We start from the raw sequence: 57,250 nt of genomic DNA on the forward strand, positions 1-57,250 counted from the left end.
TTCTTGGCGGCCGCATAAAACTGACCCGACATCAGCCGCGCCAGGTAGCGGTTCAACGCGCCGACCGGCGGTGAAATCGACATGTCGTTATCGTTCAGAATCACCAGCAAGTTGATGTCGTCTTGCACACCGGCATTATTCAGCGCTTCAAACGCCATCCCAGCCGTCATCGAACCGTCGCCGATGACGGCGATCGAGTGGCGCGGGTCGCCCTTGATCTTGGCGGCCTGGGCCATGCCGAGCGCGGCCGAGATCGAGGTCGACGAATGCGCCGTGCCGAAGGTGTCGTATTCGCTTTCATCGCGTCGCGGGAAACCCGAAATGCCGTTCAGCTGGCGCAGCGTATGCATGCGCTCGCGGCGGCCGGTCAGGATCTTGTGCGAATAGGTTTGGTGGCCGACGTCCCAGACGATGCGGTCGTGCGGCGTGTTGAACACATAATGCAGCGCGATGGTCAGTTCGACCGTGCCCAGGTTGGACGACAGGTGGCCGCCGGTCTTCGACACCGAATCGAGCAGGTAGTGGCGCAATTCATTGGCCAGTGGTGCCAGTTGCGAACGCGACAACTTGCGCACTTCGGCCGGTTCATTGATATTTTCTAGCAAGTTCATTTAAGCCTTCCGCTGCACGACCAAGTCCGCCAATTGGCGCAGGCGGCCGGCCTTGTCCCCGAATGGCGCGAGCGCCGCGTGGGCGTCCTGCCGTAATTGTTCTGCCAACATCCTGGATGGCTCCAGGCCCAAAATCGATACATAGGTCGGCTTGTTGGCCGCCGCGTCCTTGCCGGCGGTCTTGCCCAGCGTGGCCGAATCGGCGGTCGCGTCGAGCACGTCGTCGACCACCTGGAACGCCAGCCCGACCGCGCGCGCATACTGGTGCAGCGCGGCCGAGTCGCCGGGCGACAAGTCCTTGCCGGCCAGCGCGCCCAGCAGCACCGCGGCGCGCAACAGGGCGCCGGTCTTCAATTGATGCATCTGTTCCAGCTGTTCCAGCGCCAGGCTGATGCCAACGCTGTCCAGGTCGATCGCCTGGCCGCCGCACATGCCGGCCGAACCCGATGCCTGCGCCAGCACGGCCAGCATCGCCATCTGGCGCGCCGGCGGGATGTCCATGCCTTCGGCCAGTACGGTGAACGCTTGCGATTGCAACGCGTCGCCGACCAGCAAGGCGGTCGCGTCATCGTAAGCGATATGCACCGTCGGCTTGCCGCGCCGCAAGGCGTCGTCATCCATGCACGGCATGTCGTCATGCACCAGCGAATACACATGGATCATTTCCAGCGCCGCCGCCGCGCGGCTCAGCGTGGCCGGCGCCGCGTCGAACAAGTCGCCGGCGGCATAGGCCAGCAAGGGGCGTACCCGCTTGCCGCCGCCCAGCACCGCATAGCGCATCGCGGCGTGCAATTTGTGCGGGACCGACCCGGCCGATGGCAGGAAGGCATCGAGGTCGTGTTCGACGCTGGACTGGACGGTTTTCATCCAGTCGCCGAAGGTCATGCCGTCGTTCAGGGGATGCACGGTGGAACTCATGCGCCGGCCTCGCCGCCATTACCTTCAGAAAACGGTTTTAGCATATCGCCTTCCAGCACTTTCACTTGCGCCTCGACGGTATCGAGTTGCGCCGCGCAATATTTCACCAATTCCGAACCGCGCTGGTAAGCCGCGACCGACGCTTCCAGCGGCAATTGCCCCGCTTCCATTTGCGTCACCAGTTGCGCCAACTCCGCCATCGCTTCTTCAAACGAGGCAGGCGCTGCGGCTGCAGGTATTAATTTCTTTGACATAAGCACTCAGATCATTTCTCGGCACAGGGGCAACAGGGAGAACCCACCGAGGGCGGCCCAGCCAGTGTAGAACGTTATTTTAGAACAAACCACCGAGATAAGTGAAAACTAACGCACGTGACGACACACGGCCAATGCGACAAAGTGGTCTGCTTCATGCAGGAAATAAGGCTGGATTTTAGCGTAATCGCCCCCAAATTCGCCTTGCTGCCACCATCTGACCTTATTTTCGGGCTGATAGTTGCTGAAGCGTGGCCGTTTTTGCCAAAAAAAGTGTTGATACGCGGTATAATCTCCGGTTATGTCCGAAATACCGTTTCAACAAATATTGAATTCAGGTCTATGCGGATTCTTTCTCTCTGTCGCGTGACGCCCAGGCATGGCCGGGCGGCGCGCTAGCGTGTTGTACATATTATGGGGGGGTTGGGATGTCCGATCTGGCTACTTACGCCAAGCTGGCGCGTTCAAACGCGCAACTTCCGGTCCACGTCTATTTTGACGAAGCGCTACTGCGGCGCGAAACGCAGCAATTATTCCAGGCCGGTCCGCGTTATATCGGGCATGAGCTGATGGTGCCGAATGTCGGCGACTTTGCCACGCTCGCTGCCGAGAACGAGGGTCGCATGCTGGTGCGCAATGCAAACGGTATCGAAGTATTGTCCAACGTTTGCCGTCACCGCCAGGCGCTGATGTTCAATGGCCGCGGCAATGCCAACAATATCGTATGTCCGCTGCACCGCTGGACCTACGACTTGAAGGGGGAATTGATCGGCGCGCCGCACTTCCCTGAAACGCCGTGCCTGAACTTGTCGAAAACACCGCTGCAAAACTGGAACGGCTTGCTGTTCGAACAAAACGGCTACCACGTCATGGATAAGCTGAACCAGTTGTCGGTGACCAAGGACCTGGATTTCTCCGGTTATATGTTCGACCACGTCGAAGTCCACGAATGTAATTACAACTGGAAAACCTTTATCGAGGTCTACCTGGAGGATTACCACGTCGAACCGTTCCATCCGGGCCTGGGCAGCTTTGTCAGCTGCGACGACTTGCGCTGGGAATTCGGCAAGGATTACAGCGTGCAAACCGTCGGCGTGCATCGCGGCTTGCAGCAATCCGGTTCCGCCGCCTATAAAAAGTGGCAGGAGCAAGTACTGAAATTCCGTGGCGGCACGCCGCCGCCGTATGGCGCGATCTGGCTGACGCTGTACCCGAACATCATGGTCGAGTGGTATCCGCACGTGCTGATCGTGTCGACATTGTGGCCGGACGGCCCGCAAAAGACCCGCAACGTGGTGGAATTTTATTACCCGGAAGAAATCGTGCTGTTCGAGCGCGAATTCATCGAAGCCGAACGGGCCGCCTACATGGAAACCTGCGTCGAAGACGATGAAATCGCCCAGCGCATGGACGCCGGCCGCCAGGTCCTGATGAAACGCGGTACCAGCGAAGCCGGCCCCTACCAGTCGCCGATGGAAGATGGCATGCAGCACTTCCATGAATGGTATCGAAGCAATATCGCACTATAATCGAGCACCGGGCCGCATCGCGGCCCGTTTCTTTTTCCGATCATCCGCCGACGAAAGATCGCATGCAATCGCTTTGGATGCTGTTTGCCAGTTTCATGTTTGCCATCATGGGGGTGTGCGTGAAACTGGCGTCGGACCTGTATTCGACATCGGAAATCGTGATGTACCGCGGCATCGTCGGCACCACCGTCATGACCTGCACCATCCTCTGCCAGGGCGGCGCCTTCAAGACGCGCATGCCGGGCCAGCATCTGTGGCGCGGCCTGGTCGGCGTGGTCGCGCTGTGGCTGTGGTTTTATGCGATCTCGATCTTGCCGCTGGCCACCGCGATGACGCTGAACTACATGGCGCCGATCTGGATCGCCGTGATGTTATTGTTTGGCGGCTGGTGGCATGCCAGCAACCGCGTCGAATGGCCGCTGGTCGGCGCCATTGCGATGAGTTTTATCGGCGTCACGCTGCTGCTGCAACCAGTATTCGACACCGACCAGGTCGGCGGCGCGGTCACCGCGCTGGTGTCCGGCATGCTGTCGGCGCTGGCGTATTTGCAGGTGCGCAAGCTCGGCTTGCTGGGCGAACCGGAATACCGGGTGGTGTTCTATTTCTCCATCGTCAATTTTGTCGCCGGTCTGCTGGGCCATATCGGCAGCGCCGGGCTCGGCCCGCTGACCTGGCACGCGCATACCAGCGTTTACGGCGTCGGCTTGCTGCTGGCCATCGGCCTGTGCGCGACGATGGCGCAAATGGCGATGACGCGCGCCTACCGTCTCGGCAAGACGCTGGTCGTGGCCAACCTGCAATATACCGGCATCGTGTTTTCCAGCATCTGGGGCATGATCATCTTCCAGGATCATTTCGGCTGGCATGGCTGGGCCGGCATCGGCGTGATCCTGTGCTCCGGAATCGCGGCAAGCTATTACAATACCCGCAGCACGGCACGCGGCAAAGCCATTGCCGAGACCGATCCGATCGCCAGCGAAGTATAGGAATCATTGTAGGAATCAAACCATGCATACCACCCTGATCAGCGCCACCGAACTGTCGCAACACCTGACCGACCCACGCTGGGTCATTCTCGATTGCCGCCACGACTTGATGAATCCGGCCGCCGGCAGCGACGCCTACGCGGCCGGCCATCTCCAGAACGCCCAATTCGCCAGCATCGACCACCATCTGTCCGGGACCAAGAGCGGCCCGGACGGCGTGTTTCGCGGCCGCCACCCCTTGCCGGAACGGACCGCGCTGATCGATACCTTGCGCGGCTGGGGCATCAATGACGATACGCAAGTGATTGCTTACGACGCCCACGGCGGCATGTACGCAGCCCGTCTGTGGTGGCTGCTGCGCTGGATCGGCCATGCTGCCGTTGCCGTGCTGGATGGCGGCCTGGCGGCCTGGTCCGCCGAAGGCTTGCCGCTGGTTACGCCGGTAGCAAGCAATCCACATGGCAACATCGCCGAAAAGCACAGCCTGACCAGCACGGCCAGCGTGGCCGACGTGGTGAGCAACCTGGCATTGAAAACCCGCACCGTGGTCGACGCCCGCGCGCCGGACCGTTTCCGTGGCGAAAACGAGAGCATCGACCCGGTCGGCGGCCACATCCCCGGCGCCAGGAACCGCTTCTTCAAGGATAATCTGCAAGCGGATGGCCGCTTCAAGAGCGCCGCCGAGTTGAAACACGACTTCGTACCGCTGTTCGACTCGCCGCACAGCGCCATCATGCAATGCGGCTCCGGCGTGACCGCCTGCCATAACTTGCTGGCGCTGGAAATCGCCGGCTTGCCGGGCGCGGCGCTGTATCCCGGGTCGTGGAGCGAATGGTGCGCCGATCCGGCCCGGCCGGTGGCGGCGGGCGCCTGATCTTGCCGGCATAAAAACGGCGGACTGCCGATGCGGTTCCGCCGTTCTTGCATGGGCACTGGGGATAACTGCGAAGTTATCCCCCGCAATTGATTCAGCTATCCCATTTCTTCCATCCACCTATGCAGGCTTGTAACGTTTGGCCGCGCTCAGCCACACCCCATATATCGCAGCAATTACCGTTACAAAAAAATAAATTTCACAGTAACCGACACTCAAGTACAATTAAATAATAATTAACTCTATGGATTATTAATAATGAAAAAAGTACTTTCAGTTGTTCTTTTTGCGGCAATCGCTGCACCGTTTCAGGCAATGGCAACCGCGGTACCCGCCAAAAATCCCACTATTAATAAACCTGTGCTGGTAGATTTGGGTTTGTTCAATGCCGGTTCCTACACCTTATTCGGCTCGGGACAGGTGGATCTGTTGGGAACCGGGTATCTTACGATCAACCCCGATGGAAAGCCGACGACCATCGTGTCAGACCCAAGATATTACTACTTCAATCCGGGCGGCTCCTACTACGCCGACAATCCTGAGGCTCCCCCCGGTCTGCGTTACGGCCCGGCCGGTCTGAATGCCAAGATCGGCGCCCTGATCGGCACGCTGTCCGCGTCGCCCACCAGCGCGGCAGACTGGTTTTTGATTGGCTATGAAAAGAACCTGACCTTATCGGCATCCCAGCATATCTATGCCGCCGTCAATGACACTTATTATATAAATAATACTGGCGCATTCAACGTCAGCGTCATCAGCGCGGTACCGGAACCGGCAAGTTATGCTTTATTCCTGGCGGGACTGGGCATGCTGGGCTGTATGTCGCGCCGCAAGAACATCAAGGCATAAATTCAGCAATCGCCTTTCTATTCCGGCTTGATCAAAAAAATACAGCGGGCCGCCGATGCGCCGCCGCTGTATTGCAATGACATCGTTTCGCCAGCAATCGATGCGCCCCAGTTTCAATTACCGTGACGGCTGTGCGTCAAAAACAGCACCAGGATCACGCCGACCGCGATCAGCAGGATTTGCGGAATGGTTTCGCGCAGCGTGGCGCGACGCTGCATTTGCGGCATCAGGTCGCTGACTGCGATATAGATGAAACCCGACGATGCGAATACCAGCACGTACGGGATCAGGTTGCTGGCGCGGTCCAGCGTGAAGTAACCCAGCAAGCCGCCGGCCACCGCCATCAGGCTGCACAGCAAATTGAACACATATGCGCGCAGGCGTGAAAAACCGGCGTTCAGCAAGACGATGAAGTCACCGATTTCCTGTGGAATTTCGTGGGCGATGATGGCCAGGCCCGTCACCAGGCCCAGCTTCGGATCGGCCAGGAAGGCCGCCGCGATCAGGATGCCGTCAGTGAAATTGTGCATGCCGTCGCCGACCAGTATCATCCAGCCCGCCTTGCCCGCCTCATGCTTGTCATGCCCATGGGCATGATGGTGGCCATCGCCTTCGTGATGATGCGAATGGCGCAGGATGGCGAATTTCTCCAGCATGAAGAACGCCAGCAAGCCGGCCAGCAAGGTCGCAAACAGGCTGCGCGGGTCGGCATGCGACTCGAACGCTTCCGGCAAGGCGTGCAGCAGCGACGTCGACAGCATGATGCCCACCGACAGGCTGACCATGCGTTCGACCATCTTGGATAACAGCGCGAACGAAAAGATCGCCGCCGCCGTGATGCTGAACACGCCCGCGATGGTGGTCGCGAGCAAAATGGAAATGAGTATAGGATCGATTTTATTGCCTCTTCGGGTGGAGCCTCCTCAAACCTACTGCGCGGCCTGAGTTCCGGCCTGCGATGCTCGCTGTACGTAAAGTACAGCTGCGCTTCTCGGCCAGAACTCAGGCCGCTCGCTACGGTTTGATGAGGTCCCCCACCATTTGTATGCCTGTTTTTTTACTGCAAAGCCGGGCATTTTACAACGCGGCTTGCACTTTGCATCAATTAGGCGACGCCGTGGTCCTTGAACCAGGCCAAGGCACGCGCAAAACCATCTTTGGCGGCCGCCGCCACGTAGCTGGAACGGTAGTCGGCGTTGAAGGCGTGGCCGGCGTCGGGATAGATGACGAAGGCCGATTTGCTGCTGCCCTTGGCCAGCGCCGCCTTCATTTTGTCGATCGATTCGAGCGGGATGCCGCTATCCTTGCCGCCGTACAAGCCCAGCACCGGCACCGTCAGCGCGGTCGCGATATCGATCGGGTTGGTCGGGCTCAACTCGGTCGGTTCCCCCTCCAGCCGGCCATACCACGCCACGCCGGCCTTGACCGATGGATTGTGCGCCGCATACAGCCAGGTGATGCGGCCGCCCCAGCAAAAACCGGTAATGCCCAGCTTGCTGGTGTCGGCGCCATTCTGCCTGGCCCACGCGACGCAGGCATTGAGGTCTTTGATGACTTGCTGGTCTGGCGTCTTGGAAATGATTTGCTTCATTAATTCCGGGATCGAGGCGATCTTGCCCGGATCGCCCTGGCGCACGAACAAGTCCGGCGCCAGCGCCAGGTAACCTTGCTTGGCGAAACGGCGCGCCACGTCGGCGATGTGTTCATGCACGCCGAAGATTTCGGAAATCACCAGCACCACCGGCAAGCCGGTCTTGCCTTCCGGCTGAGACGCGTAGACCGGCACGGCCTGGCCATCGACCGTGATGGTGATGGTGCCCGACACCAGGCCGACGCCATCGGTCTTGATGACGCTTTGCGCGGCGACCGGCAAGACGGCGGCGGCAAAGCCGGTTCCCAGCGCCACCTTCAAAAAATCGCGCCGGACGATGCCGTCGGACAGGCTGCTTTTTCCCAGCAAACTGTGTATATCCTTGATCAGATTGTCCATGCGTATCCTCTTGACGGTAATGTCTTATTGACTTATGCCGGAGCGGCATAAAATTAATGCGCCTCGTCCCAGTTCTTGCCAATGCCGACCTCGGCCGTCAGCGGCACTTTCAGCTTGGCCACGCCCGCCATCAATTCCGGCAGTTTGCGCTTGACCAGCGCCAGTTCCGCTTGCGGCACTTCCAGTACCAGTTCATCATGCACTTGCATGATCATCTTGGTCTGCAATTTGTCAGCTTCCAGCCAGTCTTGCACGGCGATCATCGCCAATTTGATCAGGTCGGCGGCGGTGCCTTGCATCGGTGCATTAATTGCGGCGCGCTCCGCCCCCTGGCGGCGCGGACCGTTCGGGGAATTGATTTCCGGCAGCCACAAACGGCGGCCGAATACGGTTTCCACATACCCTCGCGCCTTCGCTTGCTGGCGGGTATCCTCCATATATTGTCTGACGCCGGAAAAGCGGGCGAAATAGCGGTCGATATAACTTTGCGCGGCGCTGCGCTCGATGCCCAGGTTGCCGGCCAGGCCAAACGCGCTCATGCCGTAGATCAAGCCGAAATTGATCACCTTGGCGTAGCGGCGCTGTTCGCTTTGCACGTCGGCGGCCGGCACGCCAAAGATTTCGGCGGCGGTGGCGCGGTGAATGTCGATGCCGTCGGCAAACGCGCGCAACATCGCTTCATCGCCGGAAATATGCGCCATGATGCGCAATTCGATTTGCGAATAGTCGGCAGAGACAATCACGCTGCCCGGCGGCGCGATGAATGCTTCACGGATGCGGCGGCCTTCGGCGCTGCGAATCGGAATGTTTTGCAGGTTGGGATCGTTCGACGCCAGCCGTCCGGTCACCGCCACCGCTTGCGCATAGTTGGTGTGCACCCGGCCGGTGTCGGCATTGATCATCTTGGGCAACTTGTCGGTATACGTCGATTTCAGCTTGGCCATGCCGCGGTATTCCAGCAGCACTTTCGGCAGCGGATAATCCTCGGCCAGCTTTTGCAGCACTTCTTCATCGGTCGATGGCGCGCCGGTCGGGGTTTTCTTGACGACCGGCAGTTTTAATTTTTCAAAGAAAATTTCGCCGATCTGTTTCGGCGAACCCAGGTTGAATGGCTGTTCCGCCAGTTCATAGGCTTGCTTTTCCAGTTTAAGTATTTTATCTGCCAACTCGCCGGACTGGATGTTCAGCAACTGGTCGTCGATCAGCACGCCGTTGCGTTCGATCTTTTGCAACACGACCGCAGTCGGCAATTCGATTTCGCGGTAGATATACGTCAGTTTTTCATCGTTGGCGACATTGCCCCACATCGCATGGTGCAGGCGCAGCGTGACATCGGCGTCTTCCGCCGCATATTCGGTGGCGCGGCCGATTTCGACCTGGTCGAAGGTGATTTGCTTGGCGCCCTTGCCGCACACATCTTCGAACGCAATGGTGACGTGGTTCAAATGGCGCAGCGCCAGGCTATCCATGTCGTGTTTCTTGTGCGACTCGAATACATACGATTCCAGCAAGGTATCGTGCGTGATGCCGCGCAGAATCACGCCATGGTTGGCGAAGATATGGCTGTCGTATTTCAGGTTCTGGCCCAGTTTCAGCTTGCTGGCGTCTTCCAGCCATGGACGCAATTTTTCCAGTACGTGTTCACGCGTCAATTGCTGGGGCACGCCGGCGTAATTGTGCGCCAAAGGAATGTAGGCGGCCGCATGTTCGGCCACTGACAGCGAAATGCCGACCATTTGCGCCGTCATCGGTTCCAGCGACGTGGTTTCGGTATCGAGCGCCGTCAGCGGCGCGGCGTCGATCAGTCCGATCCAGCGCTCGAGTTGCTCATCGGTCAGCACGGTTTCGTAGTCGGCCTTGGCCGCCGGCTGGGCCTCGGCAAACATGTCGCCGGTAGTATTCGCCCCACTGGCGGCGGGCGGCGCACCGACCGGCGACATCGGCGGCGGCGCCGTGCCCAGTTCGCGCAGCAAGGCCTTGAAGCCATAGCGGGTAAAGAAGGCCAGCAAGGCGTCCTTGTCTTCGTCCTTCGCCACCAGGCTGTCGTTGATCGACACCATGTGCGCCGACAGGTCGCAATCGGTCTTGACGGTAATTAAGACGCGGGCTTGCGGCAGCCATGGCAAGGCGGTGCGCAGGTTTTCACCGACCGCGCCGCCGACGCTGGCCGCATTGGCGATGATGCCTTCCAGGCTGTCGTACTGCGTCAACCATTTGACGGCGGTCTTCGGGCCGCATTTCGATACGCCCGGCACATTGTCGACGGTATCGCCGATCAGCGACAGATAATCGATGATGCGGTTCGGCGCCACGCCGAACTTGGCCAGCACGCCCGCTTCGTCCAGCTTTTCATTGCTCATGGTATTGATCAGCGTCACCTGGCTATTGACCAGTTGCGCGAGATCCTTGTCGCCGGTCGACACCACCACGTTCATGCCGGCATTGGCCGCCTGCACCGACAAGGTGCCGATCACGTCATCCGCTTCCACGCCTTCGACCATCAGGATAGGCCAGCCCATGGCGCGCACCGCTTCATGAATAGGCTCGATCTGCAAGGCCAGGTCGCTCGGCATCGACGCGCGCGTGGCCTTGTATTCTGGATACAAGTCGTCGCGGAAAGTTTTACCCTTGGCATCGAATACGCACGCGATATACGCGGCCGGGTAGTCGGTCCGCAAGCGGCGCAGCATGTTGACCATGCCGTGCATGGCGCCGGTTGGATAACCGTCCGGGCTGCGCAAATCGGGCAGCGCATGGAAAGCGCGATAAAGGTAACTGGAACCGTCGACTAACAGCAGGGTGTTTTGCATAATGCCAATGAAAAGTGAATGCCGCGCCTCATGTTGATATCTGCAAAGATATGCACAGGGCTATGGGGTGTACAGGAATGGCACAATTATCGCAGAGTTTGGGCGCGCGCCGCGGTGACTCTCGCAATCAGAGCCTATCCCAGTAGTGAGCGTCTTCTGCTGAGGGGCGCCAGCAGGGGACGTATTCATCTACTGGGATAGGCTCTAAGAGCGCCTGACAAAACACCCATGGCCAGGCGCCCGGAGCCAAGTTCGTCCATTTTCCTCAAAGCAAGGTCAAATATAGCCTATTTAACATCTTCTCTAGATATTCAAAGCAATTAAACAGCTTGCCGTGTCAGTTTGTTACAATGCCCCATAGATAAAATTCATTGCGGTTTACAACGTGGTTTTCACCGCGTTTCTACGGAAGCGATACCATCATGATGCGCACATCCACAATCTGGCACATTCTCGGTTTGTCCCTGCTGGTTTATACTGCCTCGGCCGGCGCACAGCAACGGCCGAGCGACGCGCCGCCCAAGCTGGAACAGATCGAAGACGCCGGCGACCCTGCCGTGACCGTGACCAGCAAGCCCACCGAACAGAAAATCACTGAAAAGCGTGAACAAGGCAAGGTCAGCGAAGTCAAAGTCAGCACCGGCGGCAGCACGTATTATTTGAAACCGAGCACCGCAGCCGGCACCTCCGTTCCGGGCGACGCCACCAGCAGCGGCAACCGCGGCGCGCAATGGCAAATCCTGGAATTTGACCTGGGCAAGAAAAAACAGAAACAAAAAGAAGAAGAGGCCGCCGACAATACGCCCGAGCCGCCGCCTCCGGCAAAATAACTCCGCCGGCACCGCCGTTTTCCCTTTTTACTGACTTATTTTTTCTCTCATGGCAGTTTTTACCCCGGTTAACCTGGATGACGTCGGCCAGTGGATCACGCAATTCCCTCTTGGCAAGCCGCTGGCGATCAAAGGCATCGCTTCCGGCATCGAGAACAGCAATTTTTTCCTGACGACCGAGCGCGGCGAATTCGTGCTCACGATCTTTGAAAACCTGAGCTTCGAACAATTGCCGTTTTACCTCAAGCTGATGCGCCACCTGGCGGACCGCGACGTGCTGGTGCCGGCGCCGATTCCGAACGCGGATGGCGAGCTGATAGTCGCTTTGCACGGCAAACCGGCCGCCATCGTCAGCAAGCTCGAAGGCCGTTCGCAAATGGAACCGCAGCCGGTGCATTGCGCGGCGGTCGGTGCGATGCTGGCGAAGATGCATTTGGCGGCGCAAGATTTTCCGCTGCAACAGCCAAACTTGCGCGCACTAGATTGGTGGAATGCCACCACGCCGCAAGTCTTGCCGTTCTTATCGGACAGCAACGCCAGTCTGTTGCGCGCCGAAATGCATTTCCAGGACGCGTTTGCCGCCAGCGCCACCTACCGCGCCTTGGCGCGCGGCCCGGTGCATGCCGACCTGTTCCGCAATAACGTCATGTTCGACGGCGAACACCTGACCGGTTTCTTCGATTTTTATTTTGCCGGTTGCGACACCTGGCTGTTCGACGTCGCCGTCACCGTCAACGACTGGTGCATCAACCTCGACAGCGGCGTGCTGGACGTTGACCGCGTGGCCGCGCTGCTGCGGGCTTACCACGCGGTGCGTCCGTTCACGCCGGTGGAACAAACCGCGTGGCAGCCGATGCTGCGCGGTGCGGCCTTGCGTTTCTGGCTGTCGCGCCTGTATGACTTTTACCAGCCGCGCGCCGCTGAAATGCTGACGCCGCACGACCCGACCCATTTTGAGCGCATTTTGCGCGAACGCATTACCAACGCCGCTCCGGCTTTATTCTGATGGAAAAATTACCTGCAGTTTCAGGCTGGTTATGGGTGAAACAAGGCTTCGGCCTGTTTTGCAAACAACCCGGCGGCCTGACCACCCTGTTTTTGGGTTATATGTTGTGCATGCTCGCAGTCAACTTCATCCCCGTATTGGGCCAGTTGCTGACCGTAATCCTGGTGCCGGTCTTTTCCGTCGCCTTCCTGCAAGGCTGCCTGACGATAGAACAAGGCAAGCGCATCTTGCCGAATTTGCTGGCCAGCGGCTTCCGCAAACCGGCCGTGTCGGTGCTGCTGGGCTTGGGCGGCTTGTACATCGCCATGTTCCTGTTCGCGATCGGCGTGTCGGCGCTGATCGACGGCGGCGTGCTCTGGCAATTTGTGACTGGCCAGATCAATCCGGACAATGCGACCGACATCATCCGCGGTTCGAACATGGGCATGGCCCTGCTGGTCATGATTGCGCTATACATCCCGGCCGTGATGGGCTTTTGTTTTGCCGCGCCGCTGATTTACTGGAAACAACTGAGTCTCGGCAAGGCGCTGTTTTTCAGCTTCTTTGCCGTATGGCGCTCGAAAACCGCGTTCCTGGTGTTTGCCGCGGTATGGTTGGGCATCAGCGTGACGACCAGCCAATTGCTGTTCGGCATAGTCGGACGCACCCAGATGGCGATGCAACTGATGATGCCGGTATCGATGATACTGACCGTGATCATGCATTGCTCGTTCTACGCCAGCTACCGCCACATCTTCGGCGCGCCGCAAGCGACGCCGGTATCGCTGGATAAAACGCCGACCGCATAAAAAAATGCCGGCTGATATGCCGGCATTTTTTATTCAGCAAAGTAGGTCGGATTCGTGCGCGGCACGTAATCCGGCCAACCCGCAACAGCGCAATATGCTCAGCGCCCCAGCCGCTCCAGCTTGGCAATCCCCAAATCCAGCACTTTCATGCCGTGGTGGCCAAAGTTAATTTGCGCCCGGGCATTGCCGCCGCTCCCTTCGATATTAACGATCACGCCTTCGCCGAACTTGGCGTGGACCACCGATTCGCCGATGCGCCAGCCCGGACCGCTGGACTTGAGCGCGATCTTTTGCGCAATCGCATTGTCGGAACCGGCGCTGTGCAAGGGCGCATCGTCCCACGCGGATTTCTTGTTGCCGAACCAGTTCGCCTGTACTTTCGGCGACAGCCACTTCAGCGACTCATCCGGCAATTCATCGAAAAAGCGCGACTTCATGTTATAGCGGGTTTGGCCGTGCAACATGCGGGTTTGCGAGAAGCTCATGTACAGGCGCCGGCGCGCCCGCGTGATCGCCACATACATCAGGCGCCGCTCTTCTTCGACGCCGCCCTCTTCCTTGGAGCTGCTTTCGTGCGGGAACAAGCCTTCTTCCAGCCCGGTAATAAAGACGTTGTCGAATTCCAGGCCCTTGGCCGAGTGCACCGTCATCATTTGCAAGGCCTCTTGCCCCGCCTGGGCCTGGTTGTCGCCCGCTTCGAGCGACGCATGCGACAAGAAGGCGGACAGGGGCGACATGATGACCGGCAATGGCGCATCGGCGTCGAAGATTTCGATGCCGTCCTGGTTCACCAGCGCCGCGCCGGCTTGCGCCTGGCTGGCCGGTCCCATATACGCCGGCGAACCTTGACCAAAACCTTCTTCGGACACGAACTGGGTCGCCGCGTTGACCATTTGCTCCAAGTTTTCGATGCGGTCGGCGCCTTCTTTTTCGTGCTGGTAATGCTGCAGCAAGGTACTGGCTTCCAGCACTACCCGCACCATTTCCGGCAAGGTCAGCTGCTGCGTTTCAAAACGCACGCCTTCGATCAATTTGACGAAGCTGTTCAGCGACGACCCCGCCTTGCCGGCCACATACGGCACCGCCGCGTACAGCGATATACCGTATTGCTCGGACGCCGCCTGCAATTGCTCGATCGAGCGGGCGCCGATGCCCCGGGTCGGGAAATTCACCACGCGCAAGAAAGCGGAATCGTTGTGCGGGTTATCCATCAATTGCAAATACGCAATCGCGTGCTTGACCTCGGCGCGCTGGAAGTAGCGCTGGCCGCCATACACGTGATACGGAATGCCGGCCGAAAACAGTGCATGCTCGATCACCCGCGATTGCGCGTTCGAGCGGTACAGGATCGCGATTTCGCTGCGCGACGCGCCTTCGGCGATCAGGCTCTTCGACTCTTCGATGATCCATTGCGCTTCTTGCAGGTCGGAACTGGCTTCATAGACACGCACCAGTTCGCCGTGCCCGGCGTCGGTACGCAAATTCTTGCCGAGGCGCTTGCTGTTATTCGAAATCAGCATGTTGGCGCTATCGAGGATATGGCCATGCGAGCGGTAATTTTGCTCCAGCTTGATCAAATTCTGTACCTTGAACTCATGCTCGAAGGAACTCATGTTGCCGACGTTGGCGCCACGGAAGGCATAGATGCTCTGGTCGTCGTCGCCGACGGCGAACAAGGCGCCGCCATCGCGGCTTTCATGGCCGGCCAGCAATTTCAGCCAGTTGTATTGCAGATTATTGGTATCCTGGAACTCGTCGACCAGGATGTGGCGGAAACGCGCCTGGTAATGTTCGCGCAGCGGCTGGTTACGGCTCAGCAATTCAAAGGTGCGCAACAACAGTTCGGCGAAATCGACCACGCCTTCGCGCTGGCACTGGTCGTCATATAGCTGATACAGCTCGACCAGTTTGCGTTCATGCGCATCGTAGGCTTCGACGGCGGTCGCGCGCAAGCCCTGGTCCTTGGCGTTATTGATGAAATACATCACGGTCTTGGCCGGGAATTTTTCATCGTCGATATTATTTGCTTTCAACAAGCGCTTAATCACCGACAACTGATCCTGCGAATCCAGAATCTGGAAGGTTTGCGGCAACGCGGCGTCGCGGTGATGCGTGCGCAGCAAACGGTTACACAGCCCGTGGAAGGTGCCGATCCACATGCCGCGCGTATTAATCGGCAGCATCGCGGACAAGCGCGTCAGCATTTCCTTCGCCGCTTTGTTGGTAAACGTCACGGCCAGGATGCCGGCCGACGACACCTGGTTGGTCTGGATCAGCCACGCGATGCGGGTGGTCAGCACGCGGGTCTTGCCGGAACCGGCGCCCGCCAGGATCAGCGCATGCTGGGCCGGCAGCGTGACGGCGGCGTATTGTTCGGTATTAAGGTTGTGAAGAAGATTTTGCATCCCGTGATTATACCGGGATGAGGCCAGCCTCCACGCTTGTATTGATGCTGCTGGTCGGGCTAAAGCAGGATCACCGTCACATCAATCCCAACGCTCAGCCTGCTTTATGATCCGGCAACTGAAGCGCCTTGCGGCGTAATCCAGCACACACTATCACGCTCAAACCAGCCAGCAATAATGCAGTGCTGTCAGGTTCCGGCACTGCGGAAACGTTAAAAGAAATACCGCCGACATTATCGGAAAAGTAATTATCAATCCAATAGAATTTAACATCCGTCGCTTTGTTCAGCGTAAAACTGAAGGGCTGTGGAGCTGCGGCGAACGCTTGTGCCGGCGTGGACCAATATCGCCAGTCGGTCGACGTCGCCCACCCTTCGCCATAACCATATTTCACGCCAGGCGCGCCGTCAATCGAGATATACATACTCCACTCGTAATTGTAATTACCAAAGCGGCTGGCGGCGGTAAAGCGTGCACCTTCGAAAGTCTGATCGACCGGCGTGACCCGGTATTCTCCCGCATCGAGATGCAATATCGTCCCGACCCCGACTTGAGAGGCGTCATGGCCAGCGGTCATCATCGGATTCTGGCCCCATAAGGCACTGATATTGACGACAGTCGCCTGGGCGGAGCCGACATAAAGCAAGGTGGCCAATGCGCTGATAACAGAAACAAATTTCATATACTCCTTCTTCGATAGATATATAAATAAAGCATAAATAAATATTATGCAACTTCATTTATAGCAAAAAAAATTAATAAATTTCAATTAACTTTCATGCGTCGAAATGGGAAATACATTATTTCTTCTTGTATCCAGCATGCATAAAACGATCTGGCGTTTTCATGTCTATTGATCGGATTCTGTGGATGCAGGTTCATTACCGATCAAGAGCCACGCGCACAGCGCGCTGGCCAGCGCCAGTCCGGCCGAGAGCCACATCACCCAACGAAAACCGGCGACATACGATTGCTGGATCGCCTGTTTCAATGCGGCCGCCTCCTCGGCGCTACTGTGTGCCGGCAATTCGATGGCCGCCAGCCGTGCCCGCTGCGCCCGTACCTGTTCGATCGCCGCCGGCTGCGCCGCGACCGTGTTCAGGCGGCTATTCAATGCGCCATTGAACACCAGCGTCATGACGATGCCGAACACCGCGATCGCCAGCAGGGCCGCCGCGCGCGACACGGCATTGTTGACGCCGGACGCGACGCCGGCCAGGCTGGCGTCGAGCGCATTCATCACCGTGGTGGTCAGCGGCGCGACCGCGACCGACATGCCGAAACCCAGTATCAATACCGCCGGGAAATACGTGACCCAGTAACTGCCGCCGATGCCAGGCAGCGCGAATGCGGCGAAACCGAGTGCGGCAATCGCCGGGCCGATCACCAGCGGTCCCTTGGCGCCGTAACGGTCGACCAGGCCGCCGCTCCAGCGCGACAGCAAAAACATCAGCAAGACAAACGGCAACAGCGCGGCGCCGGCGGCCAGCGCCGAATATCCCTGCACCTGGATCAAGTTAAGAGGAAAGAAATACAGCCCGCCGCCAAGCGCCGCATACAGCAGCAAGGTCAGCAGATTGGCGCCGCTGAAATCGCGCGAACGAAACAGATTCATCGGCAGCATCGGCGCCGGGTGGCGCAATTCCAGCACCACAAAGGCGATCAGCAACACCAGCGCGCCGCCCAAGGCGGCCAGCACGCCGGCATTGCCCCAGCCCTGGTTCGACGAGGCGATCAAGCCGTACACCAGGCAAGCCAGCCCGGCGCTGGCCAGCAGCGCCCCCAGCCAGTCGAGGCTGGCGGGCGCATGCGGATCGCGGCTTTCCGGCACGTAGCGCCAGGCCAGCGGCAAGATCAGCAGCGCCAGCGGAATATTAATCAGGAAGGCCCAGCGCCACGAAAAATGCTCGATCAGGAAACCGCCCAGCACCGGCCCGATCGCGGCCGTGATGGCCGTATAACCCGACCAGGTGCCAATCGCCTTGCCGCGCTGGTGTTCTGGAAACGATGCGCTGATCAAGGCCAGGCTGCCCGGCACCAGCAAGGCGCCGCCGATGCCCTGCACGGCGCGGGCCACAATCAACTGGCCCACGCTGCCGGTCAGGCCGCACCAGACCGAGGCGGCGGCAAACACCAGCACGCCCAGGATAAACACGCGGCGCCGGCCATAACGGTCGCCGGCGGTGCCGCCTACCAGCAACAGTGCGGCCAGGAACAATGCGTACGATTCGACCACCCATTGCACCGCGCTGGCGCTGGCCTTGAATTCCTGCTGCAACGCGGGCAACGCGACATTCACCACCGTGCCGTCGATAAACACCATGCCCGATGCGAGTATCGTGGCGGCCAGCACCCACGGGCGCGCGGCCACTGTGCACAGGGAAGTTGCATGCGCTGCTGTCGTGGTCCGGGCCGTCATCGTGGGCACTCCCCTATTGAGTGTCACAGCATAGCGCACTTCCCCGAGCGCGGCGCCGGTGACCGCTCACAATACCCGGCAGTCAAATCAAGAATTAACAGAAATACATTAATAACCAGATTCAAAACACCCTGTCCCGTTGAGCCGGCCTCACCTTGACGCTGCCGGCACTGCCTTGCCGTTATCGATCGCTTCCCTGATCAGCTTGCGCACCGCCTTGTCGGCATCGCGGCTGACGCGCTGCTGTTCCTTGCCCAGCGCGCTCATTTGCTTGCCGAGTTCCTTGATCGGCTTGCCAATATTCGTCATCTGGCCGCCCAGCGCCTTGCTGTTGTCCGCGGCCGCATCGAAGCGATCGGCTGCCTTGTCCTGCAATTGTTCAGTCTGCTCTTGTACCGCTTCCAGCTGGTCTTGCAATCGCTCCACTTCCTCTTCGGCGGCTTGCCGTTTATCGCCGCTGGCGGCCTTCAGCTGACGCACTGCCAGCGCAATGTCGCGGTTCAAGTCGCGCTGCTGGCGGCTCAAGTCGCGCAATTGCTTCTGCTGCTGGCGCAGCTCGGGCGCCGACGCTTGCTTGCCGTCGGCCCGCGCCGGGTCGTCCATTCTTTTGCCCATCCCATCCATCGCCTTGCCGTACGCATCCATCCTCGCACTCAGCACATCCATCTCGGCGCTCAGTTTGTCGAGCGGTTTCCAGGCCTCGCCGACCCGTGCCAGCAAGGCGGCATCCTGGATCAGATAACTTTTTCCATCCTGGCGGAACCACAGGAACTCCCCCTTCACCGAACGCTTCAGCCTGTCGACCTCATTCATATAGCGGCCCTGCCCCGACATCGACACCCGGCCCTGGCCGGGTTGCACCAGCGCATAGGCGTCCTCGTCGCTGCCGCTAAAGAGGGTGATATTGTCGCTGCGGCTGACCGGTTTGGCCGGCGGCGCGGGCGGCGCCGGCGGCTGCACCGGAAAAGCCAGCGCCTCTGCGCCGGACATGACGATGGCGCATAGCCCCAGCAATAACGGGGCCAATACGAGGCTGCAGCGCGCTGTCTGATCCAGGTCGGGCATGGAAACTCCTTATCGAATGAAGCCGGTGTGGGTATCTGCCCACTGTAGCGATCATGGCCGCGGGTCTCCAGCGGAATGCGACAAACGGCATGTTTGACGGGGTAGGCAGTCAAGCCGGGGGATGGAGCGCAAACGCGTCCGTAAATGACAACGGCGGGTGGAGCCGGGTTGAACCCGCGCCCAGCACCCGCCGCCGGCCACGATACGAACGATCGCGGAATCGGGAAATCAGTACAGCACCACCGAACGTATCGATTCGCCGCTCTTCATCAGGTCGAAGCCCTGGTTGATGTCTTCCAGCGCCAGGCGATGGGTGATCAAGTCGTCGATATTGAGCTTGCCTTCCATATACCAGTCGACGATCTTCGGCACGTCGGTGCGGCCGCGCGCGCCGCCGAACGCGGAACCTTTCCAGACCCGGCCGGTGACCAGCTGGAATGGCCGGGTCGAGATTTCCTGGCCGGCCGCCGCCACGCCGATGATGATAGCCTGGCCCCAGCCCTTGTGGCAGCACTCCAGCGACTGGCGCATGGTGGTGGTGTTGCCGATGCACTCGAAGCTGTAGTCGGCGCCGCCGTCGGTCAGCTGGACGATGGCATCGACCACATTCTCGACTTGGTTCGGATTGATAAAATGGGTCATGCCGAACTTGCGCGCCATGTCCTGGCGCGCCGGGTTGATGTCGACGCCGATGATTTTATCCGCGCCGACCATCCGGGCGGCCTGGATCACGTTCAGGCCGATGCCGCCCAGACCGAACACCACCACGTTGGCGCCCGCCTCGACCTTGGCGGTGAACAGCACCGCGCCGACGCCGGTGGTGACGCCGCAGCCGATGTAGCAAACCTTGTCGAATGGCGCGTCTTCGCGGATTTTCGCCAGCGCGATTTCCGGCACCACGATGTAGTTGGAGAACGTCGACGTGCCCATGTAGTGGAAAATCGGCTGGCCGTCGATCGAGAAACGGCTGGTCGCATCCGGCATCAGGCCGCGGCCCTGGGTCGAACGGATAGACTGGCACAGATTGGTTTTTTGCGACAGGCAGAATTTGCACTGGCGGCATTCCGGCGTGTACAGCGGAATCACGTGATCGTCTTTTTTCAGGCTTTTGACGCCCGGGCCGACATCGACCACGATACCGGCGCCTTCATGGCCCAGGATAGACGGGAAAATGCCTTCCGGGTCGGCGCCCGATAAAGTGTAATAGTCGGTATGGCAAATGCCGGTGGCCTTGATCTCGACCAGTACCTCGCCCTCGCGCGGGCCGGCCAGGTCGACTTCCTCGATGGTCAGCGCTTGTCCCGCCCTCCAGGCGATGGCTGCTTTGGTTTTCATGTTTTATCCTGTGAAAAAAGGACTTGCCGGCAAGCGCCGGCAGGTCGATGGTGACTGCTTGCCGGTCTTACTTCGGCTTGCTGATGCGGCTGTTGAATGCGCCGTGCAGGCTGTTCAGCGTTTCTTCCGCCGTCAGCAGCTGGTTGGCGATTTCATTGATCTTGCGGCGGCTGGAGCGCGCATGGTCGCGCAGCACCTCGAAGGCGGTGTTGCGGTCGGTCTGGAATTTCCCCATCAGCAGGCCGACGGCCAGGCTGGTTTCGCGCCCGGCGGCCAGCGCCGCGTTCAAGTTCAATTCGGTGCGCCGCAACTGGCGGATTTCATCGGCGCGCGCCAGGCCGGCTTCGAACGCCGGCATCAAGCGGCCTTCATCGACCGGCTTGACGACGTAGCCGACCGCGCCATACGCGGCGGCCTGCTTGCCCGACTCGCTATCGCCGCTGCCGGACAAGAACATGAAGGGTACGGCGGTTTCGGCGTTCAGGCGCTTGGCCAGTTCCAGGCCCGACATGCCGGGCATGTGGATGTCGAGCAGGGCCAGGTCGGGCTCGCGCACGGCGATTTGTTGCAGGGCTTCCTCGGCCGACGACGCCAGCAGCGTTTCATACCCGGCGTGGCGCAAGACTTCGCCCAGGAATTCCAACAGCAATTGGTCGTCGTCGACGATCTGGATAACTCGTTTGGCAGCGGCTGGCAGACTCATAGGAACATGTACCTTGGGCAAATATTGACCTATACATTATAAGCCGATCCAGCCGCCGCACCCAGCGCGCACGCAGATTATGGTGTGAAAAGTGCATTGAAGCGGCGCACCGCCGCCGCCGGGTCGGCCGCCAGGTAGATACTGCTGATGGCCGCCGCCATATCGGCGCCGCGCGCCACCAGCGGCGCGGCGTTGTCCGGCGTCATACCGCCTATCACCACGCAAGGCAGTTTGATCGCGCGCTTGGCTTCCGCCACGATATCGGGCGGCGTGGTGACCGGGTATTGCTTGACCAGCGACGGATAAAAACCGCCGAAGGCGACATAACTGGCGCCGGCCCGTTCTGCCGCGCGCGCCAGCCCCAGGTCGCCATAACAGGAGGCGCCGACGATCTTGTCCGGCCCCAGCAAGACGCGCATCGCGGCCACCGGCGCGTCGGTGCCGCCGACATGCAGACCGTCGGCGTCCAGTTCCCGGCACAGTTCGGCGAAATCATTGATCACCAGCGGACAGGCGTAGCGTCGGCACAGGGCCAGCAGGGCGCCGGCCTGCTCGCGCCGCAGCGCGGCATCGGCGTTTTTATGACGGTATTGCAGCAAGCCGATACCGGCGCGCAGCGCCTGCTCGGTGGTCGCCAGCAGTTTTTCAGTGTCGTCCCAGTTCGGGGTGACCAGATACAGTCCACGCATGGATTATTCCTTTAGTGTGATTATCGGCGCGGCATCCACTGGCCGGGCGCCACCGGATAGGCCTGCACCAGCGCCTGGTGGCAATAAGCCTGGGCCGCGCCGAGCGCCCGCGCCATGCCGTCGCCCTGCGCCAGCCGGGCCGCGACGGCCGCCGCCAGCGTGCAGCCGCTGCCGTGGAATTCACCGGCCAGCCGCGGCCAGCGCCAGTCATGCGCCTGGCCGGGCGCGGTCCAGCGATTGAGCACATCGGCGCCGCTGTCGTGGCCGCCGGTGATCAGCACATGCCGGCAGCCGCGCGCCATCAACGCCACCGCCTGCCGCTGCGGCTCTGTCTCGCCGGTCAGGCGCGACGCTTCCGGCTGGTTCGGCACGATCAGCGTGACCAGCGGCAGCAGCGGCGCCAAGGCCGCCGCCGCATCGTCGCGCGACAGCAGATCGCCATGGCCGCTGGCCAGCACCGGGTCCAGCACCACCGGCAACTCCGGCTGTACCCGGCGCAACTGCCCGATCAGGCCGGCGATCACGCGCCCATTGGCGGCGCTGCCGGGGATGCCGATCTTGACCGCCTTGATGACGATCTTGTCGATCAGCGCCTGCGCCTGGCGCCGCACCAGCTCGCCATCGACCGGCGTTACGCCGAACACCCGGTCGTTGTCCTGCACCGTCAGCGCGGTGATCACCGGCAGCGCGTGAGCGCCCTGCGCGGCGATCGCCAGGATGTCGGCGGCGATGCCGGCGCCGCCCGAAGGATCGGCGCCGGCAAACACCAGCACGCAGGCCGGGCCGGCTGTCGCTGCCACGCTCATGTGGCGCGGCCCGCCATCGGCGACGAGGGCGACGCGGCGAAACGCCTGGCCATGCGGCCGGCCAAGAATGCTTCGCGGCCGGCCTGCACCGCCAGCTTCATCGCCCGCGCCATGCGCACCGGATCGCGCGCGCCGGCGATCGCGGTATTCATCAGCACGCCGTCGCAGCCCAGCTCCATCGCGATCGCCGCATCCGACGCGGTGCCGACGCCGGCGTCGACCAGCACCGGCACCTTGGCCTGTTCGATGATCAGCGACAGGTTCCACGGATTCAGGATGCCCATGCCGGAACCGATCAGCGACGCCAGCGGCATCACCGCCACGCAGCCGATCTGCTCCAGGATCCGGGCCTGGATCGGGTCGTCGCTGCAATACACCATCACGTCGAAGCCGTCCTTGACCAGCGCCTCGGCCGCGGCCAGGGTTTCCGGCATGTGCGGGAACAGCGTCTTTTCATCGCCCAGCACTTCCAGTTTTACCAGATTACGGCCGCCTAACAGCTCGCGCGCCAGTTGCAGCGTGTAGACCGCATCCCTGGCGTTGTAGCAGCCGGCGGTGTTCGGCAAGATCGTATAGCGCTCCGGCGGCAGCACGTCCAGCAAGCTGGGCGTATTCGGGTCCTGGCCGATATTGACGCGGCGGATCGCCACCGTGATGATTTCCGCTTCGGCCGCGTCGGTGGCCTCGCGGGTTTGTTCCAGGTCGCGGTATTTGCCGCTGCCGACCAGCAGCCGCGAGCCGTAGTGTTTACCGGCGATGACCAATCCATCGCGCCTGGTTTCCGTGTTGAGCATGTCGATATTCATTTTCATCTTCCTCCATTAGCCGCCGCCGATGGCGCGCACGATTTCCACCTGGTCTTGCGCCTGCAAGATCCTGGCCGGCCACGTATGGCGCGGCGCCACGCTGCGGTTGACGGCCAGCGCCAGCGCCTGGTTTTCCAGCGCCAGCGCCGTCATCAAGTCATGCAAAGTATGTTGCGGCGGCACCTGGCGCCGCTCGCCGTTCAAGACGATCTCTATCATTCGGATGCCTCCGGCGTCACAGCTTGCGATACAGTTCGGCGCCGTTCTTGACAAATTCGATGGCCTTCACCTGCATCCCCTGCTGCAGCGCCGCAGCGTCGGAAAGGCCGATGCCGGCCGCGTATTCGCGCACTTCCTGGGTGATCTTCATCGAACAGAAATGCGGCCCGCACATCGAGCAGAAATGGGCCACCTTGGCCGAATCCTTGGGCAGCGTCTCGTCGTGGAATTCGCGCGCCTTGTCCGGATCGAGGCCGATATTGAACTGGTCGTCCCAGCGGAATTCGAAGCGCGCCTTGGACAAGGCGTTGTCGCGGATTTGCGCGCCCGGATGGCCTTTCGCCAGGTCGGCCGCATGCGCCGCGATTTTATACGTGATGATGCCGTCCTTGACGTCGGCCTTGTTCGGCAAGCCCAGGTGTTCCTTCGGCGTCACGTAGCACAGCATCGCCGTGCCGTACCAGCCGATCATCGCCGCGCCGATGCCCGACGTGATGTGGTCGTAGCCGGGCGCGATATCGGTGGTCAGCGGCCCCAGCGTGTAAAACGGCGCCTCGCCGCACTGCTCCAGCTGCACATCCATATTCTCCTTGATCAGCTGCATCGGCACGTGGCCCGGGCCTTCGATCATCACTTGCACGTCGTGTTTCCAGGCGATCTGGGTCAGTTCGCCCAGGGTTTTCAATTCGCCCAGTTGCGCTTCGTCGTTGGCGTCGTAGATCGAGCCGGGACGCAAGCCGTCGCCGAGGCTGAACGACACGTCATACGCTTTCATGATTTCGCAGATTTCCTCGAAGTGCGTGTACAGGAACGATTCCTGGTGATGCGCCAGGCACCACTTGGCCATGATCGAACCGCCGCGCGAGACGATGCCGGTCAGGCGCCTGGCCGTCATCGGCACATAGCGCAGCAATACGCCGGCATGGATGGTGAAATAGTCGACGCCCTGCTCGGCCTGCTCGATCAAGGTGTCGCGGAAAATCTCCCAGGTCAGGTCTTCCGCCTTGCCGTTGACCTTTTCCAGCGCCTGGTAAATCGGCACCGTGCCGATCGGCACCGGGCTGTTGCGGATGATCCATTCGCGGGTTTCGTGGATATGCTTGCCGGTCGACAGGTCCATCACATTGTCGCCGCCCCAGCGTATCGCCCAGGTCATCTTTTCGACTTCTTCGCCGATCGACGAAGTGACCGCCGAATTGCCGATATTGGCATTGATCTTGACCAGGAAATTGCGGCCGATGATCATCGGCTCGACTTCCGGGTGATTGATGTTGGCCGGGATGATGGCGCGGCCGCGGGCGATTTCCTCGCGCACGAATTCGGGCGTGATCTCGGCCGGGATGCTGGCGCCGAACGACTGGCCCGGATGCTGGCGGCCCATCAGGTCGGCCAGGCGCTGGCCCATCGGCCCGGAATCCTTCAACTCTTGCAGGTATTCGCGGCGGCGCATGTTTTCGCGGATCGCGACAAACTCCATTTCCGGCGTGATGATGCCCTGGCGCGCATAGTGCATCTGCGTGACATTCTTGCCGGCGATGGCGCGGCGCGGCTTGCGGTGCAGGTTGAAGCGCAGCTCGGCCAGCTTCGGGTCGGCCAGCCGGGCGATGCCGTACTCGGAAGTCGGGCCGGGCAATTCCTCGGTATCGCCGCGTTCTGCTATCCACGGCAGGCGCGGCGTGGCCAGGCCGGAACGGATATCGATCACCACCTCCGGATCGGTGTACGGACCGGAGGTGTCGTAGACATAGATGGGCGGATTTTTCTCGCCGCCGAACGACGCTTCGGTATCGGACTGGCTGATTTGGCGCATCGGCACGCGGATGTCGGGACGGCTGCCCTCGACATAAATCTTGCGTGAATTGGGCAGCGGCGCGATCGCGGCTTGATCCACCGTGGCGGTGGCGGACAGGAATGTCGGATGGGCGTTCATTTTGGCTCCTTGGCTTGGCTTTTGGCTTGTATCCAGCCTGGAGCCAGCTAAGGAGGTTCGGTCGGGCCGGCACAAGATAAGCATGTGCGGCGCGACCTAAAGCTTCCCTTCGCTGGCATTATCCAGATCAGGTTCGGAGGGTATTTCTCACCCGCGCAGCGCCGATATTTCAGCGATGTGCAGGACCCCTAGCGTTTGCCGCCTTGCGGCAGCGGAGACGATTATACGCCTGTCGGCGGCGCGGCTACAAGCGCCGCATCCGATGGCCCTGGCGGCGGCGTCAGAAAGTGTGGCGCAGGCCGAGGTTCAGCGCGCGGTTGCCGCTGCCGGCCTCGGTGGAGTTGCCGACCGTGTAAGGGGCGCCGTTGTGGTTGCGTATCTGCGCATACGCGGCATACAGCGTGCTGCGCTTCGACAAGGAGTACATCGCGCCGAGCGCCAGTTGCTGCGCGTCGCGGTTGGCGGGATCGCGGTCGTCCTTGCCGATAAACGACAGCAGCACGGTGGTGCGCCCCCATGGCACGGCGACGCCCAGCAGCAGGTCGCGGCTGTCGCTCGATGACGCAGGCGCCAGCGCCGCGCCATACGGATTATCCGGATTCAGGAACGGCGAACTGCCTGCGCCGGTATTGCGGCCATACGATGCATAGGCGCTCAGCACGCGGAAATTGTAGTTGCCGGCCAGGATAGTATTGTTGGCGTTCGCCGCGCCGTCGGTGCGCGCGGCCAGGCTTTGGCGCGCCAGCCGCAAGGTCAGCGGACCGCGCACATAGCCTGCGGACAAGCCGAGCGAGCGCCGGCCGTCCTGCTCCGCCAGGCCCAGCATCGCGATCAGTGTCAAGCCGTGCATTTCCGGCGAGGTATAGCGTACTGTATGGTCGATACGGGCCGAGGTATATCCCACCAGATTGGTCGCCGAACCGGCCATGCCAGCCTCGAACGGATCGGCGACATCGCTGATCGCCTGGTTTTGCAGATTGTATTGACGCCCCGCGCTCAGCATGCCGTAGCGGCTGTCCAGGCCGACAAAAGCCTGGCGCCCGAACAACTGGCCGGCCTGGTCGGAACGGCCGGTATCGCTTTGCACGCCCGCTTCCAGCGTAAACACCGCCTGCAACTGATCGCCCAGCGCCTCCGTGCCGCGCCAGCCGATACGCGATCCGTAAGCGCCGCCGCTGGTCAGCTTGTTGATCGGCCCGCTGGCGCCGCCGCGTTCAGCCACCAGCGCCATATCGAGCACGCCGTACATCAGCGACGACGACGGCTGCTGCTGGGCCAAGGCATGGGAGGACGCGATTGCGGCGAGCGCAAAACAGATTTTTCTCATATATTTCCCTATGACTGATACTGATCTCAAAATAAGCTGACTCAGGATCGACAAAAGCCGGCGGCCACGGCAAGCCAAGGGAATGGGCGATCACAATCGCGCCATGCTCTGCAGGGCCATAATGGCAACGGTGGGCTAGCCAGAGTCAAGCCTGTTCCACGCGGAGCAGCGGTGCGCCGGATGAAGGGGCTGCGTACTTCCGCGATAATCAGCGGCCGCCAAACTGTCGGCCACTGAGATTGCACGCAACCAAAAAAACTATTAGTTACATACAAGGCATGATTGTAACAGTGGCAATACCAAAAAAGCAGTTCTTTATGACAATATTTGTACTGGGTATTAATATGCGCCTGGAATATGAAAGAAAAACAACATGACCGAACTACTTTTTCGGGCCAGCACGGCCCAGGCTTGCGACTGGCTGGCCCGGCAAACCGCCACGCCGTGGGGTTTGCCGCGCTTGCTGGAAAACGGCTTGACACCCTATGTGTGGCTCGATTACGACGCAGCCTGTCCGGATTTGTTCGGCGAGGCGAACGGCGGTTACGCGGCGCCGATTTTCTTCGAGGGCGACATCCGGCGGCTGGCCGCCGGCAGCGACGATGTGCTGATCACGATCACCAAGGACGCCTATAAAATCGTCGCGCAACTGCCGCCGCCAGGCTTCAGGCGCGCGCTGCACGAACTGCGTTTCTTGAAAAAAGACCTGGAAAAGCTGGCGGCCAGACTGAAGCGCGAGGCCGCGCCGGTCGCACCTGAAGCGGCCAGGGAATCGCAGGATGGCATCAGCAAGGAGCAGGTAGTGCTGGCGTTTGCCAGCCTGCTGAAAATCGACCTGGAACAGGCGCTGGCCGGCGGCGCCGCCATCTTTGGCGATGACGGCGCGCGGGTCAAGGGCAGCGCCAGGAAGTCGAAGCACAAGGCGCTGTGGAATCCGGTCACGCTGGCGCTGGGATTGAACGATGTGTACCGGGTACCGATAGCGCACCTGAAAAGAACCTTCAATGCGCACGATTTTTTGTCCCCATGGCGCGAGCAATGGCAGCAAACGCTGGCGCTGCTCGGAAAATGAAACGCCGGCCATCGCCGACCAGTCTGAAAAAACCGCCATGAAATGCCACACCTGCGCCAGCGCACAGGCATTGGTTTTAAAGAAAATACGATATAGCAACATTTCTCAAAATGTGCCCAGGTTTATGCCGAAGTTGGCCGGACTTTTCCTGCGCATGGTTTATGCAGTCCCTTATAATGATTCTTTTCGCAAATTACAGCCCAATATCATGGAATTAGCCAAGTCTTTCGAGCCTGCCGACATTGAACAATTCTGGCGTAGCGAGTGGGAGCAGCGTGCTTACTTTAGCGCCACACTCGACGCCGGCAAACCTTCCTTCAGCATTCAGTTGCCGCCGCCGAACGTGACCGGCACCTTGCATATGGGCCACGCTTTTAATCAAACCATCATGGATGGCTTGACCCGTTATCACCGCATGCTGGGCCACAACACGGCCTGGATACCCGGCACCGACCACGCCGGCATCGCCACCCAGATCGTGGTGGAGCGCCAGCTGGATGCGCAAAAGATTTCGCGCCATGACCTGGGCCGCGAGGAATTCATCAAGAAAGTATGGGAGTGGAAAGAAAAATCCGGCTCCACCATCACCGGCCAGATGCGCCGCATGGGCACGTCCCCTGACTGGAAGCGCGAATACTTCACGATGGACGAGCCGCGCTCGAAAGTCGTCACCGACGTGTTCGTGCGCCTGTTCGAACAAGGCTTGATCTACCGCGGCAAACGCCTGGTCAACTGGGACCCGGTGCTGGGCACCGCCGTTTCCGACCTGGAAGTGGTTTCCGAAGAGGAAGACGGCTCGATGTGGTACATCAAGTACCCGCTGGCCGATGGCAGCGGCTTCCTGACCGTCGCCACCACCCGTCCTGAAACCATGCTGGGCGACGTCGCCGTGGCGGTCGATCCGACCGACGAGCGTTATTTGCCGCTGGTCGGCAAGCTGCTGAAACTGCCGTTGACCGACCGTGAAATCCCGATCATCGCCGATGCCTATGTCGACAAGGAATTCGGCACCGGCTGCGTGAAAATCACGCCGGCGCACGACTTCAACGATTACGCCGTCGGCCAGCGTCACAACCTGGAAAAAATCTGCATCCTGACGCTGGACGCCAGGATCACCGACGACGCGCCGGCAGCGTATCGCGGCCTGGACCGTTTTGTCGCGCGCAAAAAAATCGTCGCCGACCTCGACGCGGCCGGCTTGCTGGAACAAGTCAAGCCGCACAAATTGATGGTGCCGCGCGGCGACCGAACCGGCGTGGTGATCGAACCGATGCTGACCGACCAATGGTTTGTCGCCATGAGCAAACCGGCGCCGGAAGGCACTTTCTTCCCGGGCAAATCGATCGCCGAAACGGCGCTGGAAAAAGTCGCCAGCGGCGAAATCAAGTTCGTTCCTGAAAACTGGAGCAACACCTACAACCAGTGGCTCAACAATATCCAGGACTGGTGCATTTCGCGCCAACTGTGGTGGGGCCATCAAATCCCGGCCTGGTACGATGACGCCGGCAATATTTTCGTCGCCAAGACCGAGGCGGAAGCCAAGGCCAAGGCGCTGGCGGCCGGTGTTACCGCCGAATTGAAACGCGACGACGACGTGCTCGACACCTGGTTCTCGTCGGCGCTGGTGCCGTTCTCGACCATGGGCTGGCCGGAAGAAACGCCGGATATCAAGGCCTTCCTGCCATCGTCGGTGCTGGTCACCGGTTTCGACATCATCTTCTTCTGGGTCGCCCGGATGGTAATGATGACCACCCATTTCACCGGCAAGGTGCCGTTTGAAACGGTCTATGTGCATGGCTTGGTGCGCGATTCCAGCGGCCAGAAAATGTCTAAATCGAAAGGCAATACGCTGGACCCGATCGACTTGATCGACGGCATCGGCCTGGAAGAACTGGTGGCCAAGCGCACCACCGGCTTGATGAACCCGCGCGACGCCGAGAAAATCGCCAAGGCGACCCGCAAGGAATTCCCGGACGGCATTTCGGCCTACGGCACGGACGCCGTGCGTTTCACCATGGCCAGCTACGCCTCGCTGGGCCGCAACATCAACTTCGATTTGGGCCGCTGCGAAGGCTATCGCAACTTCTGCAACAAGATGTGGAACGCGACCCGCTTTGTCTTGATGAATACCGAAGGCAAGGATTGCACTCCTAATGAAGCCGACCTGTCCTTAGCCGACAAGTGGATCATTTCGCTGTTGCAACGCGCCGAACTGGATGTCGCCAAGGGTTTTGAAGACTTCCGCTTCGACAATATCGCCGCCGCCATCTACAAATTCGTCTGGGATGAATATTGCGACTGGTACCTGGAAGTCGCCAAGGTACAAGTGCAGCAAGGCACTGAAGGCCAGCAGCGCGCCACCCGCCACACGCTGTTGCGGGTGCTGGAAGTGGTGTTGCGCCTGGCGCATCCGATCATTCCTTTCGTCACCGAAGCGCTGTGGCAAACCGTTGCGCCGCTGGCTGGCCGCAGCGTCAAGCCCGAAGGCGATTCGATCATGGTGCAAGAGTACCCGATCGCCAACCCGGCGCGCATCGATGAAAGCGCCGAAGCGTGGATGCAGCAATTGAAGGCATTGACCGACGCGACCCGTAACTTGCGCGGCGAAATGCAGATTTCGCCATCGGTGCGCGTGCCGCTGATCGTCGAAGCGGCGAATCCGGCCGACAAGGCGGCGCTGGCCAGCTTTGCGCCGTACATCCAGTCGCTCGGCAAATTGTCGGAAGTAAATATCGTCGACGCCTTGCCGGAATCGCCAGCCGCCGTGTCCATCGTCGGCACCACCAAGTTGATGCTGAAAGTGGAAATCGACGTGGCCGCCGAACGCGAGCGCCTGTCCAAGGAAATCGTCCGCATCGATGCTGAAATTGCCAAGGTTAATGGCAAATTAGGCAACGAAAGCTTTGTCGCGCGGGCTCCTGCAGCAATTGTTGCTCAAGAAAACGAGCGCTTGCTCAGTTTTTCGGCCACAATTGAAAAATTGCGGGAACAGTTTGCTAAACTACCTCCCGCATAAGGCTTTCACTGCGCTTGTAAAGTGTCGCCTGTGAAACATCCCAATCATAAAATCAATATTGGAGACAAAGCGATGCGTAATTTAGTAAAAGTAAGTGTTCTCGCGGCAAGTCTGTTGACCGTTGCCATGTCGTCGGCCTGGGCCGACGACAGCTCGCCCGTCGGGGTCTGGAAAACCATCGACGATGTCAGCGGCAAGCCGAAATCGCTGGTCCGCATTACCGAAAGCAATGGCGTATTGCAAGGCAAGATCGAAAAACTGTTCCGTGCTCCGGAAGAGGATCAAAACCCGAAATGCGACCAATGCAAAGGCGACAAAAAGGACCAGCCGATGATCGGGCTGGTCATTTTGTCGGGCTTGAAAAAAGACGGCGATGAATGGAACGGCGGCGAAATCACCGATCCGAAAGATGGAAAAACCTACAAAAGCAAGCTTCAACTAACCGAGAGCGGCAAGAAATTGCAAGTGCGCGGTTATGTCGGCGTGCCGATGTTTGGCCGTTCGCAAACCTGGTTGCGCGAAGAATAGCAATGAACATCAGGGGCCGGTCGATACCGTCCCCTTTTTTATCAAGCCGCCGGCGCCTGTCTGGCGTGCTTGTGCAAATGCCGGTCCAGGCTGTTCGCAAATTGCTGCCGGTCCGACTGGCTGAACGCCGCCGGGCCGCCGGTGTCCACCCCGCCCCCACGTAACTCTTCCAAAAACGCGCGCATCGTCAGTTGCTGGGCGATATTATCGTTGGTATAAAACTCACCGCGCGGATTGAGCGCAAAAGCGCCCTTCTTCAGCACGTCGGCCGCCAGCGGAATGTCGCCGGTGACGACCAGGTCGCCCGGGCTCAGCAGGCGCACGATTTCCTGGTCGGCCACGTCGGCGCCGGAAGGCACTTGCACGCTGCGGATGAAACGCGACGGCGGCACCCGCAAGCCCTGGTTGGCCACCAGCGTGACCATCAATTCCAGCCGGTCCGCGACGCGGTACAGGATTTCCTTGATGACCACCGGGCAAGCATCGGCATCGACCCAGATCTGCATCACAGGTCCCACAATTCGCCGTTCGGGTTGGTGCGCGGCGCGCTGACGCCGAAGTGGGCGTACGCCGCCGGCGTGGCGATGCGGCCGCGTGGCGTGCGTTGCAAAAATCCTTGCTGGATCAGGTAGGGTTCCAGCACGTCTTCGATGGTGTCGGCCGCTTCGCCGATCGCCGCCGCCAGGTTGCCGATGCCGACCGGGCCGCCGCCGAACTTGAACAGCACCGCTTCCAGCAATTTGCGGTCCATCACGTCAAAACCGACCGTATCGACGTCGAGCATCACCAGCGCCTTGTCGGCCACCGATTTGGTGATGTCGCCGTTGCCCTTGACTTCGGCATAGTCGCGCACCCGGCGCAGCAAGCGGTTGGCGATACGCGGCGTGCCGCGGGCGCGCTGGGCGATTTCGCGCGCGCCGTCCGCATCGACCGGCGCTTTCAGCAAGGCCGCGCTGCGAGTGACAATCCTGGTCAGTTCGGCGGTGTTGTAAAATTCCAGCCGCGCCACGATGCCGAAGCGGTCGCGCAGCGGATTGGTCAGCATGCCGGCGCGGGTGGTGGCGCCGACCAGCGTGAACGGCTGCAAGTCGAGTTTCACCGAACGGGCGGCCGGGCCTTCGCCGATCATGATGTCGATCTGGTAATCTTCCAGCGCCGGATACAGGATCTCTTCGACCACTGGCGACAGCCGGTGGATTTCATCGATGAACAGGACATCGTTCGCTTCCAGGTTGGTCAGGATCGCGGCCAGGTCGCCCGGCCGTTCCAGCACCGGGCCGGAAGTCTGGCGCAGGTTGACGCCCATTTCGCGCGCGATGATGTGCGCCAGCGTGGTCTTGCCCAGGCCCGGCGGACCGAACAGCAAGGTGTGGTCCAGCGCTTCCTTGCGCTGGCGCGCGGCGGCAATGAAAATTTCCAGCTGGTCGCGGATTTTTTGCTGCCCGACATATTCCTCGAGATGCTTGGGGCGCAGCGCGCGTTCGATCGCCTCTTCATTCGGCGAAGCCGGCGCGGCATCGATGATGCGTTGCTCGGTGAAATTGTCGGTCTGGATGCTCATGCTGATTACCTTGTTTAACCTTTAGAAAGCGCCTTGAGCGCCAGCTTGATGCCATCGGACACGCCGCTGCCGGCCGGCACGCTTTTCAGCGCCAGCACGGCTTCCTTATCGGAATAACCGAGCGCCATCAAGGCGTTCAAGATATCCGATTGCGCATCCGGCACCGCGTGCACACCGCCGGCGCCGATGTCGGCGCCCAGCTTGCCCTTCAATTCCAGCAGCAAGCGTTCGGCGGTCTTTTTGCCGATGCCCGGCACTTTGACAAGGCGGCCGGATTCTTGCAGCGTGATCGCCTGCGCCAGGTCGGCGATGGTCATGCCAGACAGGATAGACAAGGCCATGCGCGCGCCGACGCCGGTGATCTTGATCAATTGGCGGAACACGGCACGCTCCTCGGCATTGCCGAAACCAAACAGCAGATGCGCATCTTCGCGGATCGCCTGGTGCGTGAACAACACGACTTTTTCGCCGACGTGCGGCAAGTTATAAAAAGTGCTCATCGGCACATCGACTTCATAAGCGACGCCCTGGCAATCGACCAGCAATTGCGGCGGATTCTTTTCAAGCAAAATACCGGAGAGACGACCTATCATGGCTATAGCCTGGAGAAAAAAGTGAAATGAGGAAATCAGTATAGTTTAGCCGACCAGCCGGCCGCGTTTCATCCGCAAACCGGACAAGCCGGGCGCCAGCGCGGAGATCATGGCCAGCGCATCATGACTGTTGGCATGGCAAATCGCAACACCCAATGCATCGGCGGCATCGCTGCCGGGCAAGCCGGGCAAGGTCAGCAAGCGCGCCACCATTTCCTGGACTTGCTCCTTGGCAGCCTTGCCATGGCCGGTAACGGCTTGCTTGACTTGCAGCGCAGTATATTCGGCCACGCCGAGATCGGCGCCGACCAGCGCGCAAATCGCCGCGCCGCGCGCCTGGCCGAGCAGCAAGGTCGATTGCGGATTGACGTTGACGAAGACTTTTTCGATCGCCGCGCAATCGGGCTGGTAAGTCGCGACGATTTCGCTAATGCCTTGCAAGATGATCTTCAGGCGCGACGGCAAGTCGCCGCCGGACACCGTCTTGATGGTGCCGGAAGCGATGTAACGCAGCTTGCCGCCCTGTTTGTCGATGACGCCAAAACCGGTGGTGCGCAAGCCTGGATCTATGCCGAGTATGATCATCGCCTGATTCTATAATGAATACGGCAGGCGCCGGCGATTGACCGGGGCCTGCCGTTTATGCATCCTCATAATGCCTAGGAAACCGTAGCGAGCGGCTTGAGTTGCGGCTGAGAAGCGGAGCTGTGCGCATGCACAGTGAGCATCGGAAGCGGCAAATCAGGCTGCGCAGTAGGTTTATCAGGCATTATTTAGATTAATGGCGGAAATGACGGGTACCCGTGAACAACATCACGACGCCGCGCTCATCGGCGGCATCGATCACTTCCTGGTCGCGCATCGAACCACCCGGATGGATCACGCAATTCGCGCCGGCGTCGACCACCACGTCGAGACCGTCGCGGAACGGGAAGAACGCATCCGATGCGACTACCGAGCCGGCCAGCGACAGGCCGGCGTTTTGCGCCTTGATCGACGCGATGCGCGCCGAATCGATGCGGCTCATCTGGCCGGCGCCTACGCCCAGCGTCATGTTATTGCCGCAGAATACGATCGCATTCGACTTGACGTACTTGGCGACGCGCCAGGCGAACATCAAATCCTGCAATTGCTGCTGGGTAGGCTGTAATTTGGAAACCACGCGCAAATCCGAAATCAGCACGTTTTTCGCATCCGGCGATTGCACCAGCAAACCGCCGCCGACACGCTTGAAATCCATGGCATTCACGGCATTGCCCAGCGGAATTTCCAGCATGCGCACGTTTTGCTTGCTCGACAGAATTTTTTTCGCTTCGGCCGAGAACGATGGCGCGATCAGCACTTCGACGAACAGCTTGGCGATTTCGCCGGCGGTAGCACCGTCGAGTTCGGTATTAAAGGCGATGATGCCGCCGAATGCCGACGTCGGATCGGTTTTCAAGGCACGTGCATATGCTTCGGCCGCATTGGCGCCCAATGCCACGCCGCAAGGATTGGCGTGCTTGACGATGACGCAAGCGGCGCTCTGGTCGAAGCCGCCCAGGCTCTTGACGCATTCCCATGCGGCATCGGCATCGGCGATATTGTTGTACGACAATTCCTTGCCTTGCAATTGACGGTAGTTGCTGAGCGAACCATCGGCCACGTTCAGGTCGCGGTAAAACGCCGCGCTCTGGTGCGGGTTTTCGCCGTAGCGCATGTCTTGCACTTTTTCAAAGGCGACGTTCAGCGTTTGCGGGTAGTGGCTGCGGCTGGCGTGAGCCTTGTTCGGTCCCAGGCTGGTCAGGTAATTGGTGATGGCGCCGTCGTATTGCGCGGTGTGCGCGAACACTTTCTTGGCCAACATGAATTTGGTGTCGTAGCTGACCGCACCGGCCTTGCCGTCGGCCGCCTTGATTTCCGCCAGTACCGTACCGTAGTCGGTCGGATCGCAAATGACGACCACGTCCTTGTGATTCTTGGCCGCCGAGCGCAGCATGGTCGGGCCGCCGATATCGATGTTTTCGATCGCGTCTTCCAGCGTGCACGTATCTTTCGCCACCGTCGCCTGGAATGGGTACAGATTGACCACCACCATGTCGATGGCCGGCATATCGTGCTCGACCAGCTTGGACATGTGCTCGGGGAAATCGCGCCGCGCCAGGATGCCGCCGTGTACTTTCGGGTGCAAGGTCTTGACACGACCATCGAGCATCTCGGGGAAACCGGTGTAGTCGGCGACTTCCGTCACCGGCACGCCGTTATCCGCCAACAACTTGGCGGTACCGCCGGTGGACAGGATATGGACGCCGAGCGCGGACAGCGCGCGGGCAAAATCGAGAACGCCGGTCTTGTCGGAAACGGAAATCAGGGCTTGTTTGATCATGGCAATGGCTAGGTTGTTAAGTGTTCTTGGCGGATAGGATGGCGGCAACGCAAGGGGCAATTCAAGGGGCAATGCAAGCGGCAATACAAGGAACAATAGAAGCGAGCAACAGCAAGCGGGGCGCAAACGGCGCGCGGCCGCTCGCGGCGCCAGGAAACTTACAGCAGGCCGTGCTCTTGCAACTTCTTGCGCAAGGTATTGCGGTTGATCCCCAGCATTTGCGCGGCGTGCGACTGGTTGCCGTCGGCGCGCGTCATCACCACTTCGAGGATCGGTTTTTCCACGGTCAGCACGACCATGTCGTAGATATTCGATGCTTGCTGCTCGCCGAGGTCGTTGAAATACTCTTCTAGACTCTTCTGGACGACTTCCTGGATACTTTCTTTACTCATTTTACGATTCATTCGGCTAATTAATATGTCATGACGCTATCTTCGTGCCGCTATAAAACGCGTGACGGTAAGGCGTTCGCCCTTTTTTCTGTAACTTTTGCTGTCTGTATGTCTTTATGCTGCGAGGTTTTCTTCGGCATGGTCTTCAGCGAGGCGGTATTGTAACCGTTCGCCAAATTTCCATTGCGACTCGAAAAATTGATCCACTGCAACTAATTGCAGCTCGGTCGATTCCAGCAAATTCATCTTCTGTCGGAACTCTTCGCCGCCCGGCAAGTCGCGCACATACCAGCCGATATGCTTGCGCGCCGTGCGCACGCCGAGGAATTCGCCATAAAACGCATAATGGGCGCGCAAGTGTTCGTCCATCAGCGCCCGCACTTCATCGACATACGGCGCCGGCAGCAAAGTGCCGGTGCGCAAGAAGTGATCGATTTCGCGGCAAATCCACGGCCGCCCTTGCGCCGCGCGGCCGATCATCACGGCGTCGGCGCCGGTTCGGTCGAGCACCAGGCGCGCCTTTTCAGGCGTCGTGATATCGCCATTGGCGACCACCGGAATCTTGACCGACGCTTTCACGGCGGCAATGGTTTCATATTCCGCATCGCCCTTGTAACCGTCGGCGCGGGTACGGCCATGCAAGGTCAGCATCTGGATGCCGGCTTGCTCGGCGAGGCGCGCGATCGTCAGCGCATTCTTGTTTTCGCGGTTCCAGCCGGTGCGGAATTTCAGCGTCACCGGCACATCGACGGCATTGACCACCGCGTGCAAGATGCGCTCGACCAGGCTTTCGTTTTGCAACAGGGCCGAACCGCACCAGCTATTGCAGACCTTTTTCACCGGGCAGCCCATATTGATATCGATGATCTGTGCGCCGCGGTCCACATTGAACCTGGCGCAATCGGCCAGGTCTTGCGGGTCGGCGCCGGCGATCTGCACCGCCTTCGGTTCCATCTCGCCATCGTGGTCGGTGCGCCGGGAGCTTTTCTCGGTGGCCCACAGCCGCGGATTCGACGCCGCCATTTCCGACACGGCATAACCGGCGCCCAATTGCTTGCACAACTGGCGGAACGGCCTATCCGTCACCCCGGCCATCGGAGCGACGAAAACGTTGTTGCGCAGTATGTGTGGGCCGATTTGCACTGGAGAACCTGATGGATGGGGGAACCTGCTATTTTAACCGATCGCTGCCTAATTAATAAGCACTATTTTTTATTGGACAAGCAGGCTACCCAATTTTGCCGTTATAAAACCGGGATCAGGCCAGTTCATCCATCGCAGCGGCACTCAAGTGGGCGACGTCGCCCCACTGCAGCAGGCTCAATCTGCCGTCGCTGTACGAAAAGCGGTTGATGCTGGCGTTCTTGACCTGGAAGTCGCGCGGGCTGTCGAGCGACATGCCGAGCGCCGCCCGGTAGGCGCACTCAAGCACGCCGCCATGGGCTACCAGTGCAATAGTCTCTCCATCGTGGCGCGCCGCCCACGCGGCGATGGCGCTGACGCAACGCTGCGAAAACTGGCGGAAACTTTCTGCGACCCGCTCGCCGGACGGCATCACCGCGTCGATCTGGCGTGCTTGCCACTCGGCATATTCAGCCGGATATTGACGCTCGATGTCGGCGTACAACAAGCCTTCGAAGGCGCCATAACAACGCTCGCGCAACTGGATGTCGCTGTGCACCGGCAAGCCATGGTGGCCAGCCAGCGCCAGCGCGGTCTGGCGCGCGCGCTGCAAATCGCTGGCGACAATGACCGACAACGGCGCGTCCGCCAGGGCCCGCGCCATCGCATCGGCCTGGCGCTGCCCTTCCTGGTTCAAGGGAATGTCGATATGCCCTTGCAAGCGGCGCTCGGCGTTCCACGGGGTTTCGCCGTGGCGTATCAATATAATGCTGGTGCTCATCAGTTATTTCTTCAAGGTAGACGCCAGTCCCGGATTCAGCGAATAGGCGGCGATCAGTTGGGCTTCATCGATGATATGGCCGTGCAGCGCGGCCAGCGCCTGCTGTCCACTAAAGCCCGCTGCCAGTTCCAGCCGCGGCACGTCGAGCGCATACAGCCGGAATATATAGTGGTGCAAGCGTTCATCGTTCCACGGTGGACATGGGCCGTCGTAACCGTAATAGTCGCCGGCCATGTCCGGGTCGTTGGCAAACCAGCCGGTGTAATCGTTCAAGCCCTGGCGCAAGGACACGCCATTCGCCGACACCACTGGCGCGCCGGATTTGCCGCGCGCCGTGACGCCGCTGGAAAACTGGCCGGCGCCCAGCACCCGCAAGGTCAACGGCAAGTCCAGCAAGCTCCAGTGGAAAAAGTCGCCGCGCGGCGTATTCAGCGCCACGATCTTGCCTTCCTGATTGACGTTGCCGCCATCGAGCGGCGCATCGCCGTCGATGCAAAACAGGGCCAGCGATTCGGTGCCGTTCGGCACGTCGTCCCACGCCAGGTGCGGATTGCGGTTGCCCGCCTGCATCACATGGGCCGCAGGATCGGGCTCGGCAAACGCGAATTCTGCAGGGATGAGCCCGCCATTGCGGAAAGAATCGCTCCATAGTTTCATTTGCCGGTCTCCATCGACGTGATTGATCTGCGTACTCTGCGTACTTATTTAGGCGACACTTGCAGCCAGAACGTCACCGGACCATCATTGGTCAGCGACACTTGCATGTCGGCGCCAAATTGTCCGGTCTCGACTTGCCCATGCTTGCCGCGCGCCTGGGCAACCACATGATCGAACAGGCGCAAGCCGTCTTGCGGACTGGCGGCCGGCGTGAACGATGGCCGCGAGCCGGACTTGGTGTCGGCCGCCAGCGTAAATTGCGGCACCAGCAGCAAGCCGCCGGCCACGTCGGCCAGGCTGCGGTTCATCTTGCCGGCCTGGTCGCTGAACATGCGGTAAGCCAGCAATTTGGTCAGCAGCGCATCGGCTTCCTTTTCGGTATCGCCGCGCTCGGCGCACAGCAATACCAGCAAGCCGGCGCCGATCGCGCCTATCGTGCGGCCATCGACGACCACGCTGGCGTGGCTGACGCGTTGCAACAGCGCGATCATGCGCTCAAGGTGACACGCGCGAATTTGCGCTTGCCGACTTGCAGCACGAGCGTACCGGCCTCGACTTTCAATGCCTTGTCGCTGATGACGCTGCCGTCGATGCGCACGCCGCCCTGTTCGATCATGCGCATCGCTTCCGACGTCGACGGGCACAGGCCAGCCTGCTTCAGCAATTGCGGAATGCCCAGCGGCGCGCCAGTCAGCGCCACTTCCGGCACATCGTCCGGGATGCCGCCCTTGGAGCGGTTGACGAAGTCGGCCAGCGCATCCTCGGCCGCCTGCTGGTCGTGGAAGCGGGCCACGATTTCCTGCGCCAGCGCCACCTTGGCGTCGCGCGGGTTGCGGCCGCCGTCGACTTCCGCCTTCAGCCGGGCCAGCTCGGCGATCGAGCGCCACGACAGCAATTCGTAATAGCGCCACATCATCACGTCGGAAATACTCATCAGCTTGGCGAACATGGTGTTGGCCGGTTCGGTGATGCCGATGTAGTTATTCTTCGATTTCGACATTTTTTCGACGCCGTCCAAACCTTCCAGCAGCGGCATGGTCAAAATACACTGTTGTTCTTGTCCGTACTGCTTTTGCAGTTCGCGGCCGACCAGCAAATTGAATTTCTGGTCGGTACCGCCCAGTTCCAGGTCCGACTTGAGGGCCACCGAGTCGTAGCCCTGCATCAGCGGATACAGGAATTCATGCACCGAAATCGGCACGCCTTCCTTGAAACGCTTGGTGAAGTCGTCGCGCTCGATCATGCGCGCCACCGTGTAGTGCGACGCCAGCTTGATCATGCCGCGCGCGCCCAGCGGATCGCACCACTCGGAGTTATAGCGAATTTCGGTTTTTGCGGCGTCCAGTACCAAAGATGCTTGCGCGAAGTACGTCATTGCGTTAAGTTCTATCTGCTCCTTGGTCAGCGGAGGACGCGTGATGTTACGGCCCGATGGATCGCCGATCATCGACGTGAAATCGCCGATCAGGAACGTCACGTGGTGGCCCAGGTTTTGCAGTTGACGCATCTTGTTCAGCACCACGGTATGACCCAGGTGCAAGTCCGGTGCGGTAGGGTCCAGGCCCAGTTTGATGCGCAGCGGGACGCCGCTTTGTTCGGAGCGCGCCAGTTTTTGCGCAAATTCGCTTTCGATCAACAGTTCTTCAACACCGCGCTTGGTGATCGCAAGGGCTTCTTGCACTCTGTCCGACAATGGCAGTGCGGTGGCAGCGGCGCTGGCCTTCTGGGGCGATGCGGTGAAGTTGGTATCCATAAATAATATAGTTTGTATCGAAATGGTAGTAGGTTTGCGGAGTTTGTTATAATGCCCGATTCCATCAATCTTGCCGTATGAAAACGAACCAAAATAACAATAAAAAAGAGCTTTAGTTCACGAATCGTTCAAGCGGCAAATTTTAACTGATTGCATGAGCCCTATACATAAAATCACAAGCTCCCGCTTGTACACACTGGTGGCATCGACACGCAAGGCGCGCATTATCAGCGCTTCGGCGGTGGTGCTGACCTTGTGCGCGTTCGGCGCCGCCGGCGTGGCTCCGCTCGCCCCGGACGCATCGGACTTGCCGGTGGTATCGGTGGCCGAAAATCTCGAATTGCCGCAAAACCTGGCCGCGCAAATCACCGCGAACGAGCAAGACGACCAGAAATTCACCCACGAAGAAAAAGTCCGCGCCGGCGACACCCTCGCCACCTTGCTGACCCGTCTTGGCGTGGTGGATGACGCGGCGGCCAAGTTCATCAAGAGCGACAAGATCGCGCGCGGCGTGATGCTGCTGAAATCGGGCAAGCGCGTCCAGGCGCAAACCTCCGAGACCGGCGAATTGCTGTGGTTGCGCGCCACCTTGTCCGATCCGACCGATAAATCGTCCAGCGCCGCCGTGAAAAACATCATGGTGACACGCAAGGGCGACTCGTTTGTCTCGACCGAAGCGCCGGCCCAGCTGGAACGCCGGGTTGAAATGCACGCGCGCAAGATCACCTCGACCTTGTTCGCCGCCACCGATTCCAGCCTGGACGGCACCCGTTTGCCGGATTCGATTTCGGCGCAAATCGTCGAAATGTTTTCCACCAATATCGACTTCCGCGGCGACTTGAAGCGCGGCGACTCGTTCAACGTGGTCTATGAAACATTCTGGCAAGACGGTGAAATGGTCAAGGTCGGCCGCATCCTGGCCGGCGAATTCACCAACCGCGGCAAGACCTTCCAGTCGGTCTGGTTCGAAGATCCAGCCAGCAAGCAAGGCGGCGGTTATTACAGCTTCGACGGCAAGTCCCTCAAAAAAGCCTTCCTCAAGTCCCCGCTCGAATTCTCCCGTATTTCCTCCGGCTTTTCGATGCGCGTGCACCCGATTTCCGGCAACTGGAAACAGCATAAAGGCATCGACTTCGCGGCCGCCACCGGCACCCCGATCCGCGCGTCCGGCGACGGCACGGTGGAATCGGTCGGCATGCAAAACGGTTACGGCAACGTGGTGGTGTTGAAGCACTGGGCCAACTACAGCACCGCCTACGCCCACATGAGCCGCTTCGCGACCGGCCTGAAAAAAGGCCAAAAAGTGAGCCAGGGCGAAGTCATCGGCTACGTCGGCACCACCGGCTGGTCGACCGGCGCGCATTTGCACTATGAATTCCGGGTCGCCGGCGAAGCCAAGGATCCCAACACCATCAATGTGCAAGCGCAGGCGCCGTTGACGCCAGCCGAGCTGAACCGCTTCCGCCTGGTGTCGGCCGACATGATGCACCGCTTCACGCTGCTGCGCCCAACGGATACGGCACTGGCGTCGCGCTGATCGTTGCGGCTCTTAAAAGCCCCGCCATTGCAAAATGGGCGGGGCTTTTTTTCGCCGGCTCAGGCAAAATACGCCATCATCTTCCCTTTTCAAGGATCAGCGTATGGCGTACTTCATCGGTCTCATGTCCGGCACCAGCCTCGACGGCGTCGATGGCGAACTGGTCGATTTCACGGATGGCGCGGCACGCGGCATCGGCGCCGCCTACGTGCCCTTCCCGGCCGCGTTGCGCAGCGACCTGATGGCGCTGCAAAGCGCCGGCCACAATGAAATCGAGCGCGAGGCGCTGGCCGCCAATCAACTGGTCCGCCATTACGCCGATTGCGTCAAGCAGCTACTGCTCGATAACGCCATCGGCGCCGGGCAAATCGTTGCCATCGGCGTGCATGGGCAAACCATCCGCCACCGCCCGGAACTGGGTTTTACGCGCCAAACCAATAATCCGTCGCTGCTGGCCGAACTGAGCGGCATCGACGTGATCGCCGATTTCCGCAGCCGCGACGTGGCGGCCGGCGGCCAGGGCGCGCCGCTGGTGCCGGCGTTTCACCAGGCCCGGTTCGGCCAGTCCGGCCGCACGCGGGTGGTCGCCAATATCGGCGGCATCAGCAATATCAGCGTCTTGCATGGCGATGGCGCGGTGATCGGCTTCGATACCGGTCCCGGCAATGCCTTGATGGATGGCTGGATCGCGCGCCACCAGGGCCGCTCGTATGACGCCGCTGGCGCGTGGGCCGCGACCGGCAAGGAAATTCCCGCCTTGCTGCAAGCCTTGCTGGCGGAACCGTATTTTACGCAGGCGGCGCCGAAAAGCACCGGACGCGACCTGTTCCATATGGAATGGCTGGCCGAAAAGCTGCTGCCGTTTGCCGACGCCAGGCCGGAAGACGTGCAATATACGCTGACCCAATTAACCGCGCTGAGCCTGGCGCAAGCGATCCAGCAGTACGCTCCGGCGGCGGATGCCGTGTATGTCTGCGGCGGCGGCGCGTACAACGGCACGCTGCTGTCGCAACTGGCGGTGGCGCTGGATAACAAAGTGACGGTGGAATCGACCGCAGTGCTGGGCGTGGCGCCGAACCGGGTCGAGGCGCTGGCGTTCGCCTGGCTGGCATACCGCTTTACGCAACGCCAGGCGGGCAATCTGGCGGCAGTGACCGGTGCCCAGGGCGAGCGCATATTGGGCGCGCTGTACCCCCGTTAATGACCAGTCATGATCATGAATGGTGCAGAAACACCAATAGCGGATCCGTGGATCCGCTATTGCAATATATCACCCGCTACGGCTGTTAGACCGAGAACGAGGAACCGCAGCCGCAGGTCGAGGTCGCGGTGGGATTCTTGATGACGAACTGGGCGCCTTCGAGGTCATCCTTGTAGTCGATTTCAGCGCCGACCAGGTACTGGTAGCTCATCGAATCGATCAACAATTGCACGCCATTCTTGACCATCGTGGTGTCGTCTTCGTTGACGATTTCGTCAAACGTGAAGCCGTACTGGAAGCCGGAGCAACCGCCACCCTGTACGAATACGCGCAATTTCAGGTCTGGATTGCCTTCTTCTTCAATCAGTTGCGCGACTTTTTCAGCAGCGCTATCGGTAAAGACGATAGGTGCAGGGATTACATCTTGCATTTCGGCGACGGCATTCATTTCATACTCCTACTTGAAAACATGGACTCATTATAGACCGTTGGCGCAAGTCACGCTTCGGACACTGCCAAATGCAATATGGCGTCGGCGCCGTCGAGGTAACTCAGTTGCCCCATTACCCGCGCACCGCCATGCATTTCCAGTACTTTGTAATAAACTTCCCCGATAATGCGGGCTTTCGGCTGGATTTCAAGCAATTCGCTCACATGTACCGGCCCGCTGATCTCGCCATTCACCAGCAAATACGTGCAACGCACCTCGCCCTCGATGCTCGCATGTTCGCTCAGCACCAGGTAGCTGGGCTGGCTGGTGTCGCCGGTGACATTGCCGCGCACATGACCGTCGATGCGCAAGCCGCCTTCGAACACGATATCGCCGACCAGCCGGGTGGCCGAGCCGATCAAGCTATCCATCGGCAACTTCGCAGTGCGGACAAACATGGCGCTTTCCTTCGCGATCAGCTGAATCGGCCTGGCCAGTACCTAATTTACCCTGCCGGGCGGGACGTACCTTGATCTGCGTCGCCCGCCAGCCCGCATTCCCGTCAGGGCATCAGCGCGATCTGGTTCAAGCCCTTGCTTTCTTCCAGGCCGAACATCAAATTCATGCACTGCACGGCCTGGCCGGACGCGCCCTTGACCAGGTTGTCTTGCACCACCAGGATGATGACCGTATTGCCCGGCACGCCATCGACATGCGGACGATGCAGCGCCAGGCGCAGCACATTGGCGCCGCGGGTCGAACGGGTTTCCGGATGCGATGCAAATGGCATCACATCGATGAATTGTTCATTTTTGTATTGCTCTTCAAACAAAGATTGCAATTCTTCATTGCTGACATCCTTGCTCAGGCGCGCGTACAGCGTCGAATGCATGCCGCGTATCATCGGCACCAGGTGCGGCGTGAAGATCAGGCCGATTTTCTGGTCGGTGAAACGCTGCAATTGCGCGCTGGTTTCCGGCAAGTGACGGTGGCCGGACACGCCGTACGCTTTAAAACTGTCGCTGGCTTCCGAAAACAGGATGCCGATCTCGGCCTTGCGGCCGGCGCCGGACACGCCCGACTTGCAATCGGCGATCAGGCTGGCAGCATCGACCAGCCCGGCCTTCAGCAGCGGCGCATAGCCGATTTGCATGGTGGTCGGGTAGCAACCCGGATTGGCGACCAGACGGGCTTGCCTGATTTCTGCGCGGTTCAATTCCGGCAAGCCGTAAACGGCTTCGGGTATCAATTCCGGCGCGGTGTGCGGGATCTTGTACCACTCTTCAAACTTGGCCTGGTCTTTCAGGCGGAAATCCGCGGCCAGGTCGATCACTTTGACGCCGGCCGCCAGCAAGGCTGGAGCTTGCGCCATGGCAACACCGTGCGGCGTGGCGAAAAACACCACATCGCACTCTTCCAGCCTGGCCTTGTCAGGCGAAGAAAACGCGATATCGACGCGGCCGCGCAGCGATGGATACATGTCCGCCACCGGCAAACCGTCTTCCTTGCGCGACGTGATCGCTGTCAGCTGCACGTCTGGATGGACGGCCAATAATCGCAGCAATTCCACTCCGGTGTATCCGGTGCCGCCGACGATGCCAACTTTGATCATTTTCTTTCCTTGTGTGAGAGTGAGTGTGGGGTACGCAATGCTTAAAACACAGGCAACTGGCCTGGTATTTTAACAGGGCTGGAAAGCGGATGCTTTCAATGCAAAAAAGCCGCGAGACAGTCGTCTGGCGGCTTTTGGGACAGTACGCGGCAAGCCGCATACACTGTAGCGTAAAAATTAACGCTTCGAGAATTGTTTTGCGCGACGTGCTTTGCGCAGACCAACTTTTTTACGTTCAACTTCACGTGCATCGCGGGTCACGAAGCCGGCTTTGGCCAGATCCGATTTCAACGCTGCATCGTAGTCGATCAAAGCGCGGGTGATGCCGTGACGAACCGCACCAGCCTGGCCGGACTCGCCGCCGCCATGGACGTTGACTTTGATGTCGAAACGCTCGACATTGCCGGTCAGTTCCAGCGGTTGACGGATGACCATCAGACCTGTTTCGCGCGAAAAGTATTCGTTCGCCGGTTTGCCGTTAACAACGATCAAGCCAGTGCCGACTTTGATAAAAACCCGAGCCACTGCACTCTTGCGACGGCCGGTTCCATAATTGTAATTACCGATCATGTCAGTTCCTTAAAGGACGAGTGCTTTAGGTTGCTGAGCAGCGTGCGGATGGGAACCTTCCGCGTACACTTTCAGCTTTTTGATCATCGCGTAGCCGAGCGGGCCTTTAGGCAACATGCCCTTGACCGCTTTTTCCAGCGCGCGACCCGGAAAACGCTGTTGCATTTTCTGGAAATTGGTTTCGTAGATGCCGCCTGGATAGCCAGAGTGGCGATAGTAGATTTTTTCGGTAGCTTTGGTACCGGTCACGCGCAGTTTGCCTGCGTTGATGACGACGATGAAATCGCCCGTATCGACGTGAGGAGTAAATTCCGGTTTGTGTTTGCCGCGCAGTCGGAGTGCCACTTCGCTGGCAACACGTCCGAGGACTTTGTCCGTCGCGTCAACCACGAACCAATCGCGCTGGACTTCATGTCCTTTAGCGGAAAATGTTTTCATGTTGACTTCCTAATAGATTACACGCTCAAATGGTGGTTCCGCACACAAAACTTGCGGACTCGGCCTTATTTACTTTTCCTGAGCGAACGGAAAGCCGACAAGTATAAGCGATGCCAGCCAAATACGTCAAGCCCGGCTTGCGGCAGCGCCCATGCAAGCCGGCAAACACCTGTCCACCTTCCTCCTTTACAATATAAAACGCACGATTTATTGGAGAGTACGATGGAATGCAAAGTTAGCTGGAACGGGCCGTCCGGCATGAGTTTTTTGGCACAAACCGGTTCCGGCCATCTGGTCACGATGGATGGCGCGCCCGATGGCGGCGGTCATAACCTGGCGCCGCGGCCGATGGAAATGGTGTTGCTCGGTACCGGCGGCTGCACCGCGTACGACGTGGTGCTGATCTTGAAACGCGGCCGCGAAAACGTCAGCGGCTGCGAAGTCACGCTGAAAGCCGAACGGGCCGATACCGACCCTAAAATATTTACCAAGATCCATTTCCACTTCACCGTGCGCGGCAAGGCGTTAAAACAGAGCGCCGTCGAACGCGCGGTGAACTTGTCACATGACAAATATTGCTCGGCATCGATCATGCTGGCCAAAACCGCGGAAATCACCCACTCCTTCGAGATCGTCGAAGAATAGGCGACCGCCTTGCGCCAGCGCCGGCGGCAAGCCTGGCGCTGGTGTCATCGCCATCATCAAATATAGTAGGCGGTCCTGGTCATGACCTTGCCCATCAGCGCCATCAGGCCGCGCACCGGCGCCGGCATCTCCAGCGCGCCGAGACGCTGGGCCGCCGCGCCATGCTCGATTTCATCGATTTGCATCTGCTTGACGATGGCGCGCGATTTGGCGTCCTGCGCCGGCAATTCATCCAGGTGGCTGCCCAGGTGCGCTTCGACCTGGCGTTCGGTTTCCACCACGAAGCCCAGGCTGCGGCCGTCGCCGAGGCGCGCGGCAAGCGTGCCCAGCACGTAGGAACCGGCATACCACAGCGGATTGAGCAAGCTTGGCTGCGAACCCAGTTCGGCCAGGCGTTGCGCGGTCCACGCCAGGTGATCCTCTTCTTCGCGGCCCGCTTCGGCGAACTGGGCGCGGATCGCCGGGTTGTGCGCGTAGCGCGCCTGCGAGTTGTACAACGCCTGGGCGCATACTTCGCCGACATGGTTGACCCGCATCAAGCCCGCACTGTGACGCTGTTCGGCCTGGTCCAGGCTGGCGTCGGGCGCGCGCAGCGCCGGATTCGGGCGCGATGCGGCGGCCACGCCAGCCATGACGCGCAGCGCTTTGTCAGCGCCAATAATCAAACGATCCAAGGGATGGTGGTAACGGTTCGCTGTCATCGTATCGGTGTTATCTGTGTCGTAAAACATGATTATAGGACGATAGGCGCGCCGCCGGCGTAGCCGTCCGCCAGGCCATCATGGTCCGGCTTGCTGTTTCTTGCTTTCGATCCAGTCCACCACCGGCCCCACCGCATCGATGCCGGAAATACTCTTGGCCACGCCCAGGTTCAGGGAAATCAGGAAAGGAATGCTGTCGAGCGGAATTTCCGGGCACAGTTCAGCATAAGCCTTGATGAAACGCGCCGAGTCGAGGATACGCAGCACTTTTTCACCGCTCATGAATTGCAGCACGCTGGCGATGCTGTGCCCGCCGCCGATGGAACGGTAAATAAAGCGGTTGTACTGGGCATCGATTTTCTTGAAATCCAGCGCATCCTCGGTCATCAGGCCGGCCAGGTAAAACAGTCCCACCGTGACGCGAAAAAAACCGATCGCTTCAAAGCTGGTCATGCCGGCGCGCGCCATGGCCAGCGCCTGTTCTTGCATCGCTTCATTCAACTGCGCTCCAGCCTGCTTCATGCCACCTCCCTGACCACGTCCACGCACCAATCAGGCATTGTGCCTGATAGTCTTGCCGCATCCAATCGTGCACGCAAAAAAATGCTTTAAAAACATTTCATCGGATAAACATTATCATTGCTGCCCGCATTTTTTACATGCTACTCTTGTATTTCGTCAGAATGGGAATGCGCAATGATCGAAGTGAAGAATCTGGCAAAACGCTTCCGCTTGCCGCCACACAAAGGGAAGCAGGCACAGTTGCGCGATCCACGCGACCAGGACGGCTGGTTCCATGCCGTGCGCGACGTCAGCTTCAGTTGTGAACCCGGCCAGGTGCTGGGATTGCTGGGCCCCAACGGCGCCGGCAAGACCACCACGCTGCGCCTGCTGTCGACGGCGCTGCAAGCCGACGCCGGCCACGCTTACGTGAATGGCGTCGATGTCTTGCAGCAACCGCTGGTGGCGCGCCAGAGCATCGGCTTCCTGTCCGGCAGCACCGGCCTGTACGGCCGCCTGACGGCGCGCGAAAACGTCGAATATTTCGGCCGCCTGCATGGCATGCGTGCGCCGCACCTGAAGCAGCGCTGCGATGACTTGTTCGATTTGCTGCAAATCCACGAGTTTTCCCACAAGCGGGTCGATCAGTTGTCCACCGGCATGAAGCAAAAATGCGCGATCGCCCGCACCGTCGTGCATGAGCCGCAAGTGGTGATCCTGGATGAACCGACCAGCGGGCTGGACGTGATGTCGTCCAAGATCTTGCTCGATTTTATTGCGAGCTACAAGGCGCTGCGCGTGCCGCTGATTTTTTCTACCCATCATTTGCATGAAGTCGAGAAACTATGCGACCGTGTCTGCATCATCAACCACGGCAAGAACGCCTTCAACGGCAGCGTCGATGCCTTGCGCCACCTGGGCGGCAGCGCCGATTTATACGATGCGTTTGTCAGCGTCATCAACCAGGAACCCTGAGCCATGTGGATTATCTACCTGAAGGAATTACTGGAATTGACGCGCGACCGCAAGACGCTGATTTTCACGATCCTGATTCCGATTTTCGCGATGCCGCTGATTTTCGGCGGTTTTGCCTACCTGTCGTCGACCATGTTCAAGAGCGCCCAGGCGGCGCAACTGGCGTATGCGATGTTCGGCAAGGAAAATTCGCCGGCCTTGAGCCAGCGTTTCGAGCAAGAAAAGAATCTGCGCGAAGTCGTCTTGAACGATACTGCCGACATCCGCAAGGCGATTGCCGACGACCGCATCAAGTTCGCGCTGGTGATCCCGCCGCAATTCGATGCCGACTTGCAGCACCAGCGGCAAGCGGTGATCGCGCTGCATTACAACAGCGCATCGGCCATCGATGTCACCCGGCAAAGGGTGATGGCGCTGGTCGACGCCCACAATGACAGCTTGCGGGCCGCCGCGCTGGCGGCGCTGAACCTGAACCAGGAGCAATTGCGCTTCGCACTCAATCCCGTGACGCTGGAAAATCATTCCACCGCCGATGACCGCGAACAAATCGGCGCGATCATCGGCGGCTTGCTGCCGTATCTGCTGCTGATGGTCTGCCTGACGGCGGCGATGTATCCGGCGATCGACCAGGGCGCCGGCGAAAAGGAGCGTGGCACGCTGGAAACCCTGCTGCTGGCGCCAGTGCCGCGCGGCGCCATCGTGACCGCCAAATTCCTGCTGCTGTTCACGGTCGGGCTGGTGTCGGCGCTGCTGATGGTGGCCAGCATGGGCGTGCTGCTGTTGCTGTTCGGCGATACGCTGCAAGGCAAGATGTCGACGCTGCTGCATAGCATTGGCGTGCTGGACCTGGCGATGGTGGCGCTGATGCTGGTGCCGACGGCGGCAATTTTCGCCGCCATCCTGCTGTGCATCTCGATTTACGCCAAGAGCTACAAGGAAGCGGCCGGCCTGATCACGCCATTGATGCTGCTGACCATCTTGCCAACCGTGATGGCGATGCTGCCCGGCGTCAAGATGAACTGGTTTTGGGCGATGGTACCGCTGACCAATGTTTCACTGGCGATGAAAGAATTAATTAAAGGCACCATGGATTACCGCATGTTCGGCGTTATTTTGCTGTCGACCAGCATCATCGCCGGCGCCTTGCTGATGCTATGCAAATGGTGGTTTAACCGCGAAGAAGTTTTATTCCGTAATTAAGAGCGCCGGACAAAACGTTCAGGGCAAGGCACATTGACGCAGGCAGTACGACTGTATGGCAAGGCAACGCCGCCATCGGGGTTTTGTCCGGCGCGCTACTACTCACAGGCCTGCATTCCAGGCCCGGCATAGCGCAGTCTGGCCGCATCAAACCGCCAACCATCGCAAGCAACCGCCCAGTGCGGCTTAAATTCAATACAATGCCACCATATCAAAAGTCCGCCGGCACTCCAGGCCAGGCGGGCGGCAACAGCATCAAATGAGGAACTGTATGGAATTACACATCCGCAATCTGTCCAAGACGTATGGCAACGGTGTGCTTGCGCTGGACAATATTACGCTGACGATCCCGAACGGCATGTTCGGCTTGCTGGGTCCGAACGGCGCCGGCAAGTCGACGCTGATGCGTACCCTGGCCACGTTGCAGGAATGCGATTCCGGTTCGGTCTTCTTCGGTGACCTCGATGTGCTCGACGACAAGGATGAAATCCGCCGCCAGCTCGGTTACCTGCCGCAGGATTTCGGCCTGTATCCGAAAGTGACCGCTTACGAATTGCTCGACCATTTTGCCGTGCTGAAAGGCTTGTCGCAACGCGGCCGGCGCCGCGAAGTGGTCGACGGACTGTTGCAGCAAACCAATCTGTTCGATGTGCGCCACCAGAAACTGGGCGGCTTTTCCGGCGGCATGCGCCAGCGTTTCGGTATCGCCCAGGCATTGCTGGGCGACCCGAAACTGATTATCGTCGATGAACCGACCGCCGGCCTCGACCCGCAGGAACGGGTACGTTTCCACAACCTGCTGTCCGACATCGGCGAAGACAAGACCGTGATCCTGTCGACCCATATCGTCAGCGACGTGGCCGACCTGTGCGCCAACATGGCGATCATCAACAAGGGCCATGTGCTGCTGTGCGGCAAAACCCAACAATTGATCGACGAGGCCAGCGACAAGATCTGGGCCCGGTTTGTCGATAAAAAAGACCTGGCCAGCTTCCAGCAGCGCCACGCGGTGATTTCCACCCGCCTGCTGTCCGGCCGCACGCTGGTCCATGCGTATAGCGAAACCGATCCCGGCGATGGTTTTGAAGAGGCTATCGGCGACCTGGAAGACTTGTATTTCGCCACCATCGCCGGACGCCACCACCGCGCGCCCGATTGCGATTGAAAGGCTGGCCATGTTTGCAATTGCATTATTTGAAGCCCGGCAACGCCTGAAATTATTGTCGACCTGGGTGTATTTCACCATGTTCCTGCTGCTGGCGATGTTGTGGATGGCCGCTGCCGGCGGCGTCTTCAAGGAAGCCAGCATCACTTTCGGCGGCAGGGTGTGGATCAACGCGCCCCGTTCGGTGGCGCTGGCCTGCAGCATCCTCGGCTGTTTTGGCGCGATGGTGGTGGCGGCGATGATGGGCCGCTCGGTGCAGCAGGATTTTGAATACTCGATGCAACATTTCTTTTTCAGCGCACCGCTGAAAAAATACCAATACATGTTTGGCCGTTTTATCGGCGCCTACCTGGTGCTGGCCGTGGTATTTTCCAGCATCGTGCTGGGCTTGTGGCTCGGTACGCTAATCCCCGGCATCGATGAGGAACGCCTCGGACCGCAGTACCTGATGACCTACGTGCTGCCGTTCGTCTATTCATTGTTGCCGAACCTGTTCATCTTCGGCGCCATTTTCTTTGTGCTGGCCGCGCTGACGCGGCGCATGTTACCGGTATATATCAGTAGCGTGGTGATGCTGATCGGCTACCTGGTGGCGCCGTCGCTGGCGAGCGACCTCGACTTCAAGACGCTGGCCGCCCTGATCGATCCGTTCGGCACCACCGCACTGTCGCGGCTGACCGAATACTGGCCCAGCGCCGAACGCAATACCCGCATGCTGTCGCTCGAAGGCGTGTACCTGGCCAATCGCGTGATCTGGTCGTCGTTCGCGCTGGTGGTGTTGCTGCTCGGTTATTGGCGCTTCAATTTCAGCGACAGCATGGGCGCCGACAGGCCGCGCGGCAATGGCGAAGCGCCGCTGCAACTCAGCGCGGCAGCCCGCAACACGGATGAAAAGCCGGATTTCGCGCAGCGCGGCATGGCGCCGCTGCTGTTGCAAATGACGTGGCTGAACCTGCGCGAAACCGTCAAGAACATTTATTTTGTCGTCATCGTGCTGGCCGGCGTGCTGACCATATACGCCAGCGCGGTGGACATCGGCTCGATCTATGGCACCAATACTTACCCGGTCACCGAAAAAGTGCTGGAATTGGTCAACGCTTCGTTTTCGCTGTTCATGCTGATCATCACCACGTTTTATGCCGGCGAACTGGTATGGCGCGAACGCGAAGCCCGCATCGCGCTGATGCTGGACGCGCTGCCCGTGCCGAACTGGCTGCCGCTGCTGTCGAAACTGTTCGCGCTGATCGGCTTGCAAGCGTTGCTGACCTTGATAATGATGCTGTGCGGCATGTCCATCCAGATTTCCAAAGGCTATTTCCAGCTCGATCCCGGCTTGTATGTGGAATACCTGTTCCTGGTGCAATTGCCGTACTACGCGCTGATCGCGGTGCTGGCGATGACGCTGCAAGTACTGATCAACCACAAATACCTGGCGTTCTTCGCGATGATCTTGTACTACATCGCCACCCTCACCTTCGGCGCGATGGGTTTGGGCGATCCGATGATCTTGTACGGCAGCATGCCCAGCTTCATGTATTCGGCGATGAACGGCAGCGGCCATTTCCTGCCACGCGAACGCTGGTTCGAACTCTACTGGGGCGGCGCGGCACTGATGCTGACCGTACTGGCGCTGGTGCTATGGCCGCGCGGATCACACAACGGCTGGCGTACCCGCCTGCAATTGGCGCGCCATGCCTTGAGCCGGCCGGTGCTGGCCAGCTTCGGCCTGGGCCTGGCCATCTTCGCCGGCGCTGGAAGCGTGCTGTATTACAATCTGCACATCGTCAACGACTACCAATCGCCGTTCCAGAAGGACGCCGAACGGGCCAGCTACGAACGGCTGTACCAACGCTACGCCGCCGTCGGACAACCGCGCATCACCGACGTCAAACTCGATGTCGACATCGTGCCGGAACGGCGCAGCCTGCTAGTCCGGGGCCGCTACCTGCTGGTTAACAAAACCGCCCAGCCGATCAATGAAATTTTCGTCCAGCAAGACAGCAGCGCCAGCACCATGCGCCTGGACTTCGGCGTGGCGGTGCAGCCAGGCATCAACGACCAGCAACTCGGCTTCTACAGTTTTAAACTGGCCGCTCCGCTGGCGCCCGGCGCCTCGCTGGCGCTGGCTTTCACGGTCGGCTATGCACCGAAAGGCAGCCTGGGCCTGACGCTGGATACGCCGGTGATCGGCAATGGCACCTTCTTTACCAATCAGGTGCTGCCGCATATCGGCTATCAGCAGCAAGCCGAGCTGCAAGACGTGCGCGACCGCAAGAAACACGGTTTGCCGGCGCAGCAAGGCGCCCTGCCACGCGACGATGCGCAAGGCCTGGCCAATAATTATGTCGGCAACGACGCCGACTGGATCAATTTCCAGGCCACCGTCAGCACCAGTCCGGACCAGACCGCGATCGCCCCCGGCACGCTGGAAAACGACTGGGTGGCCAACGGCCGCCACTATTTCCAGTACAAGATGGATAAACCCATCCTCAATTTCTATTCCTTCCAGTCGGCGCGCTACGCGGTGCGCCACGAACGCTGGCAAGATGTGGCGATCGACGTGTATTACCATCCGGGCCACGAATACAATCTGGACCGCATGGTCAGGGGCGTCAAGGAATCGCTGGAGTACTACAGCAAGAACTTCAGCCCTTACCAGCACAAAGTGCTGCGCATCGTCGAATTTCCCCGTTATGCGAACTATGCACAATCGTTCCCGAACACCATTCCGTTCTCGGAAGGCGTGGGGTTTATCGCCAAGGTCGACGACAAGAATCGCAAGGACATCGATTATCCGTTCTACGTGACGGCGCATGAAGTGGCGCATCAATGGTGGGCGCACCAGCTGGTCGGCGGCAATACCCGCGGCGCCACCGTGCTCAGTGAAACCCTGGCCGAATATTCGGCGTTGATGGTGATGAAGAAAAATGTCGGCGCCGACAAGATGCGGCGCTTCCTGCGCTATGACCTGAATATGTACCTGATCGGCCGCACCGAAGAACATAAAAAGGAATTGCCGCTGGCCGATAATGAAAACCAGGATTACATCCATTACCGCAAGGGCAGCCTGGCGATGTATCTGCTGCAAGACATGCTCGGTGAAGACGAGGTCAATCGGGTCTTGCACGACATGCTGGTGAAATATGCGTTTGGCGGCGCGCCCTATCCGAGCGTCAACATCCTGATCGATGGCTTGCGCAAGATCACGCCGCCGCAACAGGCTTACCTGATCGACGACTTGTTTGAATCGATCGTGTTGTATGACAACCGGACGATGTCGGCCAGCACCCGCAGACTACCAGACGGCAAATATGAAGTCGTCATGACCGTGCACGCGAGCAAAGTGCATGTCAACCAACAGGGCGAAGAAAAAGAGGCGCCGTTAAAAGACTACATCGACATCGGCGTCGACGACAAGGATGGCAACAGCCTGCTGCGCGAACGCAAGCTGATCGAGCGCAAGCAAAACAGCTACACCGTGATCGTCAGCGGCAAGCCGGCCAAGGCGGGCATCGATCCGGACAACAAACTGATCGACCGCAAGCCGGATGACAATATGATCGCGGTCGAGATCGCCTGGTAATCGGCAGTGACCTCAGGCGTCGGCCGGCCGGGCCGCAAAGTTCAGCGCGACGCCCATATTGACCAGCGTTTCCAGCTCGGTCAGCGAAAAATCGATACCGGCCTGGGCTTTTTTAACATCGCCCAAGTCCAGCGCGATTTTCAGCTCGGCGACGATGCGCGGCACCGCGAAGGTGATGCCGCGCGAACGGCATTCGGACAGATAAACGCGTATTTTTTGCGGCAACAGCAAGGGATCGCCGCGCTCGGCGATGATCACCTCAAAACCGGAATCCAGATAGACCCGCCCCTCGCCGCGCGCATCGCCCTTGCGCCAGTCGCGCAGCGGTTCGCTGGGCAGCGCTTCGCGGATCGATTCCAGGGTCAGGTCGTCTCCATAGACGGTCAGGGATGCGAGGGTCATTGTGCGTGGACTTTCATGGCGAGCAAACACCGCCAGCGTGGCGGCAAACATTGGTCTGGCAGTCTACGCAAGTAAAAGGTTTGTGTCCACCGGGCAATATTTTATATCTGAAATATATTTGCGCTAGAGCAACAACATGGCGGGAAGGATATGCTCCCCGCCATGTCAGCCTTTACAGCGCCACGCCGCGCGCCGCCAGTGCCGTCCGCACGCCTGCGCCGTAGGCCGGGTCGGCCAGGTCAAAGTGCGCCAGCTGACGCTGCAGGGTGTGCGGCTGCACCTGGCTTAACGGACCGGCCAGGTTGTCGAACAGGTTTTGCTGTTCCTGTGCCGGCAGCAAACGGAACAGATTGCCGGCCTGGGTGTAGTCGTCTTCCGTGCCGCGGCCATCGAAACGCCCTGCTTCGCCATGCAAAGCCAAGGTCCCTTCGCCATGGCCCAAGCCTTGCGGACGGCTGCCGGCCGCTTCGACGGTGGCGTAGTTTTGCGCCGCGCCGCCGTTATTGATCGCCATCGCGCCATCGCGCTGCTGGTTGTGGAATGGGCAGCGCGGCGCATTCACCGGCAAGTGCTGATGGTTGGTGCCGACCCGGTACAACTGGGCGTCGTGGTAGGCGAACAAACGGCTTTGCAACATTTTGTCCGGCGAATAAGACATGCCCGGCACCGCATTGGCCGGCGACAAGGCTGCCTGTTCGACTTCGGCGTGGTAATTGGCCGGGTTGCGGTTCAGTTCGAACACCCCGACCGGCAGCAGCGGGAAATCCTGGTGCGGCCAGACCTTGGTCAAGTCGAACGGATTCCAGCCGGTACGCGCTTCCCATTGCGCCAATTGTTCTTCGGTCGCCACTTGCAGCTTGACATCCCATTGCGGGAATTCTCCGCGTTCGATCGCGCCGAACAAGTCGCGCTGCGCGTAATCCGGATCGGCGCCAGCCAGCCGGCCCGCTTCGGCCGCGCTCAGGTTCTTGATGCCTTGGCGGGTCTTGAAATGCCATTTGACATAGACTCGCTGGCCATCGGCATTGATCAGGCTGTAAGTATGGCTGCCAAAACCGTCCATGTGGCGGTAGCCGTCCGGCGTGCCACGGTCGGAAAACAGCATGGTCACCTGGTGCAGGCTTTCCGGCGCCTTGCTCCAGAAATCGAACATCATTTCAGGCGACTTCAGATTGCTTTGCGGATCGCGCTTCTGGGTGTGGATAAAGTCGGGGAACTTGATGCCATCCTTGATAAAAAATACCGGCGTATTGTTGCCGACCAAATCCCAGTTGCCTTCTTCGGTATAGAAACGCAGCGCG

General features: G+C 59.8%; 55 protein-coding genes and 1 riboswitch (2 of these 56 cut by a window edge). Of the genes, 17 read left to right on the forward strand and 38 right to left on the reverse strand.

Annotation, left to right across the window (positions count from 1 at the left end; translation table 11 throughout):
• The 3 genes in view from dxs to GJA_RS21135 are tightly spaced (at most 29 nt apart) and all read right to left on the reverse strand, a layout consistent with a single transcriptional unit that may run on beyond the window.
• Nucleotides 1-611: the start of a 1-deoxy-D-xylulose-5-phosphate synthase gene (gene dxs, locus GJA_RS21125; protein ID WP_038496216.1), read on the reverse strand. It extends 1,261 nt beyond the left edge of the window; the window shows 611 of its 1,872 coding nt (coding positions 1-611); its start codon is at nt 609-611; its stop codon lies beyond the left edge, outside the window.
• Nucleotides 612-1,496 (reverse strand): polyprenyl synthetase family protein, encoded by an 885-nt coding sequence (locus GJA_RS21130; RefSeq protein ID WP_051781476.1) that lies wholly within the window; start codon nt 1,494-1,496, stop codon nt 612-614.
• A 29-nt stretch (nt 1,497-1,525) separates the two neighbouring features.
• Entirely contained in the window at nt 1,526-1,783 is a 258-nt protein-coding gene (locus tag GJA_RS21135; RefSeq protein ID WP_038496219.1) for an exodeoxyribonuclease VII small subunit, read from the reverse strand.
• A gap of 428 nt (nt 1,784-2,211) precedes the next feature.
• Between GJA_RS21135 and GJA_RS21140 the strand changes: the two genes are divergently transcribed.
• From GJA_RS21140 to GJA_RS21155, 4 genes are all read left to right on the forward strand, one after another.
• A complete protein-coding gene (locus GJA_RS21140; RefSeq protein WP_038496222.1) occupies nt 2,212-3,312 on the forward strand; it encodes an aromatic ring-hydroxylating oxygenase subunit alpha in 1,101 nt (366 codons plus the stop codon).
• A gap of 62 nt (nt 3,313-3,374) precedes the next feature.
• On the forward strand, nt 3,375-4,298 hold the full coding sequence (locus GJA_RS21145; protein WP_038496225.1) for a DMT family transporter: 924 nt from the start codon (nt 3,375-3,377) through the stop codon (nt 4,296-4,298).
• A gap of 22 nt (nt 4,299-4,320) precedes the next feature.
• Nucleotides 4,321-5,172 carry a sulfurtransferase gene (locus GJA_RS21150; RefSeq protein ID WP_038496228.1) on the forward strand — a complete coding sequence of 284 codons (852 nt, stop codon included), beginning with the start codon at nt 4,321-4,323 and terminating at the stop codon, nt 5,170-5,172.
• 258 nt (nt 5,173-5,430) lie between these two features.
• Complete coding sequence (locus tag GJA_RS21155) at nt 5,431-6,021, forward strand: PEP-CTERM sorting domain-containing protein (RefSeq protein WP_081905519.1); 591 nt, start codon at nt 5,431-5,433, stop codon at nt 6,019-6,021.
• A 113-nt stretch (nt 6,022-6,134) separates the two neighbouring features.
• On the opposite strand, the gene GJA_RS21160 is transcribed toward GJA_RS21155, so the two are convergent.
• The 3 genes from GJA_RS21160 to polA all read right to left on the reverse strand — a co-directional run bounded on the left by GJA_RS21160 (nt 6,135) and on the right by polA (nt 10,821).
• Complete coding sequence (locus GJA_RS21160; protein ID WP_038496233.1) at nt 6,135-6,893, reverse strand: ZIP family metal transporter; 759 nt, start codon at nt 6,891-6,893, stop codon at nt 6,135-6,137.
• A 233-nt stretch (nt 6,894-7,126) separates the two neighbouring features.
• Nucleotides 7,127-8,011 (reverse strand): dienelactone hydrolase family protein, encoded by an 885-nt coding sequence (locus GJA_RS21165; protein WP_038496235.1) that lies wholly within the window; start codon nt 8,009-8,011, stop codon nt 7,127-7,129.
• A 53-nt stretch (nt 8,012-8,064) separates the two neighbouring features.
• Nucleotides 8,065-10,821: a DNA polymerase I gene (polA, locus tag GJA_RS21170; RefSeq protein WP_038496237.1), complete on the reverse strand. Its 2,757-nt coding sequence runs from the start codon at nt 10,819-10,821 to the stop codon at nt 8,065-8,067.
• Nucleotides 10,822-11,243: 422 nt separating this feature from the next.
• Between polA and GJA_RS21175 the strand changes: the two genes are divergently transcribed.
• From GJA_RS21175 to GJA_RS21185, 3 genes are read left to right on the forward strand one after another with little or no spacing between them, the layout of a single operon-like run.
• Complete coding sequence (locus GJA_RS21175) at nt 11,244-11,651, forward strand: DUF2782 domain-containing protein (RefSeq protein WP_038496239.1); 408 nt, start codon at nt 11,244-11,246, stop codon at nt 11,649-11,651.
• 49 nt (nt 11,652-11,700) lie between these two features.
• The gene (locus GJA_RS21180) at nt 11,701-12,657 is read left to right on the forward strand and encodes a homoserine kinase (protein WP_038496241.1); all 957 of its coding nucleotides are present in this window, start codon (nt 11,701-11,703) and stop codon (nt 12,655-12,657) included.
• On the forward strand, nt 12,657-13,445 hold the full coding sequence (locus GJA_RS21185; RefSeq protein ID WP_038496243.1) for a BPSS1780 family membrane protein: 789 nt from the start codon (nt 12,657-12,659) through the stop codon (nt 13,443-13,445). The genes GJA_RS21180 and GJA_RS21185 overlap by 1 nt, the downstream gene beginning before the upstream one ends.
• 98 nt (nt 13,446-13,543) lie before the next feature.
• On the opposite strand, the gene GJA_RS21190 is transcribed toward GJA_RS21185, so the two are convergent.
• The 12 genes from GJA_RS21190 to GJA_RS21245 form a co-directional block, all read right to left on the reverse strand.
• Nucleotides 13,544-15,850: a UvrD-helicase domain-containing protein gene (locus GJA_RS21190; RefSeq protein WP_038496245.1), complete on the reverse strand. Its 2,307-nt coding sequence runs from the start codon at nt 15,848-15,850 to the stop codon at nt 13,544-13,546.
• A gap of 94 nt (nt 15,851-15,944) precedes the next feature.
• Nucleotides 15,945-16,532, reverse strand: coding sequence for a PEP-CTERM sorting domain-containing protein (locus GJA_RS21195; RefSeq protein ID WP_038496247.1), 588 nt, complete (start codon nt 16,530-16,532; stop codon nt 15,945-15,947).
• Nucleotides 16,533-16,700: 168 nt separating this feature from the next.
• A complete protein-coding gene (locus GJA_RS21200) occupies nt 16,701-18,269 on the reverse strand; it encodes an MFS transporter (protein WP_051781209.1) in 1,569 nt (522 codons plus the stop codon).
• A gap of 150 nt (nt 18,270-18,419) precedes the next feature.
• Complete coding sequence (locus GJA_RS21205) at nt 18,420-19,334, reverse strand: hypothetical protein (RefSeq protein WP_038496248.1); 915 nt, start codon at nt 19,332-19,334, stop codon at nt 18,420-18,422.
• 228 nt (nt 19,335-19,562) lie between these two features.
• Nucleotides 19,563-20,669 (reverse strand): S-(hydroxymethyl)glutathione dehydrogenase/class III alcohol dehydrogenase, encoded by a 1,107-nt coding sequence (locus tag GJA_RS21210; protein WP_038496251.1) that lies wholly within the window; start codon nt 20,667-20,669, stop codon nt 19,563-19,565.
• A gap of 67 nt (nt 20,670-20,736) precedes the next feature.
• Nucleotides 20,737-21,372, reverse strand: a complete 636-nt coding sequence (locus tag GJA_RS21215) for an ANTAR domain-containing response regulator (protein ID WP_038496254.1) — start codon at nt 21,370-21,372, stop codon at nt 20,737-20,739.
• Nucleotides 21,373-21,449: 77 nt separating this feature from the next.
• A complete protein-coding gene (gene thiE, locus GJA_RS21220) occupies nt 21,450-22,061 on the reverse strand; it encodes a thiamine phosphate synthase (RefSeq protein WP_038496258.1) in 612 nt (203 codons plus the stop codon).
• Between the two features lie 20 nt (nt 22,062-22,081).
• Entirely contained in the window at nt 22,082-22,867 is a 786-nt protein-coding gene (gene thiD, locus GJA_RS21225; RefSeq protein ID WP_038496261.1) for a bifunctional hydroxymethylpyrimidine kinase/phosphomethylpyrimidine kinase, read from the reverse strand.
• Nucleotides 22,864-23,673 (reverse strand): thiazole synthase, encoded by an 810-nt coding sequence (locus GJA_RS21230; protein WP_038500677.1) that lies wholly within the window; start codon nt 23,671-23,673, stop codon nt 22,864-22,866. Before GJA_RS21230 ends, thiD begins: the two co-directional genes overlap by 4 nt.
• Before the next feature lie 15 nt (nt 23,674-23,688).
• Nucleotides 23,689-23,892 carry a sulfur carrier protein ThiS gene (thiS, locus tag GJA_RS21235; protein WP_038496264.1) on the reverse strand — a complete coding sequence of 68 codons (204 nt, stop codon included), beginning with the start codon at nt 23,890-23,892 and terminating at the stop codon, nt 23,689-23,691.
• 16 nt (nt 23,893-23,908) lie between these two features.
• The gene (gene thiC / locus GJA_RS21240) at nt 23,909-25,822 is read right to left on the reverse strand and encodes a phosphomethylpyrimidine synthase ThiC (protein WP_038496267.1); all 1,914 of its coding nucleotides are present in this window, start codon (nt 25,820-25,822) and stop codon (nt 23,909-23,911) included.
• Nucleotides 25,823-25,909: 87 nt separating this feature from the next.
• Nucleotides 25,910-26,022: riboswitch (TPP riboswitch) on the reverse strand.
• Between the two features lie 80 nt (nt 26,023-26,102).
• A complete protein-coding gene (locus GJA_RS21245) occupies nt 26,103-27,149 on the reverse strand; it encodes a porin (protein ID WP_038496270.1) in 1,047 nt (348 codons plus the stop codon).
• A gap of 373 nt (nt 27,150-27,522) precedes the next feature.
• On the opposite strand from GJA_RS21245, the gene GJA_RS21250 reads away from it, so the two are divergent.
• From GJA_RS21250 to GJA_RS21260, 3 genes are all read left to right on the forward strand, one after another.
• A complete protein-coding gene (locus GJA_RS21250; protein WP_038496273.1) occupies nt 27,523-28,221 on the forward strand; it encodes a hypothetical protein in 699 nt (232 codons plus the stop codon).
• Between the two features lie 208 nt (nt 28,222-28,429).
• Nucleotides 28,430-31,237, forward strand: coding sequence for a valine--tRNA ligase (locus tag GJA_RS21255; protein ID WP_038500680.1), 2,808 nt, complete (start codon nt 28,430-28,432; stop codon nt 31,235-31,237).
• Between the two features lie 72 nt (nt 31,238-31,309).
• Nucleotides 31,310-31,765, forward strand: a complete 456-nt coding sequence (locus tag GJA_RS21260) for a DUF2147 domain-containing protein (RefSeq protein WP_038496276.1) — start codon at nt 31,310-31,312, stop codon at nt 31,763-31,765.
• Between the two features lie 41 nt (nt 31,766-31,806).
• Here GJA_RS21260 and GJA_RS21265 read toward each other — a convergent pair whose 3' ends face one another.
• The 11 genes from GJA_RS21265 to tyrS all read right to left on the reverse strand — a co-directional run bounded on the left by GJA_RS21265 (nt 31,807) and on the right by tyrS (nt 40,989).
• Nucleotides 31,807-32,271 (reverse strand): YaiI/YqxD family protein, encoded by a 465-nt coding sequence (locus GJA_RS21265; protein WP_038496279.1) that lies wholly within the window; start codon nt 32,269-32,271, stop codon nt 31,807-31,809.
• The gene (gene ruvB, locus GJA_RS21270) at nt 32,271-33,326 is read right to left on the reverse strand and encodes a Holliday junction branch migration DNA helicase RuvB (RefSeq protein WP_038496281.1); all 1,056 of its coding nucleotides are present in this window, start codon (nt 33,324-33,326) and stop codon (nt 32,271-32,273) included. Before ruvB ends, GJA_RS21265 begins: the two co-directional genes overlap by 1 nt.
• A 14-nt stretch (nt 33,327-33,340) precedes the next feature.
• A complete protein-coding gene (gene ruvA / locus GJA_RS21275; protein WP_038496284.1) occupies nt 33,341-33,919 on the reverse strand; it encodes a Holliday junction branch migration protein RuvA in 579 nt (192 codons plus the stop codon).
• 45 nt (nt 33,920-33,964) lie between these two features.
• Nucleotides 33,965-34,504 carry a crossover junction endodeoxyribonuclease RuvC gene (gene ruvC / locus GJA_RS21280; protein WP_038496286.1) on the reverse strand — a complete coding sequence of 180 codons (540 nt, stop codon included), beginning with the start codon at nt 34,502-34,504 and terminating at the stop codon, nt 33,965-33,967.
• Between the two features lie 193 nt (nt 34,505-34,697).
• Complete coding sequence (purH, locus tag GJA_RS21285; protein ID WP_038496289.1) at nt 34,698-36,284, reverse strand: bifunctional phosphoribosylaminoimidazolecarboxamide formyltransferase/IMP cyclohydrolase; 1,587 nt, start codon at nt 36,282-36,284, stop codon at nt 34,698-34,700.
• Nucleotides 36,285-36,442: 158 nt separating this feature from the next.
• Nucleotides 36,443-36,676 carry a helix-turn-helix domain-containing protein gene (locus GJA_RS21290; RefSeq protein WP_017877573.1) on the reverse strand — a complete coding sequence of 78 codons (234 nt, stop codon included), beginning with the start codon at nt 36,674-36,676 and terminating at the stop codon, nt 36,443-36,445.
• Between the two features lie 114 nt (nt 36,677-36,790).
• Nucleotides 36,791-37,819 (reverse strand): tRNA dihydrouridine synthase DusB, encoded by a 1,029-nt coding sequence (gene dusB / locus GJA_RS21295; RefSeq protein ID WP_081905520.1) that lies wholly within the window; start codon nt 37,817-37,819, stop codon nt 36,791-36,793.
• A gap of 115 nt (nt 37,820-37,934) precedes the next feature.
• Nucleotides 37,935-38,579, reverse strand: coding sequence for a histidine phosphatase family protein (locus GJA_RS21300; protein WP_038496296.1), 645 nt, complete (start codon nt 38,577-38,579; stop codon nt 37,935-37,937).
• A 3-nt stretch (nt 38,580-38,582) separates the two neighbouring features.
• Nucleotides 38,583-39,236: a YbhB/YbcL family Raf kinase inhibitor-like protein gene (locus GJA_RS21305; RefSeq protein ID WP_038496299.1), complete on the reverse strand. Its 654-nt coding sequence runs from the start codon at nt 39,234-39,236 to the stop codon at nt 38,583-38,585.
• 44 nt (nt 39,237-39,280) lie between these two features.
• A complete protein-coding gene (dtd, locus tag GJA_RS21310) occupies nt 39,281-39,727 on the reverse strand; it encodes a D-aminoacyl-tRNA deacylase (RefSeq protein ID WP_038496300.1) in 447 nt (148 codons plus the stop codon).
• Nucleotides 39,724-40,989 carry a tyrosine--tRNA ligase gene (gene tyrS / locus GJA_RS21315; protein ID WP_038496303.1) on the reverse strand — a complete coding sequence of 422 codons (1,266 nt, stop codon included), beginning with the start codon at nt 40,987-40,989 and terminating at the stop codon, nt 39,724-39,726. Before tyrS ends, dtd begins: the two co-directional genes overlap by 4 nt.
• Before the next feature lie 154 nt (nt 40,990-41,143).
• Between tyrS and GJA_RS21320 the strand changes: the two genes are divergently transcribed.
• Together GJA_RS21320 and GJA_RS21325 are read left to right on the forward strand one after the other, a co-directional pair.
• Nucleotides 41,144-42,526: a M23 family metallopeptidase gene (locus GJA_RS21320; RefSeq protein WP_038496306.1), complete on the forward strand. Its 1,383-nt coding sequence runs from the start codon at nt 41,144-41,146 to the stop codon at nt 42,524-42,526.
• A gap of 103 nt (nt 42,527-42,629) precedes the next feature.
• Nucleotides 42,630-43,727, forward strand: a complete 1,098-nt coding sequence (locus GJA_RS21325; RefSeq protein ID WP_038496309.1) for an anhydro-N-acetylmuramic acid kinase — start codon at nt 42,630-42,632, stop codon at nt 43,725-43,727.
• Between the two features lie 85 nt (nt 43,728-43,812).
• Here GJA_RS21325 and erpA read toward each other — a convergent pair whose 3' ends face one another.
• From erpA to rplM, 5 genes are all read right to left on the reverse strand, one after another.
• Entirely contained in the window at nt 43,813-44,175 is a 363-nt protein-coding gene (erpA, locus tag GJA_RS21330) for an iron-sulfur cluster insertion protein ErpA (protein WP_038496312.1), read from the reverse strand.
• Nucleotides 44,176-44,225: 50 nt separating this feature from the next.
• A complete protein-coding gene (locus tag GJA_RS21335; RefSeq protein WP_038496315.1) occupies nt 44,226-44,615 on the reverse strand; it encodes a bactofilin family protein in 390 nt (129 codons plus the stop codon).
• Nucleotides 44,616-44,719: 104 nt separating this feature from the next.
• A complete protein-coding gene (gene argC, locus GJA_RS21340) occupies nt 44,720-45,769 on the reverse strand; it encodes an N-acetyl-gamma-glutamyl-phosphate reductase (RefSeq protein WP_038496318.1) in 1,050 nt (349 codons plus the stop codon).
• 177 nt (nt 45,770-45,946) lie between these two features.
• On the reverse strand, nt 45,947-46,339 hold the full coding sequence (gene rpsI, locus GJA_RS21345; RefSeq protein ID WP_038496320.1) for a 30S ribosomal protein S9: 393 nt from the start codon (nt 46,337-46,339) through the stop codon (nt 45,947-45,949).
• 9 nt (nt 46,340-46,348) lie between these two features.
• The gene (rplM, locus tag GJA_RS21350; RefSeq protein WP_010393282.1) at nt 46,349-46,777 is read right to left on the reverse strand and encodes a 50S ribosomal protein L13; all 429 of its coding nucleotides are present in this window, start codon (nt 46,775-46,777) and stop codon (nt 46,349-46,351) included.
• A 222-nt stretch (nt 46,778-46,999) separates the two neighbouring features.
• Here rplM and GJA_RS21355 point away from each other — a divergent pair, with 222 nt between their 5' ends.
• A complete protein-coding gene (locus tag GJA_RS21355) occupies nt 47,000-47,422 on the forward strand; it encodes an OsmC family protein (RefSeq protein ID WP_038496323.1) in 423 nt (140 codons plus the stop codon).
• Nucleotides 47,423-47,478: 56 nt separating this feature from the next.
• Here the strand turns inward: GJA_RS21355 and coq7 are convergent, their stop codons facing one another.
• Complete coding sequence (coq7, locus tag GJA_RS21360) at nt 47,479-48,123, reverse strand: 2-polyprenyl-3-methyl-6-methoxy-1,4-benzoquinone monooxygenase (protein WP_038500685.1); 645 nt, start codon at nt 48,121-48,123, stop codon at nt 47,479-47,481.
• A gap of 78 nt (nt 48,124-48,201) precedes the next feature.
• Nucleotides 48,202-48,645 (reverse strand): hypothetical protein, encoded by a 444-nt coding sequence (locus GJA_RS21365; RefSeq protein ID WP_144241614.1) that lies wholly within the window; start codon nt 48,643-48,645, stop codon nt 48,202-48,204.
• Nucleotides 48,646-48,819: 174 nt separating this feature from the next.
• Here GJA_RS21365 and GJA_RS21370 point away from each other — a divergent pair, with 174 nt between their 5' ends.
• The 4 genes from GJA_RS21370 to GJA_RS21385 all read left to right on the forward strand — a co-directional run bounded on the left by GJA_RS21370 (nt 48,820) and on the right by GJA_RS21385 (nt 55,547).
• Nucleotides 48,820-49,599: an ABC transporter ATP-binding protein gene (locus tag GJA_RS21370; RefSeq protein WP_038496329.1), complete on the forward strand. Its 780-nt coding sequence runs from the start codon at nt 48,820-48,822 to the stop codon at nt 49,597-49,599.
• Between the two features lie 3 nt (nt 49,600-49,602).
• Complete coding sequence (locus GJA_RS21375) at nt 49,603-50,799, forward strand: ABC transporter permease (RefSeq protein ID WP_038496332.1); 1,197 nt, start codon at nt 49,603-49,605, stop codon at nt 50,797-50,799.
• Nucleotides 50,800-51,070: 271 nt separating this feature from the next.
• Nucleotides 51,071-51,964 (forward strand): ABC transporter ATP-binding protein, encoded by an 894-nt coding sequence (locus tag GJA_RS21380; protein ID WP_038496335.1) that lies wholly within the window; start codon nt 51,071-51,073, stop codon nt 51,962-51,964.
• A 10-nt stretch (nt 51,965-51,974) separates the two neighbouring features.
• Nucleotides 51,975-55,547, forward strand: coding sequence for an ABC transporter permease/M1 family aminopeptidase (locus tag GJA_RS21385; RefSeq protein ID WP_038496338.1), 3,573 nt, complete (start codon nt 51,975-51,977; stop codon nt 55,545-55,547).
• Between the two features lie 12 nt (nt 55,548-55,559).
• On the opposite strand, the gene GJA_RS21390 is transcribed toward GJA_RS21385, so the two are convergent.
• Complete coding sequence (locus tag GJA_RS21390; RefSeq protein WP_038496341.1) at nt 55,560-55,949, reverse strand: hypothetical protein; 390 nt, start codon at nt 55,947-55,949, stop codon at nt 55,560-55,562.
• Nucleotides 55,950-56,121: 172 nt separating this feature from the next.
• Nucleotides 56,122-57,250, reverse strand: partial view of a catalase gene (locus GJA_RS21395; protein ID WP_038496344.1) — the 3' portion only. The gene runs 335 nt beyond the window's last position; only the last 1,129 of its 1,464 coding nucleotides appear in the window; the start codon falls outside the window, past its right edge — the gene reads right to left on this strand; its stop codon occupies nt 56,122-56,124.

Source organism: Janthinobacterium agaricidamnosum NBRC 102515 = DSM 9628, from assembly GCF_000723165.1.
GTDB classification, from domain to species: Bacteria; Pseudomonadota; Gammaproteobacteria; order Burkholderiales; family Burkholderiaceae_D; genus Janthinobacterium; species Janthinobacterium agaricidamnosum.

Coding starts and splice junctions, on each gene's coding strand:
- GJA_RS21195 (WP_038496247.1), bottom strand. CDS start 16,532: ATGAAATTTGTTTCTGTTATCAGCGCATTGGCCACCTTGCTTTATGTC.
- GJA_RS21140 (WP_038496222.1), top strand. CDS start 2,212: ATGTCCGATCTGGCTACTTACGCCAAGCTGGCGCGTTCAAACGCGCAA.
- GJA_RS21300 (WP_038496296.1), bottom strand. CDS start 38,579: ATGAGCACCAGCATTATATTGATACGCCACGGCGAAACCCCGTGGAAC.
- GJA_RS21155 (WP_081905519.1), top strand. CDS start 5,431: ATGAAAAAAGTACTTTCAGTTGTTCTTTTTGCGGCAATCGCTGCACCG.
- ruvC (WP_038496286.1), bottom strand. CDS start 34,504: ATGATCATACTCGGCATAGATCCAGGCTTGCGCACCACCGGTTTTGGC.
- GJA_RS21290 (WP_017877573.1), bottom strand. CDS start 36,676: ATGAGTAAAGAAAGTATCCAGGAAGTCGTCCAGAAGAGTCTAGAAGAG.
- GJA_RS21215 (WP_038496254.1), bottom strand. CDS start 21,372: ATGAGTCTGCCAGCCGCTGCCAAACGAGTTATCCAGATCGTCGACGAC.
- tyrS (WP_038496303.1), bottom strand. CDS start 40,989: ATGGATACCAACTTCACCGCATCGCCCCAGAAGGCCAGCGCCGCTGCC.
- GJA_RS21205 (WP_038496248.1), bottom strand. CDS start 19,334: ATGCCCGACCTGGATCAGACAGCGCGCTGCAGCCTCGTATTGGCCCCG.
- ruvA (WP_038496284.1), bottom strand. CDS start 33,919: ATGATAGGTCGTCTCTCCGGTATTTTGCTTGAAAAGAATCCGCCGCAA.
- thiE (WP_038496258.1), bottom strand. CDS start 22,061: ATGCGTGGACTGTATCTGGTCACCCCGAACTGGGACGACACTGAAAAA.
- rplM (WP_010393282.1), bottom strand. CDS start 46,777: ATGAAAACATTTTCCGCTAAAGGACATGAAGTCCAGCGCGATTGGTTC.
- dtd (WP_038496300.1), bottom strand. CDS start 39,727: ATGATCGCGCTGTTGCAACGCGTCAGCCACGCCAGCGTGGTCGTCGAT.
- GJA_RS21370 (WP_038496329.1), top strand. CDS start 48,820: ATGATCGAAGTGAAGAATCTGGCAAAACGCTTCCGCTTGCCGCCACAC.
- coq7 (WP_038500685.1), bottom strand. CDS start 48,123: ATGACAGCGAACCGTTACCACCATCCCTTGGATCGTTTGATTATTGGC.
- thiD (WP_038496261.1), bottom strand. CDS start 22,867: ATGAGCGTGGCAGCGACAGCCGGCCCGGCCTGCGTGCTGGTGTTTGCC.
- GJA_RS21335 (WP_038496315.1), bottom strand. CDS start 44,615: ATGTTTGTCCGCACTGCGAAGTTGCCGATGGATAGCTTGATCGGCTCG.
- rpsI (WP_038496320.1), bottom strand. CDS start 46,339: ATGATCGGTAATTACAATTATGGAACCGGCCGTCGCAAGAGTGCAGTG.
- thiS (WP_038496264.1), bottom strand. CDS start 23,892: ATGATAGAGATCGTCTTGAACGGCGAGCGGCGCCAGGTGCCGCCGCAA.
- GJA_RS21320 (WP_038496306.1), top strand. CDS start 41,144: ATGAGCCCTATACATAAAATCACAAGCTCCCGCTTGTACACACTGGTG.
- GJA_RS21150 (WP_038496228.1), top strand. CDS start 4,321: ATGCATACCACCCTGATCAGCGCCACCGAACTGTCGCAACACCTGACC.
- erpA (WP_038496312.1), bottom strand. CDS start 44,175: ATGAATGCCGTCGCCGAAATGCAAGATGTAATCCCTGCACCTATCGTC.
- GJA_RS21145 (WP_038496225.1), top strand. CDS start 3,375: ATGCAATCGCTTTGGATGCTGTTTGCCAGTTTCATGTTTGCCATCATG.
- polA (WP_038496237.1), bottom strand. CDS start 10,821: ATGCAAAACACCCTGCTGTTAGTCGACGGTTCCAGTTACCTTTATCGC.
- GJA_RS21375 (WP_038496332.1), top strand. CDS start 49,603: ATGTGGATTATCTACCTGAAGGAATTACTGGAATTGACGCGCGACCGC.
- GJA_RS21325 (WP_038496309.1), top strand. CDS start 42,630: ATGGCGTACTTCATCGGTCTCATGTCCGGCACCAGCCTCGACGGCGTC.
- GJA_RS21165 (WP_038496235.1), bottom strand. CDS start 8,011: ATGGACAATCTGATCAAGGATATACACAGTTTGCTGGGAAAAAGCAGC.
- GJA_RS21135 (WP_038496219.1), bottom strand. CDS start 1,783: ATGTCAAAGAAATTAATACCTGCAGCCGCAGCGCCTGCCTCGTTTGAA.
- GJA_RS21200 (WP_051781209.1), bottom strand. CDS start 18,269: ATGACGGCCCGGACCACGACAGCAGCGCATGCAACTTCCCTGTGCACA.
- GJA_RS21185 (WP_038496243.1), top strand. CDS start 12,657: ATGGAAAAATTACCTGCAGTTTCAGGCTGGTTATGGGTGAAACAAGGC.
- GJA_RS21260 (WP_038496276.1), top strand. CDS start 31,310: ATGCGTAATTTAGTAAAAGTAAGTGTTCTCGCGGCAAGTCTGTTGACC.
- GJA_RS21230 (WP_038500677.1), bottom strand. CDS start 23,673: ATGAATATCGACATGCTCAACACGGAAACCAGGCGCGATGGATTGGTC.
- GJA_RS21255 (WP_038500680.1), top strand. CDS start 28,430: ATGGAATTAGCCAAGTCTTTCGAGCCTGCCGACATTGAACAATTCTGG.
- argC (WP_038496318.1), bottom strand. CDS start 45,769: ATGATCAAAGTTGGCATCGTCGGCGGCACCGGATACACCGGAGTGGAA.
- GJA_RS21245 (WP_038496270.1), bottom strand. CDS start 27,149: ATGAGAAAAATCTGTTTTGCGCTCGCCGCAATCGCGTCCTCCCATGCC.
- GJA_RS21175 (WP_038496239.1), top strand. CDS start 11,244: ATGATGCGCACATCCACAATCTGGCACATTCTCGGTTTGTCCCTGCTG.
- GJA_RS21250 (WP_038496273.1), top strand. CDS start 27,523: ATGACCGAACTACTTTTTCGGGCCAGCACGGCCCAGGCTTGCGACTGG.
- thiC (WP_038496267.1), bottom strand. CDS start 25,822: ATGAACGCCCATCCGACATTCCTGTCCGCCACCGCCACGGTGGATCAA.
- GJA_RS21385 (WP_038496338.1), top strand. CDS start 51,975: ATGTTTGCAATTGCATTATTTGAAGCCCGGCAACGCCTGAAATTATTG.
- GJA_RS21190 (WP_038496245.1), bottom strand. CDS start 15,850: ATGCAAAATCTTCTTCACAACCTTAATACCGAACAATACGCCGCCGTC.
- GJA_RS21210 (WP_038496251.1), bottom strand. CDS start 20,669: ATGAAAACCAAAGCAGCCATCGCCTGGAGGGCGGGACAAGCGCTGACC.
- ruvB (WP_038496281.1), bottom strand. CDS start 33,326: ATGAGCATCCAGACCGACAATTTCACCGAGCAACGCATCATCGATGCC.
- GJA_RS21365 (WP_144241614.1), bottom strand. CDS start 48,645: ATGAAGCAGGCTGGAGCGCAGTTGAATGAAGCGATGCAAGAACAGGCG.
- GJA_RS21380 (WP_038496335.1), top strand. CDS start 51,071: ATGGAATTACACATCCGCAATCTGTCCAAGACGTATGGCAACGGTGTG.
- GJA_RS21390 (WP_038496341.1), bottom strand. CDS start 55,949: ATGACCCTCGCATCCCTGACCGTCTATGGAGACGACCTGACCCTGGAA.
- GJA_RS21130 (WP_051781476.1), bottom strand. CDS start 1,496: ATGACCTTCGGCGACTGGATGAAAACCGTCCAGTCCAGCGTCGAACAC.
- GJA_RS21355 (WP_038496323.1), top strand. CDS start 47,000: ATGGAATGCAAAGTTAGCTGGAACGGGCCGTCCGGCATGAGTTTTTTG.
- GJA_RS21265 (WP_038496279.1), bottom strand. CDS start 32,271: ATGCAGATCTGGGTCGATGCCGATGCTTGCCCGGTGGTCATCAAGGAA.
- purH (WP_038496289.1), bottom strand. CDS start 36,284: ATGATCAAACAAGCCCTGATTTCCGTTTCCGACAAGACCGGCGTTCTC.
- GJA_RS21305 (WP_038496299.1), bottom strand. CDS start 39,236: ATGAAACTATGGAGCGATTCTTTCCGCAATGGCGGGCTCATCCCTGCA.
- GJA_RS21180 (WP_038496241.1), top strand. CDS start 11,701: ATGGCAGTTTTTACCCCGGTTAACCTGGATGACGTCGGCCAGTGGATC.